Origin of the sequence: Aeromonas genomosp. paramedia, assembly GCF_023093515.1 — a bacterium.
In the GTDB taxonomy this organism is placed as follows: Bacteria; Pseudomonadota; Gammaproteobacteria; order Enterobacterales; family Aeromonadaceae; genus Aeromonas.
In genome coordinates this window covers 1-57671 of the sequence record NZ_JAAROG010000027.1, presented here as the reverse complement: position 1 = coordinate 57671, position 57671 = coordinate 1, and the positions used below count along the sequence as shown (strand labels likewise).

47 protein-coding genes, 4 tRNA genes and 1 riboswitch (1 of these 52 running past the window's edge) are annotated in these 57671 nt (G+C 63.0%); of the genes, 22 read left to right on the top strand and 29 right to left on the bottom strand.

Annotation, left to right across the window (positions count from 1 at the left end; translation table 11 throughout):
* The 9 genes from HB860_RS19130 to HB860_RS19090 all read right to left on the bottom strand — a co-directional run.
* Window positions 1–1401: the 5' portion of a sensor histidine kinase gene (locus tag HB860_RS19130; RefSeq protein WP_247627634.1), read on the bottom strand. It extends 1188 nt beyond the left edge of the window; the window shows 1401 of its 2589 coding nt (coding positions 1–1401); its start codon is at window positions 1399–1401; the stop codon falls past the left edge of the window.
* A gap of 194 nt (window positions 1402–1595) precedes the next feature.
* Entirely contained in the window at window positions 1596–2111 is a 516-nt protein-coding gene (locus HB860_RS19125; RefSeq protein ID WP_139437106.1) for a potassium-transporting ATPase subunit C, read from the bottom strand.
* Between the two features lie 59 nt (window positions 2112–2170).
* Window positions 2171–4234, bottom strand: a complete 2064-nt coding sequence (gene kdpB, locus HB860_RS19120; protein WP_139437104.1) for a potassium-transporting ATPase subunit KdpB — start codon at window positions 4232–4234, stop codon at window positions 2171–2173.
* 67 nt (window positions 4235–4301) lie between these two features.
* Window positions 4302–5981: a potassium-transporting ATPase subunit KdpA gene (gene kdpA, locus HB860_RS19115; protein WP_202047986.1), complete on the bottom strand. Its 1680-nt coding sequence runs from the start codon at window positions 5979–5981 to the stop codon at window positions 4302–4304.
* Between the two features lie 624 nt (window positions 5982–6605).
* On the bottom strand, window positions 6606–7955 hold the full coding sequence (gene gorA / locus HB860_RS19110) for a glutathione-disulfide reductase (RefSeq protein ID WP_247627633.1): 1350 nt from the start codon (window positions 7953–7955) through the stop codon (window positions 6606–6608).
* Window positions 7956–8031: 76 nt separating this feature from the next.
* Complete coding sequence (locus HB860_RS19105) at window positions 8032–9990, bottom strand: ATP-binding protein (RefSeq protein ID WP_247627632.1); 1959 nt, start codon at window positions 9988–9990, stop codon at window positions 8032–8034.
* A 121-nt stretch (window positions 9991–10111) separates the two neighbouring features.
* Window positions 10112–13192: a multidrug efflux RND transporter permease subunit gene (locus tag HB860_RS19100; RefSeq protein WP_247627631.1), complete on the bottom strand. Its 3081-nt coding sequence runs from the start codon at window positions 13190–13192 to the stop codon at window positions 10112–10114.
* Between the two features lie 15 nt (window positions 13193–13207).
* Window positions 13208–14314 (bottom strand): efflux RND transporter periplasmic adaptor subunit, encoded by a 1107-nt coding sequence (locus tag HB860_RS19095; RefSeq protein WP_139437094.1) that lies wholly within the window; start codon window positions 14312–14314, stop codon window positions 13208–13210.
* On the bottom strand, window positions 14311–14901 hold the full coding sequence (locus HB860_RS19090; protein WP_139437092.1) for a TetR/AcrR family transcriptional regulator: 591 nt from the start codon (window positions 14899–14901) through the stop codon (window positions 14311–14313). Before HB860_RS19090 ends, HB860_RS19095 begins: the two co-directional genes overlap by 4 nt.
* Before the next feature lie 258 nt (window positions 14902–15159).
* On the opposite strand from HB860_RS19090, the gene HB860_RS19085 reads away from it, so the two are divergent.
* The 5 genes from HB860_RS19085 to HB860_RS19065 all read left to right on the top strand — a co-directional run bounded on the left by HB860_RS19085 (window position 15160) and on the right by HB860_RS19065 (window position 16284).
* A tRNA-Arg gene (locus tag HB860_RS19085) sits at window positions 15160–15236 on the top strand.
* Window positions 15237–15285: 49 nt separating this feature from the next.
* Window positions 15286–15361 (top strand) — tRNA-His (locus HB860_RS19080).
* A gap of 20 nt (window positions 15362–15381) precedes the next feature.
* Window positions 15382–15467 (top strand) — tRNA-Leu (locus HB860_RS19075).
* Between the two features lie 59 nt (window positions 15468–15526).
* Window positions 15527–15603 (top strand) — tRNA-Pro (locus tag HB860_RS19070).
* A gap of 177 nt (window positions 15604–15780) precedes the next feature.
* Entirely contained in the window at window positions 15781–16284 is a 504-nt protein-coding gene (locus HB860_RS19065) for an RICIN domain-containing protein (protein ID WP_247627630.1), read from the top strand.
* Here the strand turns inward: HB860_RS19065 and pyk are convergent.
* Together pyk and HB860_RS19055 are read right to left on the bottom strand one after the other, a co-directional pair.
* A complete protein-coding gene (gene pyk, locus HB860_RS19060; RefSeq protein ID WP_247627629.1) occupies window positions 16274–17752 on the bottom strand; it encodes a pyruvate kinase in 1479 nt (492 codons plus the stop codon). The two genes, HB860_RS19065 and pyk, sit on opposite strands and share 11 nt — an antisense overlap.
* A gap of 71 nt (window positions 17753–17823) precedes the next feature.
* Window positions 17824–19161, bottom strand: a complete 1338-nt coding sequence (locus tag HB860_RS19055) for an MFS transporter (protein ID WP_139437088.1) — start codon at window positions 19159–19161, stop codon at window positions 17824–17826.
* 310 nt (window positions 19162–19471) lie between these two features.
* Between HB860_RS19055 and HB860_RS19050 the strand changes: the two genes are divergently transcribed.
* From HB860_RS19050 to HB860_RS19035, 4 genes are all read left to right on the top strand, one after another.
* The gene (locus tag HB860_RS19050; RefSeq protein ID WP_247627628.1) at window positions 19472–20731 is read left to right on the top strand and encodes an ABC transporter substrate-binding protein; all 1260 of its coding nucleotides are present in this window, start codon (window positions 19472–19474) and stop codon (window positions 20729–20731) included.
* Window positions 20728–23142, top strand: a complete 2415-nt coding sequence (locus tag HB860_RS19045) for an ATP-binding protein (protein ID WP_247627627.1) — start codon at window positions 20728–20730, stop codon at window positions 23140–23142. The genes HB860_RS19050 and HB860_RS19045 overlap by 4 nt, the downstream gene beginning before the upstream one ends.
* Before the next feature lie 5 nt (window positions 23143–23147).
* Entirely contained in the window at window positions 23148–24425 is a 1278-nt protein-coding gene (locus HB860_RS19040) for a sigma-54-dependent transcriptional regulator (protein WP_247627626.1), read from the top strand.
* 69 nt (window positions 24426–24494) lie between these two features.
* On the top strand, window positions 24495–24809 hold the full coding sequence (locus HB860_RS19035) for a hypothetical protein (protein WP_247627625.1): 315 nt from the start codon (window positions 24495–24497) through the stop codon (window positions 24807–24809).
* A 59-nt stretch (window positions 24810–24868) separates the two neighbouring features.
* On the opposite strand, the gene HB860_RS19030 is transcribed toward HB860_RS19035, so the two are convergent.
* From HB860_RS19030 to HB860_RS19000, 7 genes are all read right to left on the bottom strand, one after another.
* On the bottom strand, window positions 24869–25681 hold the full coding sequence (locus tag HB860_RS19030) for a Cof-type HAD-IIB family hydrolase (protein ID WP_139437077.1): 813 nt from the start codon (window positions 25679–25681) through the stop codon (window positions 24869–24871).
* Between the two features lie 188 nt (window positions 25682–25869).
* On the bottom strand, window positions 25870–26910 hold the full coding sequence (locus tag HB860_RS19025; RefSeq protein WP_247627624.1) for an alpha/beta fold hydrolase: 1041 nt from the start codon (window positions 26908–26910) through the stop codon (window positions 25870–25872).
* Entirely contained in the window at window positions 26900–27646 is a 747-nt protein-coding gene (gene trmH, locus HB860_RS19020) for a tRNA (guanosine(18)-2'-O)-methyltransferase TrmH (protein ID WP_139437073.1), read from the bottom strand. Before trmH ends, HB860_RS19025 begins: the two co-directional genes overlap by 11 nt.
* Before the next feature lie 109 nt (window positions 27647–27755).
* Complete coding sequence (spoT, locus tag HB860_RS19015) at window positions 27756–29873, bottom strand: bifunctional GTP diphosphokinase/guanosine-3',5'-bis pyrophosphate 3'-pyrophosphohydrolase (protein WP_139437071.1); 2118 nt, start codon at window positions 29871–29873, stop codon at window positions 27756–27758.
* 131 nt (window positions 29874–30004) lie between these two features.
* Window positions 30005–30280 carry a DNA-directed RNA polymerase subunit omega gene (gene rpoZ / locus HB860_RS19010; protein WP_005307060.1) on the bottom strand — a complete coding sequence of 92 codons (276 nt, stop codon included), beginning with the start codon at window positions 30278–30280 and terminating at the stop codon, window positions 30005–30007.
* A gap of 79 nt (window positions 30281–30359) precedes the next feature.
* Window positions 30360–30986 (bottom strand): guanylate kinase, encoded by a 627-nt coding sequence (gmk, locus tag HB860_RS19005; protein WP_139437069.1) that lies wholly within the window; start codon window positions 30984–30986, stop codon window positions 30360–30362.
* A gap of 299 nt (window positions 30987–31285) precedes the next feature.
* Entirely contained in the window at window positions 31286–32353 is a 1068-nt protein-coding gene (locus HB860_RS19000; RefSeq protein WP_432612686.1) for a glycosyltransferase family 9 protein, read from the bottom strand.
* 128 nt (window positions 32354–32481) lie between these two features.
* Here HB860_RS19000 and HB860_RS18995 point away from each other — a divergent pair, with 128 nt between their 5' ends.
* A complete protein-coding gene (locus HB860_RS18995) occupies window positions 32482–33195 on the top strand; it encodes a 3-deoxy-D-manno-octulosonic acid kinase (RefSeq protein ID WP_247627658.1) in 714 nt (237 codons plus the stop codon).
* A gap of 342 nt (window positions 33196–33537) precedes the next feature.
* Window positions 33538–34401, top strand: coding sequence for a GGDEF domain-containing protein (locus tag HB860_RS18990; protein ID WP_247627622.1), 864 nt, complete (start codon window positions 33538–33540; stop codon window positions 34399–34401).
* Window positions 34402–34476: 75 nt separating this feature from the next.
* Here the strand turns inward: HB860_RS18990 and HB860_RS18985 are convergent, their stop codons facing one another.
* A complete protein-coding gene (locus tag HB860_RS18985) occupies window positions 34477–35334 on the bottom strand; it encodes a carboxylate/amino acid/amine transporter (protein ID WP_247627621.1) in 858 nt (285 codons plus the stop codon).
* 42 nt (window positions 35335–35376) lie between these two features.
* Here HB860_RS18985 and HB860_RS18980 point away from each other — a divergent pair, with 42 nt between their 5' ends.
* On the top strand, window positions 35377–35853 hold the full coding sequence (locus tag HB860_RS18980; RefSeq protein ID WP_139437060.1) for a DUF6314 family protein: 477 nt from the start codon (window positions 35377–35379) through the stop codon (window positions 35851–35853).
* Between the two features lie 105 nt (window positions 35854–35958).
* Here HB860_RS18980 and HB860_RS18975 read toward each other — a convergent pair whose 3' ends face one another.
* Window positions 35959–36120: a hypothetical protein gene (locus HB860_RS18975; RefSeq protein ID WP_005326376.1), complete on the bottom strand. Its 162-nt coding sequence runs from the start codon at window positions 36118–36120 to the stop codon at window positions 35959–35961.
* A complete protein-coding gene (locus tag HB860_RS18970; RefSeq protein ID WP_139437058.1) occupies window positions 36105–37004 on the bottom strand; it encodes a DMT family transporter in 900 nt (299 codons plus the stop codon). Before HB860_RS18970 ends, HB860_RS18975 begins: the two co-directional genes overlap by 16 nt.
* A gap of 90 nt (window positions 37005–37094) precedes the next feature.
* On the opposite strand from HB860_RS18970, the gene HB860_RS18965 reads away from it, so the two are divergent.
* Window positions 37095–38054 (top strand): LysR family transcriptional regulator, encoded by a 960-nt coding sequence (locus HB860_RS18965; protein ID WP_139437056.1) that lies wholly within the window; start codon window positions 37095–37097, stop codon window positions 38052–38054.
* Here HB860_RS18965 and trpS read toward each other — a convergent pair.
* Both trpS and HB860_RS18955 read right to left on the bottom strand, forming a co-directional pair.
* On the bottom strand, window positions 38033–39046 hold the full coding sequence (trpS, locus tag HB860_RS18960; protein WP_247627620.1) for a tryptophan--tRNA ligase: 1014 nt from the start codon (window positions 39044–39046) through the stop codon (window positions 38033–38035). The two genes, HB860_RS18965 and trpS, sit on opposite strands and share 22 nt — an antisense overlap.
* Before the next feature lie 191 nt (window positions 39047–39237).
* Window positions 39238–39672 carry a universal stress protein gene (locus HB860_RS18955; RefSeq protein WP_025325220.1) on the bottom strand — a complete coding sequence of 145 codons (435 nt, stop codon included), beginning with the start codon at window positions 39670–39672 and terminating at the stop codon, window positions 39238–39240.
* 432 nt (window positions 39673–40104) lie between these two features.
* Between HB860_RS18955 and fabV the strand changes: the two genes are divergently transcribed.
* Window positions 40105–41292: an enoyl-ACP reductase FabV gene (fabV, locus tag HB860_RS18950; protein ID WP_247627619.1), complete on the top strand. Its 1188-nt coding sequence runs from the start codon at window positions 40105–40107 to the stop codon at window positions 41290–41292.
* A gap of 229 nt (window positions 41293–41521) precedes the next feature.
* On the opposite strand, the gene HB860_RS18945 is transcribed toward fabV, so the two are convergent.
* On the bottom strand, window positions 41522–43297 hold the full coding sequence (locus HB860_RS18945) for a diguanylate cyclase domain-containing protein (RefSeq protein WP_348773048.1): 1776 nt from the start codon (window positions 43295–43297) through the stop codon (window positions 41522–41524).
* 209 nt (window positions 43298–43506) lie between these two features.
* On the opposite strand from HB860_RS18945, the gene ftnA reads away from it, so the two are divergent.
* Together ftnA and HB860_RS18935 are read left to right on the top strand one after the other, a co-directional pair.
* Window positions 43507–44031 carry a non-heme ferritin gene (ftnA, locus tag HB860_RS18940; protein ID WP_025325223.1) on the top strand — a complete coding sequence of 175 codons (525 nt, stop codon included), beginning with the start codon at window positions 43507–43509 and terminating at the stop codon, window positions 44029–44031.
* Between the two features lie 153 nt (window positions 44032–44184).
* Entirely contained in the window at window positions 44185–45369 is a 1185-nt protein-coding gene (locus HB860_RS18935) for an NAD(P)/FAD-dependent oxidoreductase (RefSeq protein ID WP_247627617.1), read from the top strand.
* Here HB860_RS18935 and HB860_RS18930 read toward each other — a convergent pair.
* Both HB860_RS18930 and HB860_RS18925 read right to left on the bottom strand, forming a co-directional pair.
* On the bottom strand, window positions 45357–45614 hold the full coding sequence (locus HB860_RS18930; RefSeq protein ID WP_247627616.1) for a hypothetical protein: 258 nt from the start codon (window positions 45612–45614) through the stop codon (window positions 45357–45359). The two genes, HB860_RS18935 and HB860_RS18930, sit on opposite strands and share 13 nt — an antisense overlap.
* Before the next feature lie 190 nt (window positions 45615–45804).
* Window positions 45805–47025: an MFS transporter gene (locus HB860_RS18925; RefSeq protein WP_247627615.1), complete on the bottom strand. Its 1221-nt coding sequence runs from the start codon at window positions 47023–47025 to the stop codon at window positions 45805–45807.
* Between the two features lie 222 nt (window positions 47026–47247).
* Between HB860_RS18925 and leuE the strand changes: the two genes are divergently transcribed.
* The 4 genes from leuE (at window position 47248) to HB860_RS18905 (ending at window position 51932) form a co-directional block, all read left to right on the top strand.
* Window positions 47248–47886 (top strand): leucine efflux protein LeuE, encoded by a 639-nt coding sequence (gene leuE, locus HB860_RS18920; protein WP_139437046.1) that lies wholly within the window; start codon window positions 47248–47250, stop codon window positions 47884–47886.
* A 208-nt stretch (window positions 47887–48094) separates the two neighbouring features.
* The gene (locus HB860_RS18915) at window positions 48095–49768 is read left to right on the top strand and encodes a sensor histidine kinase (RefSeq protein WP_247627614.1); all 1674 of its coding nucleotides are present in this window, start codon (window positions 48095–48097) and stop codon (window positions 49766–49768) included.
* A gap of 129 nt (window positions 49769–49897) precedes the next feature.
* Window positions 49898–50626, top strand: a complete 729-nt coding sequence (locus tag HB860_RS18910) for a LytR/AlgR family response regulator transcription factor (RefSeq protein WP_139437044.1) — start codon at window positions 49898–49900, stop codon at window positions 50624–50626.
* 109 nt (window positions 50627–50735) lie between these two features.
* A complete protein-coding gene (locus tag HB860_RS18905; protein WP_247627613.1) occupies window positions 50736–51932 on the top strand; it encodes an L-lactate MFS transporter in 1197 nt (398 codons plus the stop codon).
* A gap of 71 nt (window positions 51933–52003) precedes the next feature.
* Here the strand turns inward: HB860_RS18905 and HB860_RS18900 are convergent, their stop codons facing one another.
* Window positions 52004–53128 carry a 5-(carboxyamino)imidazole ribonucleotide synthase gene (locus tag HB860_RS18900; protein ID WP_247627612.1) on the bottom strand — a complete coding sequence of 375 codons (1125 nt, stop codon included), beginning with the start codon at window positions 53126–53128 and terminating at the stop codon, window positions 52004–52006.
* Window positions 53125–53634 (bottom strand): 5-(carboxyamino)imidazole ribonucleotide mutase, encoded by a 510-nt coding sequence (gene purE / locus HB860_RS18895; RefSeq protein WP_025325239.1) that lies wholly within the window; start codon window positions 53632–53634, stop codon window positions 53125–53127. Before purE ends, HB860_RS18900 begins: the two co-directional genes overlap by 4 nt.
* A gap of 210 nt (window positions 53635–53844) precedes the next feature.
* A riboswitch (cobalamin riboswitch) is annotated at window positions 53845–54022 on the top strand.
* 52 nt (window positions 54023–54074) lie between these two features.
* Between purE and HB860_RS18890 the strand changes: the two genes are divergently transcribed.
* Together HB860_RS18890 and murI are read left to right on the top strand one after the other, a co-directional pair.
* Window positions 54075–55910 (top strand): TonB-dependent receptor domain-containing protein, encoded by a 1836-nt coding sequence (locus tag HB860_RS18890; protein WP_247627611.1) that lies wholly within the window; start codon window positions 54075–54077, stop codon window positions 55908–55910.
* Window positions 55911–56025: 115 nt separating this feature from the next.
* Window positions 56026–56814: a glutamate racemase gene (gene murI, locus HB860_RS18885; protein WP_247627610.1), complete on the top strand. Its 789-nt coding sequence runs from the start codon at window positions 56026–56028 to the stop codon at window positions 56812–56814.
* 4 nt (window positions 56815–56818) lie between these two features.
* Here the strand turns inward: murI and HB860_RS18880 are convergent, their stop codons facing one another.
* A complete protein-coding gene (locus HB860_RS18880; RefSeq protein ID WP_202047961.1) occupies window positions 56819–57310 on the bottom strand; it encodes an RNA recognition motif domain-containing protein in 492 nt (163 codons plus the stop codon).
* Between the last annotated feature and the right edge of the window lie 361 nt (window positions 57311–57671).

The following is a 57671-nucleotide window of genomic DNA, read 5'->3' as shown; positions in this document are numbered from 1 at the left end:
GCCGACGATGAGCAGCACGAACAGGGTGAGCAGGTCGCTGTGGCTGGCGACGCTCAGGGAGAAGTAGGGGGCGGTGAACAGCAGATTGTGCGCGACGAATCCCAGCACGGCCGCCAGGATGGCGGGCACCAGGCTGGTGGTGAGGGCAGTGGCGAGTACCCCCAGCACGAACAGCAGCGGCAGGGAGGCGGGCGGCAGCCAGTGGGAGAGCCCCCAGGCGCTGGCTGAGGTCACCGCCATTATGGCGATGGCCAGCAGGCTCTGGCGAATGTCCTTGGGGTGGAGTGGTTGCAGCCTCAGCCCTGGCTTGTTCTTCTCCGTGTCCACCAGCGTGATCTCGAATCCCTGTGCCTGTTTCAGCAGGTGCTGCACCAGGGAGCGGCGCCAGGGCGGGTTGTGGGGCTTGCCGAGCAACAGCTGCGAGACCTGCTGCTGTTCGGCCGTCTCCAGCAGGGCATCGGCGACCGCCGGGCTGGAGAGGGTCAGCACCTTGGCGCCGAGGTGAGAGGCCAGCGCCAGCGCCTGCTCCAGCTCAGGGGCGCGCTGCCCCTTGCTGTCGATGTGCACCACCAGCCAGGGTAGCTGGCGGCGCTGGGCGAAGCGGTGGCCGTAGCGCACCAGGGCAGAGCCGTGCTGATCCCCGAGGCAGACCATCAGCTTGCCCCGCAGCGGCAGCGTGGTCTTGCCCGCCGCCTGCCACTGCAGTTGCAGATCCCCCTCCACGTGGCTGGCGGCAGTCTGCATCGCCAGCTCGCGCAGGGCGGTCAGGTTGTTGAGGGAGAAGAAGGATTGCAGGGCGGCCTTGGCCTGATGGGGTACATAGACCTTGCCCTCCTTGAGCCGGCCGAGCAGCTCCTTGGGGGGCAGGTCTATGAGGACTATGCTGTCCGCCTCCAGCAGCACCTGATCGGGCAGGGTCTCCTTGACCCTGACCCCGGTCAGCTGCCACACCAGATCGTTGAGGCTCTCCAGGTGTTGTACGTTGAGGGTGGAGTAGACGTCTATGCCGGCGCCGAGCAGCTCCTCCACATCCTGCCAGCGTTTCTCGTGGCGGCTGCCGGGAGCATTGGTATGGGCCAGCTCATCCACCACTACGATGGATGGCTTGCGTTCGAGCAAGCCATCCAGGTCCATCTCCTCCAGTCGTTGCTGGCGGTGGTGATGCAGCTTGCGTGGCTGGATGGCGAGCTTGTCGAGCAGCGCCAGGGTCTCCTGGCGCCCGTGGGTCTCGACCACGCCGATGAGAATGTCGACCCCTTCCTTGGCCTGTTCCCGCACCGCCTGCAACATGGCGTAGGTCTTGCCTACGCCGGGGGCGGCGCCGAGGAAGACCTTCAGCTTGCCCTTGTGTTCCTCTTCCAGGCTTGCCAGCAAGGCATCGGCCCGAACCTCATCACGCATTCCCGTGCTCCTGCTTCATGCTTGTCAGCAAGGCACCCGCCTTAACCTCATCACGCATTCCCGTGCTCCTGCTTCATGCCTGCCAGCAAGGCACCCGCTTTTACCACATCACGCATTATCATCCTTATGGAGCAACTGCCGGCTCGGTTTGAAAATCTGGGTCGCCCTCCAACTCGGGCCAGCCAGGCGCGCCATCATGCGTCCTTGTGCTGATCGAGCAACAGATTCAACTGGAGGATGTTGACCACCTGGGGGCCAAGGATACCAGCTTGTGTCGACGACTTGACCTGCTCCGTCAGGGAAGCGGGATCCAGCCCGCGTTGCTTGGCGACACGATCCACCTGGGCCAGCACGGCATCCAGGGGCAGGTGGGGATCCAGGCCCGAACCTGAGCGGGTCAGCATGGCGGGGGACTGGTAATTACCCTGTGCCTTGGCAAATTCGCTGCGCAGGGGGGAGCTCATCCCCAGGTTGCTGGCGCCGCTGCCTATGGTGGTGAAGTCGCTGGCGGAGGGACGGGAGTGGAAGTACTCCGCCCGCTCGAATTTTTGCGCCAGCAGGGCGCTGCCGATCAGCTGCTGCTTGGCATCGGTCAGCTGGCTGCCGTTGGCCTGCCAGGGGAACAGCAGCTGGGCCAGTCCGGTGACGGCCAGGGGGTAGCCGACACCCAGCAGCAGGGTCAGGGTCAGCAGGGTTCTGATTGCTATCATGATTTTCTTGCTCCAAACAGATTGATGGGGTGCAGGCCAGGCTTGCACCCGTTATGTGGTTACACCAGACCCAGGCCTGTGATGACCAGATCGATCAACTTGATGCCGATAAAGGGCACGACCAGGCCACCGAGACCATAGATCAACAGGTTGCGGCGCAGCAGGCTGGCGGCAGAGCCCTTCACGTTGACCCCCCGCAGCGCCAGCGGTACCAGCGCCACTATGATCAGGGCGTTGAAGATGATGGCCGACAGTATGGCGCTCTCTGGGCTGCCGAGTTGCATCAGGTTCAGTGCCCCCAGCTGCGGGTAGGCCGCGATGAAGAGGGCCGGCAGTATGGCGAAGTACTTGGCCACGTCGTTGGCGATGGAGAAGGTGGTCAGGGCACCCCGGGTGACCAGCAACTGCTTGCCCACCAGCACCACGTCCAGCAGCTTGGTGGGGTTGGAGTCCAGATCCACTAGGTTGCCCGCCTCCTTGGCGGCCTGGGTGCCTTCGTTCATGGCCAGCCCCACGTCCGCCTGGGCCAGGGCCGGTGCGTCGTTGGCGCCGTCACCGCACATGGCGACCATGCGGCCATCGGCCTGCTCCTGGCGGATATAGGCCAGCTTCTTCTCCGGGGTTGCCTCGGCGATGAAGTCATCCACCCCGGCTTCGGCGGCGATGGCGGCGGCGGTCAGCGGGTTGTCCCCGGTGATCATCACGGTGCGGATCCCCATGTGACGCAGGATCTGGAAGCGGGCCTTGATGCCTGGCTTGATGATGTCCTTGAGGTACACCACCCCCAGCAACTGCTCGTGGGTGCAGACCAGCAGCGGGGTACCGCCCTGACGGGCGATGTTGTCGACCGCCTTCAGGATAAGCTCGGGTACTCCCTTGCGATCGAGGGAGAGGTAGTTGAGCACCGCATCCACGGCCCCCTTGCGATATTGATGACCGTTGCGATCCAGACCGCTCAACCGGGTCTCGGCGCTGAAGGGGATCACCTTGTCGCTCTCGAGCTGGCTCGGCTTGGCCATGCTCTTGCCGGCCAGGGTCAGGATGGACTTGCCCTCGGGGGTGTTGTCGCCGAGGGAGGCCAGCATGGCGGCCTGGGCCAGCAGGGAGGGATCGACGCCGGGGGCAGGGATCAGCTCGTCTGCCATGCGGTTGCCGAAGGTGATGGTGCCTGTCTTGTCCAGCAGCAGGGTACGCACGTCACCGGCGGCCTCCACGGCACGACCTGACTTGGCGATCACGTTCAGCTTCACCAGCCGGTCCATGCCGGCGATGCCGATGGCGGAGAGCAGGCCCCCTATGGTGGTCGGGATCAGGGTGATGAACAGCGCCAGCAGGTAGAGGCGCGGTACCTGGGTGCCGTTGTAGTCGAGGAACCAGGGCAGGGTGGCGACCACCAGCAGGAAGATCAGGGTCAGACCCACCAGCAGGGCATCGAGTGCCATCTCGTTCGGGGTCTTCTGGCGCTTGGCCCCCTCGACCAGCGCTATCATTCGGTCGAGCGTGCTCTCTCCGGGATTGTTGGTCACACGGACCCAGATCTCGTCGGAGACCACAGTGGTGTTGCCGGTCACGCCGCTGCGGTCGGTGCCGGACTCGCGGATGACGGGGGCGGATTCACCTGTGATGGCGGCCTCGTTGACGGAGGCGATACCGGCAACGACTTCACCGTCGGCCGGGATCATCTCGCCGCTGCGCACCAGCACCAGATCCCCTTTTTGCAGGCTGGTGGCCGCGACCCATTCGCCCTGGCCATCTTTCGGATCCCGCACCTTGCGTGCCTGGAGCTGGCTCATGCCCGCCTTCAGGCTGTCGGCCCGCGCCTTGCCGCGGCCTTCTGCCAGGGTTTCGGCGAAGTTGGCAAACCACAGGGTCAGCCACAACCAGGCCGTCAGCTGCCAGGCCAGGCTGGGGGTGACCCCGGACAGGGGCTGGCCCAGCAGGGACTCCACGGTCGCCATCACGGCGGCCAGCCAGAGGGTGAACAGTATGGGGCTGCCAAACAGCGCCTTGGGGTTGAAGCGATAGAAGGCTTCGATCATGGCCTGCACGACTTGTGAGGTCTGTTTCTTGCCCTTGCCCTTCACCTTTTCGGTGCGGGCAGGGATGGAGATGGACTTGCTCATTTGAATTCTCCCAGCATCAGATGTTCGGTCATTGGCATCGGTAAAGTGACTGACATGAACAGGGTCATCAGAGCGCTCCCAGTATCAGGAGATGCTCGGCGACGGGGCCCAGCGCCAGTACCGGCAGGAAGGAGAGACCGCCTATCAGCAGCACTGTGATGATCAGCAAGGTGATGAACAGCGGACCGCGGATGGGGAAGTCACCCTCGCCGGCATCCTGTTGGGAGGCGCGCGAGAGCTGACCGGCGATGGCCAGTACCGGAATGATGTAGCCGAAGCGACCGAGCAGCATGGCCAGACCGATGGCGACGCACTGCCAGTTGTCCGCGGCGGCGAAGCCCCCGAAGGCCGAGCCGTTGTTGCCGGCGGCCGAGGCGTAGTTGTAGATCAACCTGGACAGGCCGTGCGGGCCATCGTGACCCATGATGGTGGCGGCATCCGGCATCAGCAGCGTTACCCCGCCGATCACCAGAACCCCGACCGGCATCACCAGCATGCTGGCGACCACCCATTTCATCTCGGTGATCCCGAGGCGCTTGCCGAGATAGGTCGGCGTACGCCCGACCATCAGGCCGCACAGGAACACGGTCAGCAGCACGAACAGCATCATGCCGTAGATACCGGCACCCACGCCGCCGAAGATGACCTCACCGAGCAGCATGTTGATCATGCCGACCATGCCACCCAGCGGGGTGAAGCTGTCGTGCATGGCGTTGACAGAGCCGTTGGAGGCTGAGGTGGTCGCCACTTCCCAGATGCTGGAGAGCACGGGGCCGAAGCGGCTCTCCTTGCCTTCCCAGTTGCCTGCCTGGGTGGTGAGCTGGGCGAGCGCCGGATCCGGTTGCAACTCCTGATAGACGGAGAGGCCGAGCCCCATCACGAACAGCAGCGTCATGGCGGCGAGGATGGCGCGGCCGTGACCGGAATCCTTCACGTAACGGCCCAGGGTGCAGACCAGGGCGGCGGGAATGGTCAGCAGGGTGACCATCTCCAGCCAGTTGGAGAGGGCTGTCGGGTTCTCGAACGGGTGGGCCGAGTTGACGCCGAAGAAACCGCCACCGTTGGAGCCGAGCTGCTTGATGGCGATCTGCGAGGCGGCAGGGCCGAGCGGCAGCAGCTGCTCCTGACCTTCCAGGGCATGGAACGGCAGATAGGCCGACAGACTCTGGGGAACCCCTTGCCACACCAGCAGCAGCGCCATGATCAACGCCATGGGCAGCAGCACGTAGAGGCAGAAGCGCACCAGATCCTGCCAGAAGTTGCCAAGGTGTATGGTCTGCTGGCGGGAGAGACCGCGGAACAGCGCGACGGCGACGGTGGCACCGGTGGCGGCGGAGACGAAGTTCTGGGTGGTGAGCCCCACCATCTGGCTGAAGTAGGAGAGGCTGGCCTCACCGGAATAGGCTTGCCAGTTGGTGTTGGTCATGAAGCTGACGGCGGTGTTGAAGGCGAGTTGCCAGCTCAGGCCCGGCAGCTGTTGCGGGTTGAGGGGCAGCAGGCCCTGGGCCATCAGGATCAGGAACAGCAGACCGAAACCGGCACCGTTGAAGGCCAGCAGGCTGAGGGCGTAGGACTTCCAGTCCTGCTCCCGTCCGTCCGTGCCGCAGCAGGCCAGAGTGGCGCGCTCGACCGGCGCGAGCCAGCGACTCTTGCCCTCGAACACGCGATACATATAGCTGCCGAGCAGGGGTGCCGGCAGCAGGACCAGCAGCACGAAGGCCACCGGATAGATTATTTCTTGCCACATATCAGATCCCTCACTCGTGGTCGCAGTGCATCAGTGCACGCATTGGATAGCCCGTGAGGCCCGGTTGCTTGCAGGCTACCGGATGGATAATTACTTGCCGCATCTTCAAGTCCCTCACTCGTGGCTATGCGTCAGTGCACGCATCAGGTAACCCATCAGGGCGAGGACCAGCAGCAGATATAGCCAATTCATAACGACTCCGTTGAGATAATTAGCGTCGAGAGTCGATGCATATCCATATCGACTCCGTTGGTGTCATTGACGCTGAAAGGGTATGTAAAACGGGCGTAAAGGCGCCATAAAGGGGCATTGGGGGAGCGTAAAATCGGCGTAAAGAACGCCGGTTTCAGAGGGAATCGGGTGGGGAGGGATCAAAAAACCCGGCCTGGGCCGGGTTTGGAGAGCGAGGCTTATGCCGTTGCCAGCGGCTCTCAACGCATGGTCACAAACTCTTCTGCGCTGGTGGGGTGGGAAGGGGAACGCAGTTGTCGGTTTGACCTCTGTCTCCCCGTTTCCCTCCTTGCGATCCTTACTCAACGCATGATGACAAACTCTTCCGCGCTGGTGGGGTGGGAAGGGGAAACGCAGTTGTCGGTTTGAGCTTTGTCTCCCTGTTCCCCAGCCTCAACGCATGGTGACAAACTCTTCCGCGCTGGTCGGATGGATGGCGACGCAGTTGTCGAAGTCCGCCTTGGTGGCACCCATCTTCATGGCGACGCCAAAGCCCTGCAGTATCTCGTCCATCGCAAAGCCGATGCCGTGCAGGCCGACCACCTTCTCCTCCGGGCCGACGCAGACCAGCTTCATCCGGGTGGGCTGGCGATGCTGGGTCAGGGCCGAATACATGGCGGTGAACTGGCTGCGGTAGACCTTGACCTGATCTTCACCGTATTCGGCGATGGCTTCCGGCTCGGTCAGACCTATGGTGCCGATGGGCGGGTGGCTGAACACCACGGTCGGCACCAGATCGTAGTTGAGGTGCTCGCTCGGCTTGTTGTTGAACAGCCGCTCCGAGAGGCGGCGGCCTGCCGCGACGGCCACCGGGGTGAGCTGGATACGGCCGGTGTTGTCACCCACCGCATAGAGGTTGGCGACGGCGGTGTTCTGGAACTTGTCGGTGGGGATGAAGCCCTTCTCGTCCAGGGTGATGCCGGTGGCGGCCAGATTGAGGTTGTCGGTGGCCGGCACGCGGCCGATGGCCCAGATCAGGCAGTCCACCGTGAGGTGGCGACCATCTTCCAGCTGCAGGGTCAGGCTCTCATCGGCGTTCTTGACCACCGCTTTCGGAATGGCGTGGGTGTGCAGCTTGGGCCCTTCCTGCGCCATGATTTCGACCAGTGTTTCGTGGATCATGGGATCGAAGTTGCGCAGCGGCGCGTGTTTGCGCACCACCAGATGGGTCTCGGAGCCAAGCGCCTGCATCACGCCGGCGATCTCGACCGCGATATATCCGGCACCGACCACGGCGACCCGCTTGGGCTGGCTTTGCAGATCGAAGAAGCCGTCGGAGTCGATGCCGAGTTCGGCGCCCGGTATGGTCGGGACCTCGGGGCGGCCACCGGTGGCGATCAGTATGTGATCGGCGCTGTACTGCTCGCCATCAACCTCGATGGTGTTGCTGCTGACGAAACGGGCGAAGCCCTTGATGACGGTGATCTGGTTCTTGCCCAGCACGTTCTCGTAGGACTTGTGGATGCGGCCAATATAGGCCTGACGGGACTCGACCAGCCTGGCCCAGCTAAAGTGATTGAGGGTGGTGTCGAAGCCGTAGTCGGCCCCGTATCTCAGGGCATCGGCGATCTGGCCGGCATACCACATGGCCTTCTTCGGTACGCAACCGACGTTGACGCAGGTACCCCCCAGCTCTTTGGCTTCAATCAGGGCGACTTTCTTGCCATACATGGCAGCCCGGTTGGCCGAGGCGATGCCGCCGCTGCCGCCGCCGATGGCGATATAGTCAAAATGCTGTGCCATTGCGAGGTTCTCCGCTCGTTAAGAATGCAATCACAGCATGATGGGGACAAAGTGGCCGGCTCACAAGAGCCGGCATTCAGTTCTGCCGGATCGGCAGGCGGATATGGAACTGGGCACCCTGGCCTGGTTCGCTGGCGCAATGGATGCGGCCGCGCAGCAGTTGCACCACCAGGTTGTAGATAATGTGGGTGCCGAGCCCGCTGCCACCCTGGCCTCGCTTGGAGGTGACGAAGGGATCGAAGATGCGCGGCAGTATCTCCGGGGGGATGCCGCGACCGTTGTCGCTGTAGTCGATGACCAGATCGTCACCCTGCTGCTCCACCCTGATGGTGATCTTCTTGGGCCTGTCCCAGCCGTCGAAACCGTGATGGATGGAGTTGAGGATCAGGTTGGAATAGATCTGGGTGAAGCTGCCGGGGAAGGAGTAGATGGCCAGCTTGGGATCGCATTGAATGTCGACCTCGCACTGGGCCTTCTTCAGCTTGTAGCCGAGGGAGACCACCACCTGATGCAGGTTGTCGGCGAGGCTGAAGTTGTAGCGCGCCTCGGACGACTGATCCACCGCCACCTGCTTGAAGCTGGCGATGAGCTCCGAGGCCCGCCTCAGGTTGCCCTGCAGCAGTTGCATCGACTCGTCGAGGTTCTGGGTGAACTCGTTGAGATAGGTGCGCGACAGCTGCTTGGCCTCGAGGTGCTGCTTGAAGTCGGCCACCCGCTCCTGCAGATAGGAGGAGGCCGTGACGCTGATGCCGATGGGGGTGTTGATCTCGTGGGCCACGCCGGCCACCAGCGAACCCAGGGAGGCCATCTTCTCCGACTCCACCAGGGTCTGCTGCGCCTGTTTCAGATCGTCATAGGCCTTGCCCAGCTGGTCGTTGGCATCGCTCAGGCTGCGGGTACGCTCCGCCACCTTGCCTTCCAGCTGTTCGTTGAACAGTATGATTTCCCGCTCCACCTTCTTGAGGGGGGTGATGTCGTAACCGAAGCCAATCAGATACTTGAGATTCGGCCCCTCGTAGAAGGGTGCGAAGGTCCACTGCAGGACGAGTTCGCTGCCCTGCTGGTCATGCATGGTGATCTCCCTGTCCTCGAGGGAGCCCTGATCCGCCAGGGTGGCCGCGAGCTCGGCCCGCTGCTCCTCGCTGACGAAGAGATCCAGCCAGTTGTGCTGCAGCAGCTCCTCGTGGTGATAGCCGGTGAGCAGTATGGCGGCCGGGTTGATGCTGGCGATGTTGAGATCCGGCTCCATGCAGCAGATGACCATGTTGGCGGAGTTGATCAGGGTGGCGGAGAAGTCCCGCTCCTGCTGTAGCTGATCCGCCGCCTGATGGCGGGCGTTGAACTCGTCATTCAATCGGGTGCGCATCTGGTTGAGGGTGGCGGCCAGCGCATCGAACTCGTCCGGGTGCTTGCGGGGCAGGGGACGCCCTTCCAGCGTCAGCTCCACCGCCAGCCGATCCAGGCTCAGTTTCTGGGCGTAGCTGACGATGCGGTTGATATGGCGGATCACCAGGTAATAGATGATGACCAGGATGCAGAGGGAGACGACCAGGGTCTTGATGGTCTGGCTGACCAGGATCAGCACCGACTTCTCGATCAGCCGCTGGTAGACCTGATCCAGGGTGGCGGCGACGAACAGCTTGCCGACCACCTCGCCCTGATAGGTGAGGCTGAATTCGCGGGAGATGTCGTATCGCGCCTGCTCCACCCCCTGGGTCAGCAGCGGCACTTCCGAGTTGCCCAGCATCTCCTTGACCATGACGAACTGCATGTTGGGCAGGTTCATGATGCCTTCGATCTGCACCTTGACCTGCTCTTCATCCAGGTTCCACAGACTGGCGGAGATGGGCTGCAGGAAGGAGGCCTCGATCTGGTCGATGCTGGCCTCGATGACGGTGACGTCCTTGTTGTAATCCCAGGCGAGCTGCAGCACCGTGATGACCAGCGCCAGCACAGTGCTGCAGATCAGAATGTAGGAAAGCAGACGATAAGAGAGTCCGTTAAGGCCTATGGCCCTGGAGAAGATTCCTGACATGGCATCCTTGCGGTCTGGATTGCGAACGGCCTAGTTTAACTGCTTCATGGACTCATGTCGTGGGTCATGAAATGGATAAAAATAAGGCCCCTTTCGGGGCCTTGTGGCTGTTGGCTGAGGATCAATGGTTTCCTTTCGCCTTGGCCGGAATGGACTCGTCGAATTCCGGCAGCGGTTTGTGCTCCGAGGCCAGGAAGGTGTAGATCACCGGCAGCACGAACAGGGTGAACAGGGTGCCGATGGCCAGACCCGCCACGATGACGATGCCGATGCTGAAGCGCTGGGCCGCCCCCGCACCCGCCGCATAGAGCAGCGGGATCAGGCCGGCGATCATGGCCGCCGTGGTCATCAGGATGGGGCGCAGACGCACCTTGGCAGCCTGCATCACGGCCTGCATCCGGTTCATGCCGTGCAGCAGCTGCTCCTCCTTCGCCACCTCGCAGATCAGAATACCGTGCTTGGTAATCAGACCGACCAGGGTGATGAGGCCCACCTGGGAGTAGATGTTCATGGTGGCCAGGCCCCATGCCAGGGCAATCAGGGCCCCGCTGATGGCAAGGGGGACCGACACCATGATCACCAGGGGGTCACGCACCGACTCGAACTGGATCGCCAGCACCAGGAAGATGATGGCCAGGGCCAGGGCGAAGGTGGCATAGAGCGCATTGCCCTCGGTCACGAACTGGCGGGCTTCACCCATGAAGTCGTAGCGATAGCCTTGCGGCAGCTTCTCTTCGGCGGTGGCCTTGAACCAGTTGATCGCATCCCCCATGGCCACGCCGGGTGCCGGTACGGCGCCTATGGTGGCAGAGTTCAGCTGGTTGAAGTGGGGCAGGGCGCGGGGCTCGCCAACCACTTCAATCTTGATCAGGCTGCCGAGCGGGATTGACTTGCCGTCGGCGGCGCGCACGTAATAACCCTTGATGGACTCGGGGTTGAGACGGAATTTGCGCTCCACCTGGGGGATCACCTCGTAGGAGCGGCCATCCAGATCGATCCGGTTGACGTAACCGTCCGCCATCATGGTGCCCATGGTGATGCCGATGTCCTGCATGGTGATGCCGTAGGCACCCGCCTTGTCCTTGTCGATGCTGATCTTCATGGTGGCCGAGTCGTAGTTCAGATCGAGATCCGAATAGACGAACTGGCCGTTGGCCTGGGTTGCCGCCAGCATCTCACCCGCGATCAGGAACAGGCTCTCGAAGCTGTTCGGGGTGGTGATGACGAACTGGATGGGCAAACCGCTGGAGGCACCTGGCAGTTCGGGGAACTGGAAGGTGGTGATGGCCATCCCGGGGATGTCCTTCACCAGATCGGCCACTCGATCCAGCACCTCTTTCTGGCTCGCCTCACGCTGGCTCCAGGGCACCATGGAGGCGATGCCGAAGGCCTGGTTGGCGTTGAACACCCCGGAGAAGACCTGGGAGTAGGCGATCTCGGGCTGGTCATCCAGCACCTTGTTCACGTCCGCCATGGTGTTCTCGATGTAGTCCAGGTTGGCATTGGACGGTGCCGTCCCCAGCACGGCCATGACCCCCTTGTCCTCGGACGGGGCCAGCTCGCTCGGGATGAACTTGAACAGCAGCGGCAGGCTGCCGAACACGATGACGGCGAACAGTATGACCACGATGCGGCGCTGCATGACCGCATGCAGCATGCTGTCGTAGCGGGCGGTCATCCGATCCAGCAGGTGATGCACTGTGCTCTCGAACTTGCCTGGCTGTTCGTTGGCCTTGAGCATCTTGGAGCACATCATGGGCGACAGGGTCAGCGCTATGATGCCGGAGACGAACACGGCCCCCGCCAGGGTCAGCGCGAACTCCTTGAACAGGGAGCCAGTGATGCCCCCCATCAGGGCGATAGGCGCGTACACCGCAGCCAGGGTCACCGTCATGGCGATGACGGGCACGGCGATCTCCCGGGTGCCTATGATGGCGGCCCGGAACGGTTCTTCCCCCTCCTTGATGTGTCGGTCGACGTTCTCCAGCACCACGATGGCGTCATCCACCACCAGACCGATGGCGAGCACCATGGCGAGCAGTGTCATCAGGTTTATCGAGAAACCGAACATGTCCATCATCATCACCACGCCGATGAGACTCAGCGGGATTGTGATGATCGGGATGATGACCGCCCGGAAGGAGCCGAGGAACAGGGTGATGACCACCAGTACGATGGCGGCCGCTTCCAGTATGGTCTTGATGACCTCGTTGATGGACTCGTTGATGGCGATGGTGGAGTCATACAGGATGTTGACCTGCATGGTGCTCGGCATGTTGCTCTTCAGGCTCGGCAGCAGCTCCAGCACATCGTGGGCGATGTTGATGGGGTTGGCGGTCGGCGCGGCATTGATGGCAAGTACCACGGCCTCGCGGCCGTTGGCGCTGGCGCGATAGATGTCGTGGCTCTTCTCCAGCGACACCTTGGCAATGTCGGAGAGACGGATCACCTTGCCATCCCGGGTCGCCACCACCAGACGCTTGAGCTCATCGGTATTGCTGACCTGGGTCTCGGCATTGCCGTTGAACAGGGTGAAATAGCCGGTGGCCTGACCGGTGGCCGACTGATAGTTGTTGCTGTTGAGCACAGTCATCACGTCGCTGGAGGTCAGGTCGAAGGCGGCCATCTTGGCCGGATCCAGCCACACCCGCAGGGCAAACTCGACCCCGCCGTAGAGGTCAACCTTGGATACCCCGCCCACGGTGAACAGCTGGGGCTTGATGACCCGCTCCAGGTAGTCGGTGATCTGGCTGGAGTTCAGCTCCGGGCTGGTGAAGCCCATGTAGAGCACCGCTGTGGTGGAGCCCGTGGAGGAGGTGACCGAGGGGTCTTCCGCCTCTTTGGGCAACTGGGAGCGCACCGAGTTGACCTTGGCCAGGATGTCGGACAGCGCGGCGTTCGGATCGGTGTTCAGCTTCATGTAGGCCGTCACCGTGGAGCTGCCCAGCTGGCTGGAGGAGGTCATGAAGTCGATGTTGTCGGCTTGCGCGACCGCCTGCTCCAGCGGCTGGGTGATGAAGCCCTGGATCAGATCCGAGCTGGCGCCATAGTAGCTGGTGTTGACCGTGATGACGGTGTTGATCACCTCGGGATATTCCCGCACCTGCATCTTGAATATGGCCTGGAAGCCCAGCAGGGCTATCAGGAAGCTGAGCGAGATCGCCAGCACCGGCCGTTTTATGAATATGTCAGTAAATCGCATCGCAGATCTCCGCGCTTACAGCATCGGGGTTTGTGCCGGAACGGCAAGGGCATCATTCTCGACCACGTGCACCTTGGTATCGTTGCTCAGGCGAACCTGACCCGACAGCACGATTTGATCGCCAGCCTTGATGCCGGACAGCACATGGACATCATTGCCGCGACGCTCACCCGCCTTGACCACCACCTGCTTGGCGCGTTTCACGCCGTCTGCCTCGTGAATGACGTAGACGTTCTCGCCATAGAGGGTGAAGGAGATGGCAGACTGCGGGATCACGATCTGGTCTTTCACCGTGGGCAGTATGATGCTGGCGCGGGCGAACATGCCGGAGCGCAGCTGGCCGCCGTTGTTCGGGATGTTGGCTTGCACCTGGATCAGGCCGCTCTGGTAGTTGACCGCTGGCTCGATGGCGGTGATCTGACCGTCAAACTGGGTCTGGGGATAGGCATCCACGTTGATCTTGACGGTCTGGCCGAGGGAAATCTTGGAGATGTCGGTCTGGGGCACGGTGAAGCGCAGGCGCATCACGCTGGTATCTTCCAGTCGCACAATCTCGGTACCGGGTTCCAGATACTGGCCGAGGAAGACGTTGCGCAGACCCACGACGCCACCGAAGGGGGCGCGGACTTCGCGGCGGGCTATGGTGCCCTTCAGGCTCTCGATGTCCGCTTCCAGTGAACGGTAGCTCGCTTCGGCATCATCCAGCTGATCCCGGGAGATGGAGTTCTTCTGGTACAGGTTCTGGTAGCGCTCGAACTTGGCACGAGCCGCAGGCAGCCTGGCCCGGGAGGAGTTCAGGTTGGCCTTCTCCACGCTGGAGTCCAGGCTCAGCAGCAGTTGATCCGCCTTGACCTGAGCCCCGGATTCGAAACTGATGTTGTCTATGGTGCCAGCCAGTTCACTGGAAAGGGTGACCCCCTGGTTGGGCTCGATGAAGCCGATCGCCTCTATGGTGGGGACCCAGTCCTGCGCCTTGGTCACCATGGCGGTCACCGGGAACTCGGGCTCGGGTCGATTGGCCATGAACTCTGCAATCTTCTTCTGCTTGAACATATTGAAGCCGATGACACTGCCGAACAGGGCGAGTGCTATTAGCAACATGATGGCCATCCACTTTTTCATGAACAGGCTCCTGTGATGGAATAATTAGGGTTTAAAATGGCATTCCAGCTGGCCCGGATGACCGTTTCCAACTGTTCTTGCGTCAACTCAAATTCGTGAGCCTGGCGTTGTTGTACCAGGTTGACCACGCTGCTCAGACTCAGGGCCTCCAGCACCAGAACGGGCAAATCGATGAACAGACCCTGCTGGCGTCCCTGTTCGAAGAAACGCTCAAGTGGGGCCCATGTCGCCATTATGACCGGATCCCTCTCCAATTCAGCCCCCAATGGAGAACTTTCGTACTGCAATTTGCATTTAAGTACATTGGGGTGGCTGGCAAAGAGGGCGTCGATATTGAGCCAGAGGCGTCGATACTGCCGATAGGACACCTCTTCTATCTGCACATCTTCCATGACCAAGGGATGACACTTGAGAATGGTGTGCTGATAAAGCTGGCGGACAAGATCATCCTTGTCGCTGAAGTAGCGATAGATGGTGCCTGCCGCTACCTTGGCTTTCTTGGCAACCGCGGCAATGGAAAGGCCGTAGAAGCCCTGCTCGCCGAGGATTTCGTGCGCTGCCTCGAAAATCCGCTCTTTCTTATCCATGATGATCAGGCTTTGGCGAGTGAATGAACGTTCATTCATTCTAGGTGGAGAAGAAAGCAAGTCAAGGGATGCCGGCCACTTTACTGTCAGAAGAGGATCCAAAAGTGGGCCGAGTGAGGACGTTTTTGGCCGAACGTCTGAAGAAGAGGCATAAAAGTGTACGAAAAGATTGAAAAACAGACACTTGAACCATGAGGATAAAAAAAGAGTAGACAAGGTGGGCGCCATCATCAATAATGCGCCCCGTTCGACAGCGTAGCGCCCGTAGCTCAGCTGGATAGAGCGCTGCCCTCCGGAGGCAGAGGTCACAGGTTCGAATCCTGTCGGGCGCACCATCAAAGTGCGCCAGTTAAGCGGGCGTTGTTGTGGAACAAAACAGCTGTGGTGGCTGTAGCTCAGTTGGTAGAGTCCCGGATTGTGATTCCGGTTGTCGTGGGTTCGAGCCCCATCAGCCACCCCATTTTACAGCTTGTCAGGTATGCGAAGGTGGCGGAATTGGTAGACGCGCTAGCTTCAGGTGTTAGTGCCCCCCGGGTGTGAGGGTTCGAGTCCCTCTCTTCGCACCATACTTGCTGTATGACGAGGATGACCACATGGTCATCTTTGTATTTTGGAAATACCTCATCGGTGATTAGCGCAGCCCGGTAGCGCATCTGGTTTGGGACCAGAGGGTCAAAGGTTCGAATCCTTTATCACCGACCACATTCTGAAAACCTCGCTTCGGCGGGGTTTTTGCTTTTCTGCGTGTCCGTCGCGCCTCTGTCACCTCTTCTTACATTTCTGCAGGCGCCTGTTCGCCGCGAGTTCGTTATGCTTGGCCGGGAGCCACCCGAAGAGTGGACACCCGCGACCCATTCAGACACAGGCCTATGCACCATCATGCCCCTTCACATCCGATTGTTCGCCCTGATGGCACTGCTGCTCGGCGGCTGTGCCTTGCAGCCGAGACCAGAGAACCTTCTGCTGGGGGCCGCCCCCAGGTCAACGCCGGAGCCCCCGGCCACCCTGGTGACCGACGGCGGCTTCTGCGTGGCCCTGGGCGAGCAGGGCAGCCTGCTCACCCAGCCTTGCGATCAGAGCCCACGCCAGCTGTTCAGCTGGGATGCGGGGGCCTTGCAGCTGGCGCAGGGTTGCCTGATCGCCAGGGGGGAGGACGGCCTCGCCGTGGGAGAGTGCCAGGACGACAGCCGTCAATGGCAGTGGCAGGGGGATAGACTGTTCAACCGGCAGGTTTCACTCTGCCTGGATGTGGCTGGTCGCCGCCACAGAGCCGCGGTGCCGCTGCGGCTGGCCGAGTGTTACGGTGGCGCCAATCAGAGCTTCACCTGGACGCCGACCGGCAGCCTGCTGGATCGCCTTGGGCTGCCTGGCCTCAGCGGATGAGGCTGTCCCTCGACTCCTGACGGGATCCGCGCCGGACACCGGGCAGGGGCACCAGACGCCAGACATCCTCGGGACCCGCCCCTTCCAGTGCATCCAGCCGGCTGATGAGCAGGGTCTGGATGCCGTGCAACTGATCCGCCCGTTGCAGCGTCTCGACCAGCGGGCAGTGGAGGTGCCGGGGTGACTCGTCCAGATAGTGGAACGGTCTGACCCCCCGCAGTATGGTCATCTGGTTGAGCAGTGGCTGATCATCTGAGAGCGCCCAGATGGGCCCCTGGTGCGCGCCGCGGGAGATGGCGGTGACGGCCTGGCCCCCCTTGGTCAGGATGGCGATGCCGCAGGTGTTGTCCAGGCCGAGGCTGGATGTCAGGGTGGTCAGCGCCCTGTGATGACCGGCTTGAACCTGGGGTGTGCTGCCCTGAAGCCAGAGTGGCTGCCCGCCGCCCCCGTCCTGCTCGGCCCCCAGGGTGATGCGGGCCATGGCCTCCACCGCCTCGACGGGAAAGTGGCCGGCGGCCGACTCGGCCGAGAGCATGACGGCATCGGTCCCGTCCAGCACGGCGTTGGCTACATCCAGCACCTCGGCCCGGGTCGGCATGGGGCTGGCGAGCATGGACTCCATCATCTGGGTCGCCGTGATCACCGGCCGACCGAGCAAGCGGCAACGCTGGATCAGCGTCTTCTGCACGCCGGGCAGCCTGGCATCCCCAATTTCGACCCCGAGATCTCCCCTGGCCACCATGATGATGTCGGCGGCATGAATGATCTCGTCCATGGCCTCGATGGAGGCGACCACCTCGGCCCGCTCCACCTTGGCGATGATGGCCGCCCTGCTGCCGGTGGCGCGGATCAGCTGGCGAGCCTCCTGCAAGTCCGCCGCGCTGCGAGGGAAGGAGACGGCCACGAAATCGGCGTCAATCTGCCGGGCAAGGAGAATGTCGGCCCTGTCCTTGTCGGTCAGGGCCGGTGCGCTCAGGCCACCGCCGAGCACATTGATCCCCTTGCGACTGGACAGGGTACCGCCGACCAGCACCCGGGTGTGCACCTCGGCCCCCGCAATCCGCTCCACCCTGAACTGCAGGCGACCGTCATCGAGCAGCAGTATGTTGCCGACCCCGACCTCCTCCACCAGTGCCGGATAGTCGAGCCCGACTCTCTCCTGGTTGCCCTGTGCGGGATCCAGATCTGCGTCCAGGATGAAGCCGTCTCCCGGCTTCAGCTGAATGCTGCCCGCCGCCAGGCTGGCGATCCGGATCTTGGGGCCCTGCAGGTCGGCCAGTATGCCGATGTGCAGCCCGAGCCGGCTGGCGACCTCGCGGATCCGCCCTGCGACTTGCCTGTGCTGCTCGTGGCTGCCGTGGGAGAAGTTGAGGCGAAAGACATTGGCGCCCGCGAGCAGCAACTTCTCCACCATCTCGCAGGAGGAGCTGGCCGGGCCCAGGGTGGCGATAATCTTGGTTTTACGCATGGGGTGACTCTCTTGGGTGGTGCAGGAAACAAAAAAGGTGGTCAAGCGACCACCTTTTTTGCGAGCAGGCATCAGTAGTTGACGACTTTCTTGGCATTCCACACCGTCATGGCGAGCAGCATGGAGACCACAGAGGCTCCGAGCCAGAAGTACTGGGCACTGCTGAAGTCATAGTGGGTGACTCCGTCGACCACGCTGGTCTCGATCAGGGCGGCGGAGACCAGCTCCTGGCCGGAGGCTGCGATGTAGGAGCACAGACCGATGAAGCCCTTCACCGCCCCCACTGCCGTCTTGGGCATCAGGTCGCAGGCGGTCAGGCCGGCCAGGAACACCACCAGACCCCCGATGGAGTAGCCGATCAGGGAGAGGGCGACGGCATCCATCATGCGGCTCTGGGGGCCCCAGAACATCAGGCACATGCCGGCGATGTTGGCCAGGCCGTACAGCAGGGTCGGAATGTGGCGGTTGGCGTTGAACAGCTTGTCGGAGATGACCCCGGCCAGGATGGCGCCGATGAAACCGGCGATGGGGTAGGCGGACATGGCGAAGCCAGCATCGATCAGGCTGTAACCCTTCTGCTCCTGCAGATAGAGCACGGCCCAGGAGCTCATGGCATAGCGGGACATGTACATGCAGGCGCAGGCGGCGGCGATGAGCCAGACCACCGGCTGCTTGAGAATGAACAGCTGGGCGCGGCGGATCTCGGCCGGCTCGACCTTCTTGGCGATCTCGGGCTCTTCGCCGAAGGCGACGGCAGGCTCCGGCAGGGCATAGGTCTGCGGGCGATCCTTCAGGACCAGGTACATCAGGATGGCGGCGATACCGGAGGCGATGCCGGCGCCGATGAAGCCGGCCTGCCAGCCGAAGTAGCTGACGACGGTGGCGGTCAGGATCCAGGAGATGCCTTCACCTATGTTGCGCGAACCGCCCCAGATGGAATAGACGGAGCCGCGCTGCTTGGGGGAGAACCACTGGAAGATGGAGACGCATGAGGGGGCCGAGCCGATGGACTGGAACCAGCCGTTCAGGCCCCACATCAGCACCAGGAAGAAGGTGGCTGTGTTCATGCCCATCAAGATGGTGCAGACCGCGGAGGCGCCCAGGGCGACCGACATGAAGCGGCCTATGTTGGCGTAATCCGACAGGAAGCCGTTGGAGAACTTGCCGACCGCATAGGTGAACAGGAAGGCGGAACCTATCACCCCCAGCTCGTCCAGGGTGACTATGCCGGCATCCAGCAGGGGCTTCTTGACCACGTTAAGGCTCATGCGAACCACGTAGAACATGGCGTAGCCCAGTACCAGACCCAGGAAGACCTGCCACTGATACTTGCGATAGATGGATCTTATCTTGTCCGGCGAGGCGTCCATGACCGGCAGGTCGGCTCGCGTCTTGAAGAAGTTGAACATGTTGTGCTCCGTGAAGGTGGGTAGCGGAAGTGCAGAGAGGCTCTGACTGTCGCCGCCATCTTAGGGAACCTGTTCGGACCCTTACAAAACGCGCTTTTCGGGTCAGTTGTGACTCAAGGGGCCGCTTTCCTGAGTCAGAAATGGCAGCTTTCGCCTGGCCCGCCCATGCGGGATCAAAGACAATAAGCCAGGAGGAGGAGGGGGAATGAGTCAGATCCGGCCCATGGCCCCGGCCGGGTGTTTTTGACCGGATCTCGAATCTTTGATCGTTCGCACACATTCGATGACCACGGGGAGTCAGCCAGCCGTTATGCGTACCCATTGCCGACTGCTATCCATCTTGATGCTGATCTGTGGCGGACTCTGCAACGGGGCCGGTGCCGCCTCGCTGACGGTGCTGACCTCCTTCTCCGAGAGCCCGGTCAGGGCCATGGTGGCGGGGTTCACCGAGGCCAACCCCGGGGTCAGGGTCGAGGTGATCTACAGGCGCACCTTGCCCGCCCTGCGGCTGCTGACCCAGGCCGACGGGGCCCCGGTGGACGTGGTGCTCTCCTCGTCCCCCACCTTCTTCCACTCGCTGGACAGGGCGGGCCTGCTGACCGAATTGCCGATCAAGAGCCGGGCCCCCGCCTGGTTGAGCCCGCATACCATGGGGTTGGAGGAGAAGGTGGCCGTGGTCGGCTATTCCGGCATCGGCATCATGTACAACAGGCGCTATCTGGAAAAATACCGGCTGCCGGTGCCAACCAGCTGGCAGAGCCTGGCCGATCCCGCCTTCATGGGTCATGTGATGATGAGCTCCCCCTCCCAGTCCGGCACCACGCACATGATGGTGGAGAGCATACTGCAGCAATATGGCTGGCAGCAGGGCTGGGCCATGCTGATGCAGATCGGCGGCAACCTGTCCGCCATCACGGCCCGCAGCTTCGGGGTCAGCGACGGCATCAGTCGCGGGCTGGCGGGGGCTGGCCTGGTGATCGAGAGCTATGCCCGCACCAGCAAGGCCCGCTTCGATTACATCGGCTTCACCCCCCTGCCACAGGCGGCCATATTGCCGACCTACCTGGCGGTGACCCGCAGCAGCCGGCAATCGGCGCTGGCCGGTCACTTCATCGATTACCTGCTCTCCGCCGAGGGGCAGGCCATAGTCGGCACCTCGGAGATGGCCAAGGTGACGCTCACCGAGCCGAAGCTGGCGCAGCAGACCGAGTTCGTGATCGACAAGGCGCTGCTCTATGGTCGTGCCAACCTGTTGAAGGCATTGTTCGATCAGACCATCACCCAGCAGTTGCCCAAGTTGCGGCTCACCTGGCAGGGCCTCGCCGAGGCGGATGCCGGAGGGGATGTCGAGCGGGCCGCCCTGCTGGCCAAGGCGAGGGCCCTGGCCAGCACGCCCCCCCTGAGCGAGGCGGAGGCGCGGGAGCCGGCCACCCTGGCGCTGTTTGATGCCATCTACGAGCAGGACAGGCCCAATCCCCAGGCCGAGCGTCTGCAACATCGGTGGCGTCAGCTCACCCGGGACAAGCTGGCGGCCGCCATGGTGCTGGTGGAACAGGCGGCCAAACCGTGAGGCGCTGGCGGCTGCGCTGGCCCGGTACCCTGGGGCGGCGGCTCAGGCTCTCCTTCGTGGCCATCCTTGTCCTGGCCCTGGCCATGGGGGGCACGGCCTATGTGATGTGGGACCGGCTGGGCCGCCAGGTGGGGCTGATCGTCGAGGAGAGTCTGCCGGCCATCGATGATGCCTACCGGTTGGAGCGGGCCAGCTCCCGTTTGCTGCTGCAACTGGCCCAGCTCAGGGACGCCCCCACCCTGGGGGATTTCCAGCGGCTCTCCCGTCAGGTATCGGTGACCCTGCGGCAGATGCGCCAATCCGCCCTCTCCAGCAGCCCGGACAACCGGGAAACCCCCAGCCAGCGCCAGGCCTTCGCCGAGCTCGGCGAGCGGGTCGAGCGCCACGCCGGCTACCTGCGCCAGCAGCTGGATCATCAGGAGATGCTGAGCCAGATGCGAAAGCGCAGCGCCTGGCTGCACCAGGATCTGGTCGAAGAGGTCGCCCCCCTGCTGCAGGAGGTGGAGTGGCACCTGACCGGCATGGTGGCGAACCAGGAGCAGCGGGAGACCCTGGCTGAGGTGATCAAGGAGTTCTCCGCCCTGCAGGATCTGACCTTCAAGGAGAACGAGCTGCAGGGCCTGGTGGAGGAGGTGATAGCGCAGCGTTATCAGCAGGATCTGGAGAGCGCCTTCCTGTTTATCGGCTACAAGATCGACGAGATCGACGGCCTGACGGCCCGTCTCGCCGATTACCCCTCGACGGTGAGCTATCGCCAGATCCTCGAAGAGATAGTCACCCTGGTCAAACCCGGCGGCCAGCTGCAACAGCTGCTGGCCGCCGACGTGCGGACCCATCAACGGCTGGAGGCGCTGCGCCCCCAGCTGGATGAATCCGTCTCCCGCTACCATGCCAGGGTGAGCCGGGTGGTGACCGAGGCCAACCAGGCGCTGCGCACCCTGAGCCATGACAGCCATCGCATGGTGACCACCGGAAAGACGGTGATCCTGGTGGGGCTGAGCCTCTCTGTGCTGATCGGGGGCCTGGTGCTGGTGGTGCTGATCGGGCGGCGGCTGATCCGGCGCCTGGACATCCTGGGTCAGGATCTGGCCAGGGTCGCCGCCGGGCAGCTGGATCAACCGATCCGCACCCTGGGGCGGGACGAGATTGGCCGCCTGGGGGAGAGCCTGCGCAGCTTCTGCGAGCAGTTGCAGCAGATGGAGAAGAGCAATGCCCTCAACCTCATCAACAACACCCAGGCCTCCCTCATCACCTGTCATCAGGACGGGACCATAGAGTCAGTCAACCCGAGTGCCCTGACCCTGTTCCAGCAGAGCGCCATCGCGCCGGAGCAGCCGCTGTGGCAGCTGTTCCCCGGCGAGGGCTGCGCCGTGCTGGCGGCCCAGTTCCAGCCCGATCAGCCGTTGCAGCGATTCGGCAGCAGCGAATGCACCCTGGCCATCGAGCTGGCGGGGCAGATACGCTACCTGCACTTCAACTTCCGCCGCTTCGAGCAGGCCAGACGATCCAAGTTCATCATCACCATCACGGATGTGACCCGCCAGGAGCTGACTGCCCGGGAGCTGGGGCTGCTGGTGGCGGAGCGTACCCGGGAGCTGACCGAGAATAACCGGCGGTTGGCCGAGGAGGTGGCCCAGCGGGAGCAGGCCCAGCGCAACCTGCTGCAGACCCAGGACGAGCTGATCCAGGCGGCCAAGATGGCGGTGGTCGGCCAGGCCATGACCAGCCTGGCCCATGAGCTCAACCAGCCGCTGTCGGCCATGATGACCTACCTCTACACCAGCCGGATGGCGCTGGCGACCGGGGAGAGCCAGCGGCTCGGCCAGGAGCTGGACAAGATAGAGCGGCTCGCTCAGCGGATGAACCGCATCATCACGGCGCTGCGCAACTTTGCCCGCAAGTCGCCACAGCTCGACGCCCTCTGCCGGCTGGATCTGCACGAGCTGGCGGAACAGTCCCTGCTGCTGGTGGAGAACCGCGCCAGGCGCGAGGCTTGCCAGCTGCACAACGAGCTGCCCCCCGGGCTCTGGATCCAGGGCGACCCCGGTCTGGTGGAGCAGGTGCTGGTCAACCTGCTGGTGAACGGCCTCGATGCCATCGCCGGGCGGGAGTCGCGCCAGCTGCGGCTGATACTGCTCGAGCGGGGGAGTGCGCGGGTGCGCATCGCCCTGTGTGACAGCGGCCCCGGTTTCGCCGAGGCCATATTGCCCAGTCTGTTTACCCCCTTCACCAGCTCCAAGGAGGTGGGGCTGGGACTGGGGCTGACCATCTGCCGCTCCCTGCTGGCGCGCTGTGCCGGTGAAATAGGGCTGGCCTCTGCCCTGGAGGGCGGTGCCATGGTGGTGCTGGAGTTTACCGTCGACCCATCGGCGCTGCCGATGACGTCTGCCTATGATGACGCGCGGGAGTGAGAACCATGCTGTTGACCCGTAGTCGCCCCACCGATGTGCTGCTGGTGGATGATGACGAAGATGTACTGGAATCCTATTGCCATCTGCTGAACCTGTCGGGCTACAGGCCCAAGGGGCTCGCCGATCCTGAGCAGGCACTGGCTCTGCTCGACGACCAGTGGCCCGGCGTGCTGGTGTCAGACATCTACATGCCGGCGATGAATGGCCTGGATCTGCTGGCCCAGGTGCAGCAGATAGATGCCGAGATCCCGGTGATCCTGATCACCGGGCACGGGGACATCCCCCTGGCGGTCAGGGCGGTCAAGCAGGGGGCCTTCGATTTTCTGGAGAAGCCGCTGCACCCCGAGGCCCTGCTGGATTTGCTGACGCGCGCCATGGCGCACAGGCGGGAGGTACTGGCCAGGCGCGGCGAGATCCAGACGGCCGTGGAGCATCAGCTGATCGGCACCAGCCCCCAGATCGTCGCCCTGCGTCATCAGCTCAACCAGCTGGCCCAGACTGACAAGGATCTCATGCTGGAGGGGGAGCCGGGCACCGGCCGCCATACCCTGGCCGAGCTGCTGCACCGCATCGGCGCCCGCAAGGAGCAGAGGCTGCAGCTGCACGACTGCGCCGCGGCCCCCGAGCTTGCAGCCTTGAAAGAGAGCCTGGCGCTCAGCCGTGGCGGCACCCTGGTGCTGAATGCGCCGGCCAGGCTGACGCCTGAGTGCCAGCGCTGGCTGGGGGGCCATCTGCTGGAGCAGGAGCGCAAGGGGGACAAGGAGCAACGCACCCTAGCCCTGTTTGACGAGGCGCCAGAGCAACTGGTGGAGAGCCACCAGCTGATGCCGGAGCTCTATTACTACCTCTCCCAGGTGCGGCTCAAGCTGCCCCGGCTGGCGGAGCGCAGCTGCGACATCATCCCGCTGTTTCGCGCCTTCCTCCATCAGGGTTGCAAGCGCATCGGCCGGCCCGCCCCCCAGGTGGATCGCGCCTACCTGGAGACGCTCAAGCGCCATCAGTGGCCGGGCAACATCCGGGAGCTGCGCAACGTGGCCGAGCTCTATGCGGTGGGCATCATCAAGCTGGCGGGGGTCGAGCGCGCCATCCCGGCCGCCAGCGCCAGGGAGCCCCTCGACGACCTGGTGGAGGAGTACGAGAAGCGAGTGATAGAGGACACCCTGTTCCTCTTCTCCGGGCGGGTGAGCGAGGCCGCCAGCTACCTCGGCATCCCGCGCAAGAAGCTCTATCTGCGGATGAAGAAACACAATCTCGAGAAGGAGCAGTTCAAGCCTCGCGGCTGAGGCGCGGGGTTTCCCAATGGGACGACCCTGGCCGATACTGAGGCTGTCTGGATGACGGGAGAGAACATCATGAGATGCCCACACTGCATGAGCCAGGGAGTCGAGAAGGTAGAGGATGAACGGGTCGGCCGGGCCTGTGCCCTGGGTTGTGGCGCGGCGGGGGGCTATGCCTGTGCGGCGACCTTTGCCAAGATCGGGGCCGGGCTGGGGGCCACGCTGGGTGGCGTGGGGATACCCATAGGCGCCATCGCGGGTGCCCTGAGCGGTGCCCTGGTCGGCGGTGCAACCGGTGGTGGGGTCGGGCTATGGCTGGGTCGCACCCTGGATCGGCAGATCTCCCGGCAGTACTGGTGCAAGGAGTGCAACCACAGTTTCAAGCGATGAGGCGCTTGCGCGCATAGTGCCATGGCGATCCCGGGGGGAGATCGCCATGATGGCGGAGATCAGGCTGCGCCTGTCTGATCGATGGCGAACAGCTGCTCCAGATAGACGGCGACGCCATCCTCATCCGAACTCAGGGTTCTGTCGTGTTCGCTCAGGGCCAGCTTGAGGCGATCATGGGCGTTGCCCATCACCACACCCCGACCCACCATGCTCAGCATCTCGAAGTCGTTCATGCCATCACCGAAGGCGACCGCCTGGGACATCTCAAGCCCATGCTGTTCCAGCACGGCGCGCACGGCATTGCCCTTGTGTACCCCGGCGTGCATCACCTCGAGGCAATCCGGCAGGGAGAAGGTGACATTGATCCGATCACCATAACGCTGGTTGAGCTCTGCCTCTATCTGCAGCAGTTTCTCGTGTTCGCCGATGTAGAAGACCTTGTTGATCTTGTCCAGCGGGTGGCTGGCGAGATCGGTCAGGCGATAGCTGAAGCCGGAGTCGTGATGGAACTGCAGCAGCCAGGGCATCTCCTCTTCCACCAGCCACTCGTCGCCGTAGTAGACGTTGATGTGGATGGAGGGGTCGCGCTCCAGCGCGATCAGCTCGGCTGCCACCGTGCTCGGCAGAGCCTGGTTGAAGACGAGGGTATCCTGCTTGTCGTGCACCACGGCGCCGTTGGAGGTGATGAGGTAGATATCCAGCCCCAGGGCATCGCGGATGCTGCGCACATCCACATGGTGACGGCCGGTGGCCACCACGAACTTGATCCCCTGATCCACCAGACGGTGCAGGGTATCCCGGGTGCGGGAGGAGATCTGGTGCTGCCCGTTGAGCAGGGTACCATCGAGATCGGACACAACTACCTTGAACATCATTACCTCGGCATCAGTGGAACGCCGGGGCAGTGTACCCCAGCGTCCGGTGTGACCCCATTTATTTAGGGATCCAAAAAATAACCAGTCCCTGGGTCTGTTGCCGTGCCGGTGCAGACCGCGCCTGGGTGGCAAGTGACACCATGCTGGACGCTGGCCACTCCCCTGGCACGTCACGCAACCGGCCACTAGAAGCGGGCGAAGAAGTCCAGGGTTGCGGTCAGGGCAGGCAGGCGCTGGGCATCGGCCTCGATGAACAGCTCGTGCCAGGCCCCCTCGATCCGCAGCGGCTTGCCCCCTTCACACTGGAGCCGGGCACAGAAGCTGTCCTGGGCCTGGTTGTCGACAATGCCGTCTTCCCCGGCCTGGATCAGCAGCAGCGGCGTCTTGATCCTGTCTGCCTCCGCGATGGCGGCATCCCCGGCCTTGATGCCCTCGCGGATCCAGTGGGCCGTCACCCCGCCCAGCTTGATCTGCGGATGCTGCTCATAGAGCTGGCGGAATGCCTGGTAGCGGGGCTCGCTGTGGCTCAGGCCGTTGTCGGCAAATTCATGGGAGACATAGCCGGTCTGGCCCGGGCCATAGGGGGGCTCGCCCCACCAGCTGCCGACCGTATCCATGGTGGCTGCCAGCCCCTGGGCCAGCCACTTTGGCAGGCCGCCGAGGTTGATGCCCATCATGGGGGAGGAGAGCACGGCCGCCTCGACATCATCCGGCCAGCGCTCCAGATAGCGGGCCGAGATGGCGCCGCCCATGGAGTGGGCCAGCAGGAACAGCTTGGCGGGTTTGTCCGCCAGTATGACCTCGTCATGGAACTGCTTCAGATCCAGCACATAGTCGTCGAAGTTGGCGACATAGCCCTTCTCCTTGTCGACCAGCAGGCGATCCGACAGCCCCTGGCCGCGGTGATCGATGAGGTAGAGGCTGTAGCCCTGACGCCACAGATCCCAGGCCAGCTCCTGATACTTGAGGTAGCTCTCGACCCGGCCGTTGACCAGGAGTATGGCTCTGTCCACCTTGGCCTGGCGCAGGGCGGCATAGCGGATGGTCACCCCGTCCTTGGCCTTGAAGGCGCTCTCGACGGCGTGCTGGCGCCAGAAGTCGGGCAGGGTCTGTTGATGGAGGGCGGGGACGTCGGCTTCCGTGGTCAGCTGATAGGGATTGGTCACGGCAAGGGCTCCGGCAGAAAACAGGGTCAGGGCCAGCAGGGGCAGAGCGTTAAATTTCATCGGTTGGATACTCCATATCCAGTGGATCGTCCTGTTGTGCGGCCCAGCCCTTGCGGGTCAGCTGCATCCGTTGCCACCAGGCTTCGTCCGCCAGGATCTCGCCGGCCGGGCCGAGCTGGGGATAGGGCATCTCTTTCTCTTTGCAGAGCTGGGCATAGATGGGGTAGCCCCCCTCGAACAGTATGCTGTTCTGCTCCTCCAGGTCGAGCGGGCAGCCGCGCTGATAGCAGCCGGCCAGCTCGCGCTGGCGCTGGGCTTCGTAAAGTATGGCGGCGGCGGCCACCGAGACGTTGAGGGACTGCACCATGCCCACCATGGGAATGACGATATGGTGATCGGCCAGGGCCAGCGCCTCTTCGCCGATGCCGTGCTTCTCCTGACCCACCAGGATGGCGGTCGGCTTGGTGTAGTCGATGGCGCGAAAGTCCACCGAGCTCTCCGAGAGATGGGTCGCCAGGATCTGCATGCCGGAGGCTTTCAGCTCGGCCACGGCACTGCCGATATCCGGGTGCAGCTTGACGTCGACCCAGTTCTGGCTGCCGCGGGCGGTGCCCTTGCGCTTGTGGATCCAGGTCTTGGGCCAGACGGCGTGGACCCGGTGGATGCCGATGGCATCGGCGGTGCGCACTATGGCGGCCAGATTGTGAGGTTTGTGGACCTCTTCCATGCAGACGGTCAGATCGAGCTGGCGCTGGGCCAGCATATCGGAGATCCGTTTAAAGCGTTCAGGTGTCATGTCAGTTTCTATCGAGTGAGGCTGGTGCACGCAACAAGGCAGGTGGGCTGTTGCATGGGGCCATGAGTGTCTCTTGAAAAGCAGCAGGCGGCTCGCGCCGCCTGTGTGATCAGTTCTTCTGTCGGCTCACCCTGAGCACGTTGGGCATCACCCGGATCTTGCGCATGATGTTGGCAAGGTGGATGCGGCCCTTGGTGGTGATGAGCAGGGTGACCAGATAGACCCGGCCATCCTTCTCTTCTGTGCTGATGGCGTGGATGTTGGCGCCGGTGGCGGCAATCACGTTGGCCAGCTCCGCCAGGGCACCCTGGTGGTTGACGATCTCGATGCTGATGCCGGTGCGGAACTCCTGTTCCTGCTCCTTGTCCACTTCCCACTGCACCGGCAGGTACTTGTCCGGCTCGCGGCTGTAGCCCTTGATGTTGCGGCAGGACTCCTGGTGAATGACCAGTCCCTTGCCCGGGCTGATGTGGGCGATGATGGCATCCCCCGGGATCGGGCGACAGCAGTTCGCGAAGGTGACCAGCATGCCGTCGGCCCCCTTGATGGGCATCTTCTTGCTGCTGGACTTCGGTTGCTCTTCCGGCGGCAACTCGTCACCCAGCATGCGGCGCGCCACCATGACGCTCATGGCATTGCCAAGCCCCACATCGGCCAACAGGCCCTGCAGGTTCTCGTGCTTGGTGTCGGCCAGCACCTGCTTGATGCGCGGCTCGGGAATGTCTTCGATGTTCTTGGCGCCGAGGGCATGGTTGAGCAGGCGGCGACCCAGCACCACCGACTCTTCGGTGCGCAGGTTCTTGAGGAATTGGCGGATCTTGGAGCGCGCCTTGGTGGTCACCACGAAGTTGAGCCAGGCCGCGTTCGGGCGTGCGCCCGGTGCCGTGATGATCTCCACCGTCTGGCCCGAGTGCAGCGGACTGCTCAGGGGGTAGGGGTGGCGGTCGACCCGGGAGCCGACGCAGGCGTGGCCGATGTCGGTGTGTACCGTGTAGGCGAAGTCCACCGGGGTAGCGCCGGCGGGCAGCTCCATGATGCGGCCCTCCGGGGTGAAGACGTAGATCTCGTCCGGGAAGAGGTCGGTCTTGACCCCCTCGATGAATTCAAAGGAGCTACCCGCGCTCTGCTGCAACTCCAGCAGGCTCTGCATCCAGCGCTGGGCGCGGATCTGGGCCGTGGTGCCCGAGCTGTCGCCATCCTGCTTGTAGGCCCAGTGGGCGGCGACCCCCTTGTCGGCCATCTGATCCATGAACTCGGTGCGGATCTGCACCTCCACCGGCACCCCGTGCGGCCCCACCAGTGAGGTGTGCAGGGACTGGTAGCCGTTGGTCTTGGGAATGGCGATGTAGTCCTTGAAGCGGCCGGGACGGGGCTTGTAGAGGCTGTGCATCTGACCAAGCACCCGGTAGCAGGTGTCTATGTCCTTCACCCTGACGCGGAAGGCGTAGATATCCATCACCTCATGGAACTGCAGCTCTTTCTTCTCCATCTTGTTGTAGATGGAGAACAGGTTCTTCTCGCGACCGCTGACCTGGGCATCTATGCCGGCCTCGCGCAACCGACCCTCAATCTCGCTCTCGATGGAGTCGATGATCTCGCGGCGATTGCCGCGGGCGCGGCGCACCGATTCCCGCAGCACCCGCGAGCGCATGGGGTAGAGCGCCTCGAAGCCCAGCTCTTCCAGCTCGTTCTTCATGGTGTGAATGCCGAGGCGGTTGGCGATGGGGGCGAAGATCTCGAGGGTTTCCCGGGCGATGCGGCGACGCTTGTCAGGCCGCAGTGAGCCCAGGGTGCGCATATTGTGGGTGCGGTCGGCGAGCTTGATCAGGATGACCCGGATGTCCTGGGTCATGGCCATCATCATCTTGCGGAAGTTTTCGGCCTGGGCTTCCTTGCGATCGCGGAACTTCAGCTTGTCGAGCTTGGAGACGCCGGATACCAGCTCGGCGACGGCGTTGCCGAACAGCTCGGCGAGATCGTCCTTGGTGACCGGGGTATCTTCGATGACGTCGTGCAGCACTGCGGCCATCAGGGTTTCGTGATCGAGTCGCATGTCGCCGAGAATGCGGGCAACGGCAACCGGGTGGGTGATATAGGGCTCGCCGCTGGAACGCATCTGTCCCTGGTGAGCGTCACGGGCCACCACATAGGCTTGCCTGAGCTTCTCAACCTGCTCTGGAGGCAGGTAGGAACTGGCTATTTCTTTAAGGTTTTCAAATAAATACAAGACAGTCCCCGCAGCGGTGAAACGACAATCCGTGGAATTGAGGATATGCCCTCGAGTTTGCGAGGTTTTCGAGCGGTTGTAAATGGGAAGAACAGTCGGCACCCGGGCGGGCGCCGACCATGAGAAATAACTTAACCGCGGCCTTCGGCGATGGCAGCAACGGCAGCCAGCTCGGCGGCTTCCTGCTCTTGCTGCTCGTAGCGGTCCTGGGTATCCATCACCTGGTTGTTGACCAGACCCAGTTCGATCTCGCGCAGGGCGATCACGGTCGGCTTGTCGTTCTCTTCGTCGACCAGGGGATCTTTGCCTTGTACCGCGATTTGACGGGCGCGGCGTGCGGCGACCAGCACCAGGTCAAAACGGTTACCTACCTGTTTTACAGCATCTTCTACAGTAACGCGTGCCATGCAGGACTCCAGTGTTTGGGCTTTCTGTGTTTGAAAAAGCAGTGTTTAAAAATGACGCAAAAGTTTACTTGTTTTTGGCCTATTCTGCCAGTAGCTGTTGCAGCAAGTTTTGTTGGGCCTGCTGCTGCTGGCGCAATTCCAGCCGCTGGCACTCTATGATGGCCCTGAGCTGGAACAGCGCCTGCTCAAAGTCTTCATTGATAATGACATAGTCATACTCGTCGTAGTGCACCATTTCGGCAATGGCTTTCGCCATCCGGCCGGCGATCACTTCGCTGCTGTCCTGGCCGCGCCCGATCAGGCGGCGCTCCAGCTCTTCCCGGCTCGGCGGCAGGATGAAGATGGACTTGGTCGGCATCTGCTCGCGGATCTGGCGGGCGCCCTGCCAGTCAATGTCGAGGAAGACGTCGATGCCTTGGGCCAGGCAGGCCTCGATGGCGGCGCGGGAGGTGCCGTAGTAGTTGCCGAACACCTCTGCCCACTCCAGAAAATCACCGCGCTCGATCAGCGCCTTGAACTCTTCCACCTGCACGAAGTGGTAGTGCACCCCGTGCTCTTCGCCGGGGCGGGTGGCGCGGGTGGTGTGGGAGACGGAGAGCTGCATCTTGCCGGCGTCGTTGTGCTGGGTCAGCAAGGCATTGAGCAGGCTGGACTTACCGGCCCCGCTCGGGGAGGAGATGATATAGAGAGTGCCTTGTTGCGCCATGTCTGTACCTTTAAGCGATGACCCGTGTTTTGGTTGTAGCAGAGGCTGCCGTCATGTGCCCGAAAGGGAGACAGTCGCTCGCAAAACGCGGAAGAATCAGAGTCAGGAGGTTGTAAAGGCGGCGAATGTTAGCAGATGGGGGCGGATAAAAAAACGGCCGGAATCATATTCCAGCCGATCAAAGTATTCGTTGCTTGCTGCGGGAGCGTTACCCACATCGGCCGCTATTCTGCCCCCGGCACCCGACTCGGGCCATCAGATTATCCCTGCCTCAGGGCTCGGAATTTCCGAGTTGCCCCTCAGCCCGGCAGCTGGCGCTCGGCACAGAGCCGATCGAAGGCGGCGATGACCCGCTCGCTGGTGATCTTGCGCATGGCGTCCGGATCCTTGAGACGGGTACGCCAGTCGAGCGCCGCCAGCGGCTTGCCGGTCTCCTGCTCGATCAACTCCTGATAGACGCTGACCGCGTGTTCGCGGCACAGATAGGGGCCGGTGCGATCCGGGTTGTGATGGGCGTAGAGGCCGATCACTGGCGTGCCCGCCAGGGTCGCCATGTGGGTGGGGCCGGTATCGGGGGCCAGCACCAGGCTGGCTTCCTTGATGAGTGCCAGCAGTTGCTTGAGGTTGGTCTGCCCCACCAGATCCACCGGCTTGCTCTGGCTCAGGCGCTGGATGTCGGCAGCCAGATCCCGCTCCAGCCTGGCCGGTCCGCCGCAGAGATAGACCTGAAACCCCTTGCTGGCGGCGTGATCCGCCAGGGCGGCATAGCCTTCGGCGGTCCAGTTCTTGAACGCCTTGCTGGCGGCGGCGCAGATGAGCAGGGTCGGTTTGCCGTCTATCTTCTCCCGGGCCCAGGCCTGGTGCTCGGCGCTGATGGGCAGTTGCCAGTCCGGGGTCAGATCCTGGATGCCGAGCTCCCTGGCGAAGGCGAGAAAGCCATCCAGCACGTGGGGGGAGGCGGGGGAAGGCACTTGATGGTTGGTGAACAGCCACTGACCGTCGTTGGCCCGCGCCTTGTCGAACCCGAGCTTGATCTTGGCCCTGATGCCCAGGGTGGCGATGCTGGCCCGCAGGGCCGCCTGCAGGTGCAGCAGGGCATCGAACCTGCGGCCCTTGAGGGTGCGCCAGAGATCACGGTAGCCACGCCAGCCCTTGCTCTTGTCGAAGGGGATCACCTCCACCCCGGGCAGATCGGCAAACAGGGTCGCCTCTATCTTGCCGGTTACCCAGGTGATGCGAGTCTCTGGCCAGGCCCGCTGGATGACGCGCACCAGCGCCAGCGCATGGCAGCAATCCCCGATGGCGGAGAGCCGCAGGATGCAGATAGAGGAGGGCGGCGTTTGGAACAGCGGCATGATGTGGCGCAATGGTGGCAAAATGGATGGATGGCATTATGCAAACTCCCTTGTGGATTGTAAAATTGCGCCAGCTGCCCGACCGGCACAGTCCCCATGACGGGATGCATTGCGCCCCACTATCGACCGGAATACTCATGATGCTGACACAGACCGCCCACAACCAGATCTGCTGGTATGCCGAAGGCGCCTTCCGCGACCCTTCCCCCGCGTTGTTCGATCCGGCCTGGTGGCAGACCCATCGGCAGGTGGTGGGCTCTGCCATAGGCCGCGGGGTGACCTGGTTCGTGAAGGACGAGTCGCGCCACCTGGTGCTACGCCACTATTATCGCGGCGGCATGGTGGGCAAGCTGGTACGGGATCGCTTCTGGTTCGAAGGGGTCGAATCGAGCCGCGCCATGGCCGAATACCGTCTGCTGGCCCAGCTGAGCGAGCAGGGGTTGCCGGTGCCACGGCCGTTCGCGGCCCGCATGGTCAAGCAGGGGCCCTTCTATCGCGCCGACATCCTTATCGAGCGCATCCGTGGCGCCAAGGATCTGGTGGCCCTGCTCAAGCAGGGGGCGCTCCCCGACGAGGTGTGGCACAAGGTGGGTCAGACGGTGCGCCGGCTGCACGATGCCGGGGTCTGTCACGCCGACCTCAACAGCCACAACCTGCTGCTCGACAAGGAGGGCAAGGTGTGGGTGATCGATTTTGACAAGGGGGCTATCCGCTCCCCCGGCAGCTGGCAGCAGGCCAATCTGGAGCGGTTGCTGCGCTCCTTCAACAAGGAGTCGCAGCTGCACACCAGTTTCCACTTCGTGCCGGAAAACTGGCAGGCGCTGATGGTGGGCTATCAAGGCAAGACGGGCTGAGCTCGGCCTCCACTCCGTGTCTGGAGGTTGGCAGGCCCTGATGGCGGGCTATCAGGGCAAGACGGGCTAAGCTCGGCCTCCACTTCGTGTCTGGAGGTTGGCAGGCCCTGATGGCGGGCTATCAGGGCAAGACGGGCTGAGTTCGGCCTCCACTTCGTGTCTGGAGGTTGGCAGGCGCTGATGGCGGGCTATCAATGCAAGACGGTCTGAGGGAGCGGCTGGTGCGGATAAAAGGGCACCAGGGAAAAGCTGGTTGACGCTGTTGCTCGGCGCAATCGCCAATGTTACTTATGTGAGTGTTGCTGTCTGGGCAGACAGTCAGATCCGGTTTCGAGGCGCGTGATGGAAAGGTATGAGACTCCCGGGGTTGAGGTCATTACCCCGCTTGAGGTGACGCTGAAGGCAGAAGCCATGGCGATGCTGGAGGCCGGGATCTGGACCTGGTCGGCCGAACAGGGCCTGAGGCGAGATCCCTCCTGCCTGCAACTGCTGGGGCTGGTGGGGAACGAGCTGGATGATCTCGGCTGGCTGGCCCGGGTGCACCCGGATGACGGGCCCCGCCTGGGGGAGGCCATCGATGCCTGTCGGGAGGGGCGCAGCAGCGGGTTGCGGCTCGAGTACCGCATCCTGCACCATCAGGGCCACTACATCCGGCTGGAAGAGCGGGTGCGCCGCGACGAACGAGGCCAGCTGCTGGGGGTGGTGCGCCATCTGGACGCGGTCATGCCCCAGCTGGACGATCGCCACGACACCGACCCTCTCACCGGGCTCGAGAGCCGCAGTCACTTCGAGTCGCTGCTGGACGAGCGGCTGACCAGCGAGAGCGGCAGCTTCTGCCTGCTGCAGTTCACCGTGGATCACCGCAGCAAGATATTGCAGCTGTTTGGCGAGGCCGCCTGCGACGCCATGCTGGCCAAGCTGGCCCGCATAGTGCGCCGCGAATTGCGGCGGGAAGATCCCTTCGCCCGCTGGGACGAGGACGGTTTCATCCTGATGCTCTCCCAGACAGATCGGCTGAGCGGCCTCGAGATTGCCGAACGGCTGCGTCTCGAGATCGCCGATGCCAGCCTGTTGCCCGAGCGGCCGGTGACCGTCAGCATAGGCCTGGTGCAGAGCCAGAGCGCCGAGCAGCTCGATCACCTGCTGGCCCGGCTGGCCTCCTGCCACGGCCAGGCCAGGCGGGAACGCAACACAGTGGTTGGCTGATTCTTAGTCAGCGCTCACTCACCCGCCGATGCCTGTGGGTCAAAGGAGGCCTGCATCGGCAGGCCTGGTGGTTCGTCAGTCCGCGCTGCACGTCGGCTGACGCTGGCAGACCCAGAGGGAGGCCAGCATCAGCAGGGCGCCTAGGCTGAGCCTGAACAGATCCGTATCCTTGCCCCAGAGCACCAGATTGACCAGCAGACCGGCCGGGATCAGGGCGTTGTTCATGATGGCCAGCACGCCGCTGCTGACCAGGGTGGCTCCCTTGTTCCACAGGAAGTAGCCGAGCCCGGATGCCCCCACCCCCAGCCAGAGCAGTATGCCCCACTGCAATCCACTCGTCGGGTATTGCGGTTGGCCCAGCAGCCACCAGGCGGGCAGGGCGATCACCAGGGCCCCCAGATAGAAGCAGCCAAACACCGCCAGCTGGGGCGGTTGCTGCGCCTCTCGCGCCAGCAGCACCTTGTAGCCCACCTGGCCCAGGGCGAAGCAGAGGTTGGCTCCCTGCACCACCAGGAATCCCATCACATAGCTCTCGGTCAGGCCGTCGAAGCGGATGACGGCCGCCCCCAGCACCGCCAGCAGCGCCCCCCACAGGTAGGTCGGCTTGAAGCGCCCCTCCAGCAGATCGTGGATCAGGGTGACGTAGATGGGGGTGAAGATGGTGAACACCAGTACTTCCGGCACCGTCAGCAGCAGGAAGGAGTGGTAATAGAACAGATACATGATGCCGAGCTGGATGGCGCCGAGTGCCATCAGCTTGGCCACCAGATCGGGGCGCAGCCAGCGGCGGCGCAGGAAGGGCAGGAACACCAGGCTGGCGAGGACGATGCGGGTCAGCACCGAGAAGTAGGCGTCCACCTGGCCGGCGAGGTAGACCCCGATCAGGCTGAAGGAGAAGGACCAGAGCAGGGTAACCCCTATCAAGTAGTTCATGTGATTGAATTGTCGTCAGTTGTCAATTTGGAGGGCGCTATGATGGCCGAGTTGGAAAGCGCGATCCAGCGTTTATGGGGGCAGTTGCCACAGATCGGTGTGTTTGCCTTCGAGGCGAGCAACGGGGCGGGCTCCGCGACCGACTGGAACGGCCGTGGCGAGGGGGAGGTGCGGGTGACCGATCATCAGGGGGGCTGGCTGTTTACGGAGCAGGGGCGCTACACCACGCCCCATGGGCGGGTGCTCACCATGCACAACAGCTTCTGGTGGCAGCGCGGCGAGCGGGGGATCCGCCTCTCCCACCTGCGCCACCAGGCGCCGGTGTTGCTGTTCGAGCTGCTGCCCCAGGGAGACGGGCGCTGGCTCACCGCCGAGGCGCACCTGTGTGGTCAGGATCACTACAGCGCGGAACTGACGCCGACCGAGGACGGCTTTCTGCTCGCCTGGCAGATCACGGGGCCGCGCAAGAACGAGCGGCTCAGCTACCGCTACTGCTCGGAGGGCGGGAAACCGGCATAAAAAAACCGGCGCAGAGCGCCGGTAGCGGGGACAAATCGGAGGTTTTTTTAAAACGGTCCCAAAAACAGGAGAGATACACTCTCGTCACACATTCAGATATGGACTTCAGGCATTCAGGGCATAGCTCAGCATGGCCTGCAGCTTGCTGTCGAAGAACCAGGGCAGGGTCAGCATCAGCAGGCCGAGCAGTCCGGCCAGCCGGTGGCGATATTGCCAGCCGGCTATCAGCACCAGACCGCCGCAGAGTGTGGTCAGGATGCCTGACATAGGCTGGCCTCCCGACGGGCACGACGCTGCTGTGCCCACTGGTTCAGGGCGACCGAGCCCAGGATCAGCGCCAGTGCCACGGCCGTGGTGGAGTGCACCTGCTCGCCGAGGAAGAGGGCACCCAGCATGACGCCGAACAGCGGCACCAGGTAGTTGCTGAAGGAGGCGAAGGTCGGGCCCGCCTTCTGGATCAACGCCATGTAGAGGAAGTAGACCAGACCGGTACAGAACACACCCAGCACGGTCACGGCGCCGATGGCCTGCTGGCTCGGCAGGGTCAGGGCGCTCAGATCGGTGACGAAGGGCGCGGCCAGCAGCAGCTGGATGGCTGACGAGATCAGTATGTTGCGGGCCACCACCACAGGGTGGTCCTTGGCGAAGCGCTTGATCATCAGCAGGCCGATGGCGAAGCAGCTTGCGCCGAACAGTATGGCCATGGCACCGAGCAGACCGGCGTTCATGCCGTTGGCCAGTTTCGGCCAGAACAGCACCAGCACACCGACGAAGCCGATGACCACGGAGAGCAGACCGCCCTTGGTGATTCTTTCACCAGAAATAAACAGGGGCGCAGCCAGAATGGTCACAAAGGGAATACAACCCATGACCACGGCGGCGATGGCGCTGTCAACATACTGCTGACCCCAGGCCACCATGATGAAGGGGATGGTGGCATCGAGCAGGGCGATCAGCATATAGGTACGCCAAGGGGTGTGCTCGCTCTTGAGGCGCATGAACAGGCAGAGCAGACCCAGGGTCAGGCTGCCGCACAGGGCGCGACCGGCCGCCACCATGATGGGGGGCAGTTCGGTAACGGCCTGATGCATGAAAATGAACTGGGAGCCCCACAACAGGCCTATCGCCAGCAATAACAGATAGCTACGCATGTTAATCTCCGTGTAATTCGCCCGCGCATTCTATGCAATCTGCTACTATGCCAAAAATGAATTGTCGTCATTCAACTATGGCCAATATCGATGGAACTCCCCCTTTCCCGCCTCGACCTCAACCTGCTCAATGTGTTCGACATGCTGATGCAGGAGCGCAACGTCACCCGTGCTGCGGAACGGCTCCACCTCTCCCAGTCCACCGTCAGTCACGCCCTGGGGCGCTTGCGCCAGGCGCTGGACGACCCCCTGTTTGTCATGAGCCGGCGCGAGATGATGCCCACCGAGCGCGCCAAGGCGCTGGCCGGGCCTGTGCGCCAGGCGCTGGCCATGCTGGAGCAGGGCCTGCGCCAGGCCAAGGGATTCGAGCCCGCCAGCGCCCAGCGGGTGTTTCGCATCGCCACTCCGGGCTCGGTGGAGCACGGCCTGGTGCCGACCCTGGTGGAACGCATGGTCCAGCAGGCGCCCCATTGCCGGCTGGAGGTGTGCGAGCTGGCGGACAGCGACTACGAGCGGGAGCTGGAGAAGGGGGAGCTGGATCTGGTGATCGGCTTCGCCGGCGCCAACCATCTCTCCCCTCGCTTGTGGCGCGAGGAGTGGTTCAGCAATCCCCTGGTCTGCCTGTCACCCCTTGGCAGCGCGCTGCCCGATGAGCTGGGGCCGGACGAGCTGGTGAGCCGCCCCCACATCCACACCTCCAGCTGGGGGCACAGCCAGGCCATGGTGGATCTCTGGCTGGCCCGCTTCGGGGTGGCGCGGGAGCTGGGGGTGCGGTTGCCGAGCTTCATGGCGGTGCCGCAGCTGATGGCGACCGGCCGCTATCTGGTGGTGGTGCCCGAGATGATAGGGCGCCACTTCTGCCGCTACTACCCGCTGCGGCTTCATCAGCTGGAGCCCGCCATTCCCATCGTCTACCTGATGGCGGGCCACCCGCTCAGCGCCCATGACGAGGCGATCGGCTGGTTCAAGGGGCTGCTGCACCGGCTCGCCTTCGAGCGTTACGGTGCCGACGCGCTGGGGGCGCCGACTCAGCGCAACCCGGCGAAGTAGTCCAGTCCCATGGCGCTCTTGACCTCTGCCAGCACCTCGTCGGTGAGGGCGCGGGCCTGCAAGGTGCCCTGCTGCAACAGGCGCAGCAGCTTCTCCTTGTCGGCGATGGCCGCCTGACGTCGCTCCTGCATGGGGGCGAGCAGGGTCTGCAGGCAGTCGTTCAGCACCTGCTTGCAGCGCATGTCTCCCAGCCCGCCGCGCTGGTAGTGGGCCTTCATCTCGGCCACCAGCGCCTTGTCGGGGTGGAAGGCATCCAGATAGGCGAACACCGTATTGCCCTCCACCTGGCCCGGATCGCTCACCCTGAGGTGGTTGGGGTCGGTATACATGGCAAACACCGCCTGCTTGATCTCTTCCGCCGACATGCCGAGCTCTATGGTGTTGCCGAGGGACTTGGACATCTTGGCCTTGCCGTCGATGCCGGGCAGGCGGCCGGTGTCGCTCAGGATGGGCTGACATTCGGTCAGCACCTCCTTTCCTACCAGGGCGTTGAAGCGGCGCACTATCTCGTTGGTCTGCTCCAGCATGGGCAGCTGATCCTCGCCCACCGGCACATGGGTGGCGCGAAAGGCGGTGATGTCGGCGGCCTGGCTGACGGGGTAGACCAGAAAACCTGCCGGCAGGCTGCGCTCGAACCCTTTCTGCTGGATCTCCGCCTTGACGGTGGGGTTGCGCTCCAGCCGGGCGACGCTGACCAGGTTGAGGTAATAGGTGGTGAGCTCGGCGAGGGCGGGCAGGGCGCTCTGCAGGCAGAAGGTGGTCTTGGCCGGATCCAGGCCGGCGGCCAGGTAGTCGGCCATCACCTCCAGCACGTGGTCGGTCACCTTGGCCGGGTTGTGGCCGTTGTCGGTCAGCGCCTGCAGGTCGGCGATCATCACGAACTGGCGGTAATGGTGCTGGGCCTCGACGCGCTGGCGCAGGGATCCGACATAGTGGCCGATGTGCAGTTTGCCGGTGGGGCGATCGCCGGTCAGGATAACGGGGTTGTGCATGTCACTCTCTCCAGTGGGGTGGGCCGGGAGGCGACAAAGGGATGAAAACAATGACCGCCTCTCGGCGGTCACGGTGTTTTCTTTGGGAAAAATTACATAGAAAAGCAGTGCCGCCTGTTTATAAGCAGCACCACCAGTAGTTGTGATTGACGATGGTCATGTTCATGGCAAATCAAGCTACGCCTGTTTGATCACTTCTGCAAGGGCACGACCAGCAGATCGCAGGGCACCGTATTCATCAGCTGGCGGGCGCTGGAGGTGAGCAGGCTCCAGAAGCTCTGGCGGTGGCCGCATACCAGCAGATCTATCTGGTAATCCTTGACCGCCTGATTGACCCGCTCGCTCAGATCGCCGCAGATCACCAGCTTCTTCTCTATGGGGTAGTCCACCGAGGCGAGGAAGGCCTCCAGCTTCTCTTTCGCTTCGGCGATCACCTGATCCTGCACGTTGTCGATGTCGATATCGATCATCTCGGTGTAGAGATCCTTGAGGTCCACGTCCACATGGATCACCGACAGTTTGGCGCCATTGGAACGGGCCCGGTCGACCGCCTTGTCGATCACCTTGCGGTTGTCTTCCGACAGGTCGATCGCCGCCAGTATGTGCTTGTAATAGGTTCCACTCATGGGAATTCTCCTCACTGATCCTGGGTTCACTATACCAATGTCCGCTGAAACTAAAACGGCGATGTCACCACAGTTTCAGGATTTGCATGGCAAGCCCGTACTCCCTGGTTGCCATTGCGGATAAAGGATCGCATATATTTTGAACAGGAGTTTGAAGCCGATCACAGCCGTTCTATTGCCCCGACTGAGTGAGGGGAATAGGATGTGCCCGTGCTTCGCAATGAACACAACACAACAAAAAGCATCTGAATAACGCTTTGGGGAGCCTTGTGCTCCCTCTTGTTTTTCTGCCCCCCTTTCTTGCCCCTATGCCACCCGACATCAAGGTAATCCCCGGCTTCTTGGTTATGCTCTAGCCAATTCCTGTGGCGATGCTGCCGACGCTCGCTGCGGCCGATCCCCGTATTCCATCGATCCCTTGGAGATTCATTCATGATCATTCATCCCCAGATCCAGGGCTGCGTTGCCCGCAACTGCCATCCCATCGGTTGCCGCGCCGCCGTGCAGCAGCAGATCGCCAGCGTCAAGGGGGCGGGCCCCTTCAACGGGCCGAAACGGGTGCTGGTGCTGGGGGCCTCCTCCGGCTTCGGGCTGGCGTCGCGCATCGCGCTGACCTTCGGCGCCGGCGCCGATACCCTGGGCATCTCGTTCGAGCGCGGGCCCTCCGACAAGGGATTGGGCAGCGCGGGCTGGTACAACAACATCTGGTTTCGCCAGGCGGCGGAGCAGGAGGGTCGCATCGCCATCAACCTGATCGGCGATGCCTTCTCGGACGCCCTGCGCCAGCAGGCCATCGACGCCATCCGCCAGCAGCTGGGGCAGGTGGATCTGGTGGTCTACTCCCTGGCGAGCGGCATTCGGGTGCTACCCGATGGCACGCAGGTGCGCTCGGTGCTCAAGACCACCGGCCAGCCGTTCAGTGGCTGGGGGCTGGATCTGGAGCGCGATACCCTGGTGCAGCAGTCGCTGGCGCCCGCCACGCCAGAGGAGATCCGCGACACCGTCACAGTGATGGGGGGCGAGGATTGGCAGCTCTGGCTGCAGGCGTTGCAGCAGGCGGATTGTCTCGCGCCCGGCGCGCAAACCGTGGCCTACTCCTACATTGGCCCCGAATCCACCTATCCCCTTTATCGGGATGGCACCATCGGTTATGCCAAGGAGCATCTGCATGCCACCGCCGAGACCATCAACCTGCAGCTGGCCGAGATTGGCGGTCACGCCTGGGTGTCGGTGTGCAAGGCGCTGGTGACCAAGGCGAGCGCCTATATTCCCGTGCTGCCTGTCTACCTCGGCCTGCTGATGGGGGTGATGAAGGAGCGGGGCGTGCACGAGGGCTGCATCGAGCAGATGCAGCGGCTGTTTGCCGCCAAGATGTACGGGCCCCATGGGGTGGTGGCCGACGGCAACCGCCTGATCCGGATGGATGACCACGAGCTGGATCCGGCGGTGCAGGCCGCCGTCTCGGCGCTCTGGTCCAAGGTGACACCGGACAACTTCCACGCCCTGGGGGACTTCGCCGGGCTGCGCCAGGACTTCATGCAGCTCAACGGCTTCGAGCTGCCCGGCGTGGACTATGGGGCGCCGGTGGATGTCGCCTCCCTGACCGAGCTGCTGCCCTGAGTCAGGTACCTGTGTCAGGCGACGTTGCAGGCAGGCTGGTTGGGGGCCGGAGCCAGCCAATATAGTCTGGTGCGTCCCTGGTGTCTGATGTTCGAGGCGTTATGGCTTCAGGCTTTCAGCCTCAGGCGACGTTGCAGCTTGGCTGGTTGGGGGCCGGAGCCAGCCAATATAGTCTGGTTGCGCCCCTGGTGTCTGATGTTCGAGGTGTTATGGCTTCAGGCTTTCAGTCTCAGGCGACGTTGCAGGCTGGCTGGTTGGGGGACGGAGCCAGTATGGTCTGGTTGCGCCCCTGACGTTTGGCCTGGTACATGGCCATGTCGGCCCTGTGGATCAGCTGGCTGAGGCTGTCATCGTCCGGTGAGCGCTCCGCCACCCCTATGCTGATGGTCATGTGGGGGGCGGCCAGGTAGGCGATCCGGTTTCTCAGCTGTTCGGCCAGCCGCCAGCAGGTGGCGCCGTCCTGCGTCATGGCCACCAGAAACTCCTCCCCTCCCCAGCGCCCGACCTGTTGCAGGTCCGGCGCCCAGCTCTTCAGCTCCCGGGCCAGTTGCCGTATGGCCTGGTCACCTGTCTGGTGGCCGTGCCTGTCGTTGATCTGCTTGAAATGGTCGATGTCGATGATGAGCAGGGTCAGTGGCGCATCCAGCTGCCACTGCTGCTCCAGTTGCTCCAGCAGGGCGCGCCGGTTCGGCAGCCCGGTCAGCTGATCGAAGGTGGCGAGCTTGTAGAGGTGGCGCGAGCTGCGGTGCAGCCTGTGGGTGGTGAGCCCGAGCAGGATCAGGGCGCCGATCAGCAGGACGACCAGCATCAGCTGGTAGTAGCGGGCACTCTGCTGATACAGCAGTTGCTGGCGCTTGTTCTCGTTCTCCTGCTGCAACGCCAGGTTGCTGGCCTCGCTGCGGGCCAGATCCATCTCGACCTGGAAGGCGGCGGCATGCTGGCTCAGGGTCTGGTTGAAGTGCTGCCTGTAGTGCTGCATGTAGCGGGTCATGACACCATAGGCCTCGGGGTAGCGTCCCAGGTCTGCCAGCAGTCTGGCCTGCATCGCCTTGCCCTCTATGCTGACCGGGCCTGGCTGGGCCGTCAGCAGTTGCAAGGCCAGCTGGGTCTCCCCCCGTCCCTGCAGGGTTCTGGCCCGGATCTCGGTCAGCCGGGAGGCGGCCTGGGGATAACCCAGCCCCTCATAGATGGCCTGCGCCTCCTCCAGGCTTTGCCAGGCGGAGTGCCAGTCTCGCTGCGCATTGAACACCATGGCCCTGTAGCCGAGGACGATGGCGCGATAGTGGGGCGAGAGCCCGGGGGTGGCCAGCAGGGCCTCGAGCAGCTCGCTCGCCCGGTCGGGGCGCCCCATGTCGATGTAGAGCCGCGCCATGTTGGCCCGGATGATGGCCTGGCTGTTGGGTTCGTTCAGTCGCACCATCTGCCCGAGGGCATCCTGATAGTAGCTCTCGGCCTCCCGGTGGAGGCTGAGATCGGCATAGAGGTTGCCAAGGGTCATCATCAGACGGGCACACTGCAGGGTGGAGAGGGCGCTTCTTGGCCCTTTCTGCTTGAGCTGGAAGGCGGTCTTGAGCTCGGCGATCGCCTCCTTCATCTGCTGGGTACGGTAGAGGGCGAGGCCATTGAGGGCATGCCACTCGGACTCCTGCTGGAGATGGCCCAGGATGGCCGGCCTGAGCTGGGTCAGCAGCTGGAGGGCCTGCTCGGGGGCTTCGGTATCCAGGGTCAGGGCAATCTGCTGCAATCTGAAGTCGAGCAGGCGCCGGCTCTCCTGCTGGGCACTGGCCAGCCCGCGGGCGCGGGCGTTGTCCAGCAGGGCCTGCTGGTAGCGTCCCAGGGCTGCCTGGGCAAGGGCTCTGGCATGGAACAGCTCCATGTCCTGCTGCGGGCTGGCGTCGAGGCGCTGCAGATAGCCGACGGGATCCCGCGCCGCCTGCAATTCAGCCTCTTCCAGCAAGGAGGGAGTGGCCTGCAACTGGGTTATCCAGAGCAGCGCCAGTGCCATAATGAATCTCATTGAATCCTTTCCCCGACCACTGGCGCCATCATAATGGCTGATGCTACCTACACCATGTTTCTTTGCTTCTCTATAACCGTATGGGTGACAGGATGAGGTGAAGCCGGGTCACAACTGCGAGCGCTGACCGTCGTATCTGGTTGCGTCAGGCTGCAACAGTGGCGACAATCGTGACCAAATCACAGTGGAGAATCATCATGTTGGCCAAAGCCATGATCGAGAAGTTGAACGAGCAGATTAATCTTGAATTCTATTCCTCCAATCTCTACCTGCAGATGAGCGCCTGGTGCGAGGACAAGGGCTTCGAAGGGGCTGCCACCTTCCTGCGCAAGCACGCCGCCGAGGAGCGCCAGCACATGGAGCGCCTGTTCACCTACGTGAGCGAGACCGGTGGCATGCCGCTGCTGGGTGCCATAGATGCACCTCCCCACGAGTTCAACTCGCTGGGGGACATCTTCCGCACCACCCTGGAGCACGAGTACCACATCACCAAGTGCATCAACGGCCTGGCCCATGTGGCATTCACCACCCAGGACTACTCCACCTTCAACTTCCTGCAGTGGTACGTGGCCGAGCAGCACGAAGAGGAGAAGCTGTTCAAGAGCATCGTCGATCGCCTGTCGCTGGTGGGCGAAGATGGCAAGGGTCTCTACTTCATCGACAAGGAGCTGGCCGAGCTGGCCAAGGGCGCCCCTGCCAGCATCATGGACGGCAACGCCTGATAGTCGTGGACACTTAGTGTTCAGCCAGTACAATACGGCCCCCTCGTGGGCCGTTTTCGATTGATGCAGCCATGAAACTGCCGCTGTGGTTTCTGCCGGATGCGATGACGGTCCCTTGGCAGGGGCCGTTTTTCTTTTGATGGGTGAGTGACGATGAAGCAGGTGGATGTAGTGGTGATCGGGGCCGGGGCGGCCGGCTTGATGTGTGCGGCCCAGGCCGGTTATCGGGGGCGATCCGTGCTGCTGCTGGACAACGCCAAGAAACCGGGGCGCAAGATCCTCATCAGTGGTGGTGGTCGCTGCAACTTCACCAACCATCAGGCCGGTCCCCACGCCTTCCTCTCGGACAACCCGCACTTCTGCAAGTCCGCGCTGGCGCGCTACACCCAGCAGGACTTCATCGATCTGGTGGACAGGCACGGGGTGAATTATCACGAGAAGACCCTGGGCCAGCTGTTCTGTGACGAGAGCGCCAAGGATATCGTCGAGGTGCTGCTCACCGAGTGTGACTGGGCCGGGGTGACCCTGCAGTGCCAGACCGAGATCCTCTCCGTCAGCAAGACGGATGACGGCTTCCTGCTCGACACCAGCAAGGGGGAGATCGCCTGCTCGTCGCTGGTGGTGGCCACCGGCGGCCTCTCCATGCCGAAACTCGGCGCCACTCCCTACGGCTTCAAGCTGGCGGAGCAGTTCGGCCTCAACGTGCTGCCTACTCGTGCTGGTCTGGTGCCCTTCACCCTGCATCAGGCCGAGAAAGAGGCCTTCGCCGATCTCGCCGGGGTCAGCCTGCCGGTGGCGGTGACCGCCGAGGATGGCACCCGCTTCAAGGAGGCCATGCTGTTCACCCACCGCGGCCTCTCGGGCCCCGCCATCCTGCAAATCTCCTCCTTCTGGCTGGCGGGGGAGAAGATCCACATCAACCTGCTGCCCGAGCTGGATATACCGGCGGCCCTCAAGGCCTGGGCCCAGGCCCATCCGGCCCAGGAGCTGAAAACCGTGCTGGGACGCGAGCTGCCCAAGCGCTTCGTCGACAAGCTGGTGGAGCTGGGGCAGCTCCACAGCAAGCCGATGCGCCAGTACAACGAGCGGGAGCTGGAGGCAGTGGCCACCCTGCTGGGGGATTGGCAGATACTGCCGAACGGCACCGAGGGTTATCGCACCGCCGAGGTGACCCTGGGGGGGGTGGATACCAACGAGCTCTCCTCCAAGACCATGGAGGCGCGCAAGGTGGCCGGTCTCTACTTCATCGGCGAGGTGGTGGACGTGACCGGCTGGCTCGGTGGCTACAACTTCCAGTGGGCCTGGTCTTCCGGTTGGGTGGCTGGTCAGTACTGCTGATGATGCAGCCCGGTGTCGTCGATGACCACGATCACGGGTTCAGTAGTGACAACTTCCAATGGGTCTGTAATGCCCTCCGGCTGGGTTGCCGGCCAGTACTGCTGATGATGCAGCCCGGTGTCGTCGATGACCACGATCACGGGCTCAGTAGTGACAACTACCAATGGGTCTGTCATCCCCTCCGGCTGGGTGGTTGATCCGTTCTGCTGATGATGTAGCCCGGTGTCGTCGATGACCACGATCACGGGCTCAGTAGTGACAACTTCCAGTGGGTCTGTAATCCTCTCCGGCTGGGTAGCTGGTCAGTACTGCTGATAATCCTGTTCCCTCATTCATCCCGGACAATGGCGCCACCTCGGTGGCTCCCTTACCTGGCTTCAACGCGGCCTCCCAGGCCGCGTTTTTTATGGGTGCTATCCCTCGCGGGGTGGCCCGTTATCCCTTTCTAAGAGTCGGCAAGAAGGCGGTCAGCAAGCCGATGAGCGGCAGGTAGGCGCAGAGCTGGTACACGGTCTCTATGCTGGTGGCATCGGCCAGCTGACCCAGCAGGGCGGCGCCTATGCCCCCCATGCCGAAGGCGAAGCCGAAGAAGAGGCCGGAGATGGTGCCGACCTTGCCGGGCACCAGCTCCTGGGCGTAGACCAGGATGGCGGAGAAGGCCGACGCCAGGACGAGGCCGATGATCACCGAGAGCACCGAGGTCCAGAACAGGTCGACGTGGGGCAGCAGCAGGGTGAAGGGTGCGACCCCCAGGATGGAGATCCAGATCACCCGCTTGCGGCCGATGCGGTCACCGACCGGCCCGCCGAGCACTGTGCCCGCCGCGACGGCGAACAAGAAGGCAAACAGATGGAACTGGGCGCTATCCAGGGACAGGCTGAACTTGTCCATCAGATAGAAGGTGTAATAGCTGCTCAGGCTGGTCATGTAGAAGAACTTGGAGAACATCAGCAGGCCCAGGATGGCCAGCGACCAGCCGATCTGGCGGCGGCTCAGGCCACTGCCGGCATGGGCCTTCATTCGCTTGTGGAAGTTGGCCCCGTGATGGCTGGACCAGCGCCCGACCAGGCAGAGCACCATGACACCCACCAGGGCGAACAGCGAGAACCAGGCCGCGCTGCCCTGTCCCTGCGGCACTATGATGAGCGCGGCGAGCAACGGACCTATGGCCGAGCCGAGGTTGCCGCCGATCTGGAACAGGGATTGGGCCAGGCCCGGCTGGTTGCCGGCCGCCATGCGGGCGACCCGGGAGGATTCCGGGTGGAAGACGGAGGAGCCCATGCCGATCAGCATGGCCGACAGCAGCACGGCGCCAAAGCTGCCCGCCTGTGACAGGGAGAGCAAGCCTATCAGGGTGAAGCCCATGCCGAGGGGAAGCGAATACGGCATGGGCCTGCGGTCCGTGTAGAGACCGATCAGCGGCTGCAACAACGAGCCCGTGAACTGGTAGGTGAGGGTGATGAGCCCTATCTGGGTGAACGACAGATCGAGCCCCAGCTTCAGCAGCGGATAGATGGCCAGCAGCACCGACTGCATCATGTCGTTCAACAGGTGCGAGAAGCTGATGGCGGCAATCACCGGGTAAGTGGTGGTGTTCAGGGGGGCGGCCGAGGGCGGGGCGGCGATCGGCGTGTCGGTACTCAGGGTCTTGTCCATGGGTGAGGTATCTGCGGTTTCACACTCCCTCTACCATGCCCTATCCCGGTGCATCTGGACATAACCAAAGTGGGCGCACGCCGGGGCTGCTCTCGATCGGCGTGCAAGCCGTTCATCCTGAAGGTGTGGGGATGGCAGGTCAGATCTTGTGCTTGGCGCGTGGCGGATTAGTATAGAAAGCCTGCCGCCGCTATCCGGCCCATCGCCCGCCATGGAGGGAACATGTTCGAAAGCCTGGGAGTCATCAACGTCTGGACCTATCTGGTGGGGCTCTTCTTCATCATCATAGCGCCGGGCCCCAACTCGATTTATGTGCTGCGCACCGCCGCGGTGCGGGGCATAGGGCCTGGCTATCGCGCCGCCCTCGGGGTCTTCGTCGGTGACGCCATCCTCATCTTCTGTGCCTATCTGGGGATCGCCTCCCTAATTCGCACCACCCCCCTGCTGTTTACTCTGGTGCGTTATCTCGGCGCCATCTACCTGCTCTATCTGGGGGTGAAGATCCTCCATGCCAACTTCATTGCCAGACGCGAAGGGCAGGAGTCTGCGGTGGAGCTGGGGGAGCGCTATTTCTCCAAGGCCCTCACCCTGAGCCTCACCAACCCCAAGGCGATCCTGTTCTACGTCTCCTTCTTCGTGCAGTTCATCGACTTCAGCTATGCCCACACCTGGATCTCCTACCTGGTGCTGGCCGGCATGCTGGAGGCCATGAGCTTCGTCTATCTCACCCTGCTGATCTTCGGCGGCACCCTGGTGGCTAGCTTCTTTCGCCGCAAACAGGGGCTTGCCCGGCTGGGCAATGGCCTGATAGGTCTGTTCTTCATGGGCTTCGCCGCCAGATTGGCGACCCTGTCGTCCTGATGCCGTCCCTCCCTTCTCCATCGGGCTGAATATGGCAGTGCTATGCCTCCCCGGTGCCTGCCTGCGGTACACTGGGGCCCGATGAGAGGGCCCCTCTCTTTTCAATCCTGCCGCCGTGGTCTCATGCCCCTGATTTGATCGGGGTCAGCCGTCCATGGCCAGATTCCTTCTATAGTGCGCCCCTTGTGGCCATAGGCCGGAGGGCCCCATGCTCGAAAATCAGATGATGTTGTTGGCGGTGTTTGAGCGGGCGGCGCTGATGCTGATGACGCTCTTTCTCCTGACCCGCACCCGGCCATTCCAGCGACTGTTCCAGAAGCGGGATCACACCCCGGCGGAGCTGCTGCTGGTGGCGGCCATCTTCGGCCTGTTCGCGGTGTTCAGCACCTATACCGGCATTCCGGTGGAGGGGGCCCTCATCAACGTGCGGATCATCGCCATCATCTCGGGCGGCATACTGTTCGGCCCCTGGGTCGGCATTCCGGCCGGGGTCATCTCGGGGCTGCACCGCTACCTCATCGACATGGATGGCCACACCTCCATCCCTTGCCTCATCGCCAGCATCATCGCCGGTCTGCTCGCCACCTGGCTGCACCTGAAATGCCGCAAATCGCGGCTCTGGCTCTACGGCATACTGGCGGGCATGGCCTGCGAGGGGCTGACCATGCTGCTGATCTGGCTGCTGACCGAGCCCCATGCCGTGGGGGTGGAGATCGTCAGCCACATCGCCTATCCCATGATCGCCGGGACCCTCTGCATCGGCCTCATCATCAAGCTGGTGCAGGATCTGGATGACGAGAAGGAGCTGATTGCCGCCAAGCAGGCCAAGCTGGCGCTGGACATAGCGAACCAGACGCTGCCCTTCTTCCAGAACATCGACCGCCACTCCCTCGGCCAGGTGTGCGCCGTGATCCGGCGCGAGATCGACGCCGATGCGGTGGCCATCACCGACACCCGGGACGTGCTGGCCTACGTGGGGGTGGGCAAGGATTACTACGAGCTGGACGAGCACCACGCCATCAGCGACATGACCCAGCGGGCGGTGCTGCTCGACCAGATCATCATCAACAACGATCTGCGCCAGTATCATCTGTCTGACTTCCATTCGGTCATCATCATTCCGCTGCGGGAGAACGGCGCCGTCAGCGGCACCCTCAAGATCTACTATCGCCGCACCCACAGCATCACCAGCTCCCTCAAGGAGATGGCGGTGGGCCTCTCCCAGCTCATCTCCACCCAGATGGAGGTGTCGCGCATCGAGCAACTGAAAGAGATGACCCGCAAGGCGGAGTTCACCGCCCTGCAGAGCAAGATCAACCCGCACTTCCTGTTCAATGCCCTCAACGCCATCTCGTCCTTGATCCGCATCCGGCCCCAGCAGGCGCGCCAGCTCATCGCCAATCTGGCGGACTATCTGCGCTACAACCTCAACAAGGGGGACGAGCTCATCGACATCCAGGAGGAGCTGCAGCAGGTGCGCGACTACGTGGCCATCGAGCAGGCCCGCTTCGGGGACAAGCTGGAGGTGGTGTTCGAGGTGGACGACGTGCACATCCAGGTGCCGAGCCTGCTGTTGCAGCCCCTGGTGGAAAACGCCATCCTGCACGGCATCCAGCCCCGCAGCGCGCCGGGCCGGGTCACTATCGAGGTGAAGCAGCTGGCGGGGGGGATCCGGGTGGCTGTGCGCGACACCGGCTACGGCATCAGCCAGGCGGTGATCGACGGGGTGGCCGCCGGCCGGGTGGAGAGTCGCAGCATAGGCCTGATGAACGTGCATCAGCGGGTCAAGCTGCTGTACGGGGACGGCCTGCACCTCAAGCGGCTGGAGCCGGGAACCGAAGTCTGTTTCTATCTGCCGGATCAGGAGGCGATGCCATGCTGAGGGCCATCATGGTTGAAGATAAGTGTGTGCTGCGAGAGGGGTTGTCATGCTGAAAGCCATCATTGTCGAAGATGAATGTTTGATGCGGGAGGCGCTGGCCTCTCCTGCGCGCCTTCAGGGGGCAATGCCATGCTGAAAGCCATCATAGTGGAAGACGAATATCTGGCTCGCGAGGAGCTGATCTATCTGGTGAACCAGCACAGCCAGATCGAGATAGTGGCGAGCTTCGAGGATGGGCTGGAGGCGTTCAAGTACCTGCAGGATCACGAGGTGGACGTGGTGTTCCTGGATATCCAGATCCCCTCCATCGACGGCCTGCTGCTGGCCAAGAACCTGCACAAGTCGAGCCATCCGCCCCATATCGTCTTCGTCACCGCCTACAAGGAGTTCGCGGTGGAGGCGTTCGAGCTGGAGGCGTTCGACTATATCCTCAAGCCCTACAACGAGCCGCGCATCATCAATCTGCTGCAAAAGCTCGAGCATGCTGGCAAGTCGCAGCCGGGGCAGGGGGAGGTGAGCATCCCGCACAATCGCACCGTCAATCTGGTGAAGGGGGAGCGCATCATAGTCACTCCCTGCGAACAGATTTACTACGCGGAAGCGGACGAGAAGCTCACCCATGTCTACACCCGCACCGATCGCTACGTGATGACCATGGCTCTCAGCGAGTTTGTCAGCCGCTTGCCGGCGGAGGGGTTCTTTCGCTGCCACCGCTCCTACTGCGTCAACATCAACAAGATCCGCGAAATCGTCCCCTGGTTCAACAGCACTTATCTCATCCGGCTCCATGACCTGCCGTTCGAGGTGCCGGTCAGCCGCAGCAACATCAAGGCGTTCCGTCAGCTGATGCGGCTCTGATTGTCATTCATGCCCGCCGATCTGCATTTCATGCCTTAATCGATCGGCGGGAGTGGCGTCTTGCCTATAGTGGCCCCAGTTTCCTTAAGGCCATCGACCGAGACGCATCATGACCAAAGAGATGAATCGCACCCGCTACCTCACCCTGATAGGTACCATCATCACCCAGTTTGCGCTGGGATCCGTTTACACCTGGAGCCTGTTCAACGCCCAGCTCTCCGACAAGCTGGACGAGCCGGTGAGCCAGGTGGCCTTCGCCTTCGGCCTGCTCAGCCTCTCCCTGGCGGTGGCCTCCTCCCTGGCGGGCAAGCTGCAGGAGCGGTTCGGGGTGCGCAACGTCACCCTGGGGGCCGGCGTGCTGCTCGGCATCGGCTTCTTCCTCACCGCCCACGCCAGCAATCTGGCCATGCTCTACCTCTGCGCCGGCATTCTGGTGGGCTTCGCCGACGGGACCGGCTACCTGATGACCCTCTCCAACTGCGTGAAGTGGTTCCCGGAGCGCAAGGGGCTCATCTCCGCCTGCTCCATCGGTGCCTATGGCCTCGGCAGCCTGGGCTTCAAGTACATCAACCTGCTGCTGCTGTCGAACAACGGGCTGGAGGCGACCTTCCAGCTGTGGGGGCTGATCGCCATGTCCATGGTGCTGGTGGGCGGCATGCTGATGAAGGATGCGCCCCAGCAGGCCGCTTCCGTGCAGCAGACCGAGAGCCGTGACTTCACCCTGGCCGAGGCGATGCGCAAGCCCCAGTACTGGATGCTGGCACTGATGTTTCTCACCGCCTGCATGAGCGGCCTCTATGTCATCGGCGTGGCCAAGGACATCGGCGAGAAGATGGTGGGTCTGCCAGCCGTGGTGGCCGCCAACGCCGTCGCCATCATCGCCATGGCGAACCTGGGTGGCCGTCTGGTGCTGGGCATATTGTCTGACAAGATGTCCCGCATCCGGGTCATCACCATAGCCCAGTTGATTACCCTGGCGGGCATGGCGCTGCTGTTGTTCGTACCGCTCAATGCCAATCTCTTCTTCGTGGCGGTGGCCTGTGTGGCGTTCAGCTTCGGCGGCACCATCACCGTCTACCCCTCGCTGGTGAGCGACTTCTTCGGGCTCAACAACCTGACCAAGAACTACGGCGTCATCTATCTGGGCTTTGGGCTGGGCAGCATCATAGGCTCCATCGTGGCCTCCCTGTTTGGCGGCTTCATGGCGACCTTCAACCTGATTCTGGTGTTGCTGGTGGTGGCCCTGGTGCTCTCTCTCACCATACGGCTGCCAGCTCCCGTTGCGGTGGCGGCGGATCGGGGCTGACCTGGTCCCCACTGCGGTAAAAAAGAAGACCCGGGCTTTGGCCCGGGTCTTTTCGTTGGTACCAGCGACGCTTAGCGCGGCGGCAGTCCCAGCAGGGTGCGCAGCTGGCTGGCGGTGGCCTCGACCGTCGGCCAGTCGCGGCCGGTGACGGTCACATGGCCCATCTTGCGGCCGGGGCGGGCGTCGCCCTTGCCATAGAGGTGCAGGTGCACCCCGGGCAGGGCCAGGGCGCCGGCCCAGTCCGGCGTGCCGTCTTGCCACAGATCCCCGAGCAGGTTCAGCAGGATGGCGGGCTGAACCTCAGCCTGCGCCGGCAGCGGCAGATCGCACAGGGCGCGCACCTGCAACTCGAACTGGCTGCAACCGGCGTTGTCGATGCTGGGGTGTCCCGAATTGTGGGGGCGGGGCGCCATCTCGTTGACCAGCAGCGCGCCGCCGACCAGGAAGAACTCCACCGTCAGCACGCCCACATAGTCGAGGGCGGCGATGATGTGCTCGGCGATGCGCTGGGCTTCCGCCTCCAGGGCGGGCACATTGGCCGGGGAGCGGGTCTGATCCAGGATGCCGCCGCTGTGCCAGTTCTGCACCAGGGGCAGGGCGCTGATGGCACCGCTCGGGCTGCGGGCCAGGGTGAGGGCAAACTCCCCCTCCAGCGGCAGGCGCTTCTCCAGCACGCAGGGCACGCCGCTGGTGGCCAGGGCCGCTGGCAGCTCGTCGGCCTGGTGTATGGTCCACTGTCCCTTGCCGTCGTAGCCTTCGCGAGCCGTCTTGAGAATGGCGGGGAAGAGGTCGCTGGGCAGGGCCGGTAGCGGCTCGCCCGGCAGCAGGGTCAGGTTCGGGGCGACCGGCACGCCAGCGCGGGTCAGGAAGGCTTTCTCTTCCCGGCGATCCTGGCAGACGCGCACGGCGCTGGCCGCAGGGCGCACCGGCAGGTGCTGCTCCAGCAGGGCCAGGGAGGCGGCCGGCACGTTCTCGAACTCGCAGGTGACGGCATCGCAGCGACTGGCCAGCTCGCGCAGCGCCTCGGCGTCGTCATAGGCCGCCACAATCTGGGCGTCGGCCGCGGCGCCGGCGATGCTGGCGGGATCCGGATCCAGCACTATCACCTGATAACCGAGGCGATGGGCCGACATCACGAAATAGCGGCCGAGCTGGCCGCCCCCCAGCATGCCGAGGGTAGCGGGGGGCAGTATCATGCCGGGTCCTCCAGTTGCAGGGCCAGCACCCGATCGCGCTCGTTGGCACGGAAGCTGTCGAGCTGCTGGTGATAGCGAGGGGCGTCGCCATCCTGGGCAACCGACAGCAGGGAGACGGCAAACAGACCGGCGTTGGCGGCCCCCGCCTCGCCGATGGCGAAGGTGGCGACCGGCACCCCTTTGGGCATCTGCACTATGGAGAGCAGGGAGTCCATCCCCTTGAGCTGACGGGTCGGGATGGGCACACCCAGCACAGGCACCGTGGTCTTGGCGGCCAGCATGCCCGGCAGGTGGGCGGCCCCGCCGGCCCCGGCGATGATGGCGCGCAGGCCGCGTTCGCGGGCACTGGCGGCATATTCGAACAGCAGATCCGGGGTGCGATGGGCGGAGACGACGCGCGCTTCATAGGGCACGCCGTGCTCCTTGAGGATGCGGGCTGCCGCTTGCATCACGGGCCAATCGGAGTCAGAGCCCATTACCAGGCCGATCATTGGGGGGGTCGTCATTACGGCTTCCTCGGGGGTGTCAAACGTTTGCCGCATGTTACCAAAAAGCCGTGGGACCTGGCTCAACATTTCTTGCGTCTGACCCCGTCGGATTGCGCCTAACTGAGGTCATGACAGAGGCGCAGGGCGGTAATTGTGCCACTCGACACCCTCTGGTGGGAAAAAGTGACAGCAGCAATCCAGATGGCTATACATCCAATCCGGCTCTGCCTATAATCCCCCCGCTTTGGCGCATCATGCTTAAAAGGGAATCCGGTGAGAATCCGGAGCTGGCGCGCAGCGGTAAGGGGGAACGAAGCGACATCAGGGCACTGCCGTCAGGTGGGAAGCCGTCGCCGTAGGCCATCAGCCCCCAAGCCCGAAGACCTGCCAAAGTTCGTATTTCGGGCCGAGAGAAACCGGCCACGAAGTAGATGCTTACGCGAACTTAAGGATCTCTCATGTCCAAGAAATTATTGGCGGCTGCCCTGTTGCCAACGGCGGCCTTTGCCCAGTCTTCCCTTCCTGCCAATGATACTATGGTGGTCACCGCCAACCGGGTGGAACAACCCGTCAGTTCTGTGCTGGCTCCCGTGGTGGTGATCGATCGCGCCGAGATCGAATCCCGCCAGGTATCGAGCCTGACGGATCTGCTCAAGACCCTGCCCGGGGTACAGATCACCACCCTGGGTGGCCGGGGCCATATCAGCAGCCTCTTCATCCGCGGCACCAACTCCAACCACTCCCTGGTGCTGATGAATGGCCGTCCCATCGCCGCCATGGTGGCCGGCACGCCGGATCTCAGCCAGATCCCGCTCGGCAACATCGAGCGGGTCGAGTACATCCGCGGGCCGCGCGCCGCCGTCTACGGTTCGGATGCCATAGGTGGCGTCATCAACCTCATCACCAAGACCTCCGCCAAGAATGGCAGCGAGACCCACCTGAAGGGGGGGGCAGGCAGCCATGGTTATGGTCAGGGCCAGCTGCGCACCGTGCAGGCGCTTGGCCAGCAGACCGACATGAACCTGCTGGTGGGCTATGAGCGGACCGATGGGTTCGATGTGGTGGCCGGTGCCCAGCAGCCGGATCGGGACGGTTTTGACAGCCTCAATGGCCAGGTCGGGATGAACCATGCCTTCAACGACGCCTGGAGTGCCGATTTCAACGCCCAGGGTTATGACAACCAGACCGAGATGGACGATCCCTATCAGTCGGCCGACCAGAGCCGGGTGAAGGCCTTCCAGTACGACGGTGGTATCAAGTTCCAGAGCGAGACCCTGACCAGCCGGCTGGAAGCCAGCTACGGCGAGAACAAGCTGAAGAGCTGGCTGGAGAGCCAGGGGGAATCCAGTGCCCAGCCGATCCACACCGGCTTGACCCGCTTCTCCTGGATCAACAGCTGGAGCGGCATCGAGGGGCTCAACCTGACCGGTGGCGCCGATTGGCAGCAGGAGCAGATGAAGTCCGATTCGCGCAGCTATGGCCAGGCCTTCAATGCCCCGGATCGCGACAACACAGGTCTGTTTGCGGTGGGCAGCTATCGCTGGCAGGCCCTGCTGTGGGAGCTGTCCGGCCGCACCGATGACAACGAGCAGTATGGCCGTCACAACACCTGGTCCGCCGCCAGCGGGCTGGACATAGATGACAACCACAATGTGCGGTTGAGCTACGGCACCGGCTTCAAGGCGCCGACCTTCCTCGATCTCTACTATCCCGGTTATGAGAACCCGGGTCTGAAGCCGGAAGAGAGCAAGAACCTGGAGCTGGACTTCTCCGGCCGTTACACCGCCTGGGATTGGTCAGTGAACCTCTATCGCAACCAGATCCAGAACCTGATCTCCTGCCAGAGCGCCTTCTCCAGCTGCAAACCGGACAACACGGATGCCGAGATCCGCGGCGTGGAAGTGGCGCTGGGGCTGGAAACCGGTCCGCTCCATCATGACCTGAGCTTCGATTACACCAAGACCGAAGACAAGAACGATGGCGATCAGCCGCTGCTGCGCCGTGCCAAGCAGAAGGCGAGCTGGCTGACACAGGTACAGCTGGGCCCGGTGGATCTGTCGACCGAGCTGCTCTATGTGGGCAAGCGGGACGACAAGAACTTCAGCAGCTTCCCCGCAGAGCGGGTGGTACTGAGCTCTTACACCCTGGTCAATCTGGGGGCCAGCTACGGGGTGACGCCTGCGCTGACCCTGGGCGGTCGCATCGACAACCTGTTCGATCGTGACTATGTTCCGGCCTATGGCTATGCCTCGCCGGGCACCGAGTTCAAGCTGACCGCCGACTATCGTCTTTGATCTGCTGCTCTGCTTATATAGAGAGGAAAAAGCGAGGCCCCGTCCTGTACGGGGCCTTTTCTATTGGCCGCCGGCGGGAGTATGATCGCCGCCTCGCATCCAAGGGGGAGCTCTGGTGGCCAATATTCTCGTGTTCGACTCCGGTATGGGCGGCTTGACCGTCTATGGGGAGATCCGTCGCACCCTGCCGGCACACAACTATTTCTACTGCTTCGACAACGCCCACTTCCCCTATGGCGAGCTGAGCGAACCAGAGCTGATCTCTGCCTGCACCGGCTTGGTCAGCCAGATGGTGGCCGAACACGCCATCGATCTGGTGGTGATCGCCTGCAACACCGCCAGCACCATAGCCCTGCCATCTCTGCGAGCCACCCTGAGCATTCCTGTGGTGGGCGTGGTGCCCGCCATCAAGCCTGCCGCCGCCCTGACCCGCAATGGCTGCATCGGCTTGCTGGCAACCCCGGGCACCGTCAGCCGCGAATATACCCATGAGCTCATCGCCCAGTTCGCGCCGGGCAAGCGGGTGTTGCTCAAGGGGGCGACCGAGCTGGTGATCGAGGCCGAACGCAAGCTGGCGGGACAGCCGGTCAACATGGGGCTGCTGCGAGAGGTGTTGGCTGACTGGATGGAAGGGGAAGAGAGGCCGGATACCCTGGTGCTGGGCTGTACCCATTTCCCGCTGCTGGGGGATGAAATCCGGCAACTGATGCCGGAGGCCCAGCTGGTTGACTCGGGCAATGCGGTGGCAAGACGGGTGGCCCATCTGCTGGCCGCGCTTCCATCCACCCTCACCGGTGAAGGGCAGGGCCATGCCTATTGCAGCCTGCTGGATGCCCGGGCCCAAAAACTGACAGCCCCCTTGCAAGCATGGGGGCTGTCATCACTCGAAGAGGTGCTGTGCTGAGTCCTCAGGCGTCGACGTCGGCGCCTTCCCTCTCATCCCTGTCCCGCTTGTCGTTGGCCTCACGTACCTTGAGGGTGCGCTGCTGATACTCCTTGTCATTGAGCGCGGCTATGGCCTTGGCCGCATCGGCGACCGGCATCTCAACAAATCCGAAGCCCCTGCGCTTGCCAGTGGCCTTGTCTTTCATCAGACGGACGGAAATCACCAGACCCTGCTCGGCAAAGAGCTCGCGCACGGCAATCTCGTTGGCACGGTAGGGCAGGTTGCCTACATATAAGGTGCATGTCTCTTGGCTGGCATTCTGCTCGGCCGCAGCGGCAGGAGCCCGGTTAAGGAACAGCGGTACCACGAAACCGCCAATGGCCAGACCTACGGCAAAAATGACTTCGGCTTTCAGGGAAAACTGCAGGGCCTGGGCAACCAGATAACCGACCAGCGCCAACACCAGAGCGAGAACGGCCGCCTGCACATAAACGGGAAACTTGGATAAATTCATCTTTAAAGACCTTTTGTAAATGAAAGCAAAAAAGGTGCAACACTCTATTCACCTCCATGGTAACCAGCTTTACGACAGGACGCTACCATGGACCACTCGGGACACATTATCCGCTTCAGTATGGCATTCCTTAAGCAAGGAAGACCCGGTTAAATGCCAATAAAACAGAGCTGAAATCATCGGCTTGTGGATAACATTGTATATATACACTGGGTAAGCTGTTTCTAACTGGATAATTTGAAGTTTCCGTGACTTTCTTCAAAAAATCCCTTGTCATCGTGATCCGGCTCCCTATAATGCGCCCCTACCAGCACGGCGGAACACGCCAAACTGATGAGCCAGCTTCCTTGCGAAGCAGGCG

Excerpts from the sequence above, each read along its gene's own strand:
- HB860_RS18910 (WP_139437044.1), top strand. The coding sequence starts at position 49,898 with ATGCTGAAAGCCATCATAGTGGAAGACGAATATCTGGCTCGCGAGGAG.
- gorA (WP_247627633.1), bottom strand. The coding sequence starts at position 7,955 with ATGGCACAGCATTTTGACTATATCGCCATCGGCGGCGGCAGCGGCGGC.
- HB860_RS19050 (WP_247627628.1), top strand. The coding sequence starts at position 19,472 with ATGCGTACCCATTGCCGACTGCTATCCATCTTGATGCTGATCTGTGGC.
- kdpA (WP_202047986.1), bottom strand. The coding sequence starts at position 5,981 with ATGTGGCAAGAAATAATCTATCCGGTGGCCTTCGTGCTGCTGGTCCTG.
- HB860_RS19100 (WP_247627631.1), bottom strand. The coding sequence starts at position 13,192 with ATGCGATTTACTGACATATTCATAAAACGGCCGGTGCTGGCGATCTCG.
- gmk (WP_139437069.1), bottom strand. The coding sequence starts at position 30,986 with ATGGCGCAACAAGGCACTCTCTATATCATCTCCTCCCCGAGCGGGGCC.
- HB860_RS19040 (WP_247627626.1), top strand. The coding sequence starts at position 23,148 with ATGCTGTTGACCCGTAGTCGCCCCACCGATGTGCTGCTGGTGGATGAT.
- leuE (WP_139437046.1), top strand. The coding sequence starts at position 47,248 with ATGTTCGAAAGCCTGGGAGTCATCAACGTCTGGACCTATCTGGTGGGG.
- HB860_RS18905 (WP_247627613.1), top strand. The coding sequence starts at position 50,736 with ATGACCAAAGAGATGAATCGCACCCGCTACCTCACCCTGATAGGTACC.
- HB860_RS18995 (WP_247627658.1), top strand. The coding sequence starts at position 32,482 with ATGCTGACACAGACCGCCCACAACCAGATCTGCTGGTATGCCGAAGGC.
- HB860_RS18990 (WP_247627622.1), top strand. The coding sequence starts at position 33,538 with ATGGAAAGGTATGAGACTCCCGGGGTTGAGGTCATTACCCCGCTTGAG.
- HB860_RS18975 (WP_005326376.1), bottom strand. The coding sequence starts at position 36,120 with ATGTCAGGCATCCTGACCACACTCTGCGGCGGTCTGGTGCTGATAGCC.
- HB860_RS19055 (WP_139437088.1), bottom strand. The coding sequence starts at position 19,161 with ATGTTCAACTTCTTCAAGACGCGAGCCGACCTGCCGGTCATGGACGCC.
- trpS (WP_247627620.1), bottom strand. The coding sequence starts at position 39,046 with ATGCACAACCCCGTTATCCTGACCGGCGATCGCCCCACCGGCAAACTG.
- HB860_RS19105 (WP_247627632.1), bottom strand. The coding sequence starts at position 9,990 with ATGTCAGGAATCTTCTCCAGGGCCATAGGCCTTAACGGACTCTCTTAT.
- purE (WP_025325239.1), bottom strand. The coding sequence starts at position 53,634 with ATGACGACCCCCCCAATGATCGGCCTGGTAATGGGCTCTGACTCCGAT.
- HB860_RS18890 (WP_247627611.1), top strand. The coding sequence starts at position 54,075 with ATGTCCAAGAAATTATTGGCGGCTGCCCTGTTGCCAACGGCGGCCTTT.
- HB860_RS18925 (WP_247627615.1), bottom strand. The coding sequence starts at position 47,025 with ATGGACAAGACCCTGAGTACCGACACGCCGATCGCCGCCCCGCCCTCG.
- HB860_RS18985 (WP_247627621.1), bottom strand. The coding sequence starts at position 35,334 with ATGAACTACTTGATAGGGGTTACCCTGCTCTGGTCCTTCTCCTTCAGC.
- HB860_RS18935 (WP_247627617.1), top strand. The coding sequence starts at position 44,185 with ATGAAGCAGGTGGATGTAGTGGTGATCGGGGCCGGGGCGGCCGGCTTG.
- HB860_RS19030 (WP_139437077.1), bottom strand. The coding sequence starts at position 25,681 with ATGTTCAAGGTAGTTGTGTCCGATCTCGATGGTACCCTGCTCAACGGG.
- HB860_RS18970 (WP_139437058.1), bottom strand. The coding sequence starts at position 37,004 with ATGCGTAGCTATCTGTTATTGCTGGCGATAGGCCTGTTGTGGGGCTCC.
- trmH (WP_139437073.1), bottom strand. The coding sequence starts at position 27,646 with ATGACACCTGAACGCTTTAAACGGATCTCCGATATGCTGGCCCAGCGC.
- HB860_RS18955 (WP_025325220.1), bottom strand. The coding sequence starts at position 39,672 with ATGAGTGGAACCTATTACAAGCACATACTGGCGGCGATCGACCTGTCG.
- HB860_RS18880 (WP_202047961.1), bottom strand. The coding sequence starts at position 57,310 with ATGAATTTATCCAAGTTTCCCGTTTATGTGCAGGCGGCCGTTCTCGCT.
- HB860_RS18980 (WP_139437060.1), top strand. The coding sequence starts at position 35,377 with ATGGCCGAGTTGGAAAGCGCGATCCAGCGTTTATGGGGGCAGTTGCCA.
- HB860_RS19035 (WP_247627625.1), top strand. The coding sequence starts at position 24,495 with ATGAGATGCCCACACTGCATGAGCCAGGGAGTCGAGAAGGTAGAGGAT.
- HB860_RS18900 (WP_247627612.1), bottom strand. The coding sequence starts at position 53,128 with ATGATACTGCCCCCCGCTACCCTCGGCATGCTGGGGGGCGGCCAGCTC.
- HB860_RS19095 (WP_139437094.1), bottom strand. The coding sequence starts at position 14,314 with ATGAAAAAGTGGATGGCCATCATGTTGCTAATAGCACTCGCCCTGTTC.
- HB860_RS19065 (WP_247627630.1), top strand. The coding sequence starts at position 15,781 with ATGCCCCTTCACATCCGATTGTTCGCCCTGATGGCACTGCTGCTCGGC.
- rpoZ (WP_005307060.1), bottom strand. The coding sequence starts at position 30,280 with ATGGCACGCGTTACTGTAGAAGATGCTGTAAAACAGGTAGGTAACCGT.
- HB860_RS19025 (WP_247627624.1), bottom strand. The coding sequence starts at position 26,910 with ATGAAATTTAACGCTCTGCCCCTGCTGGCCCTGACCCTGTTTTCTGCC.
- pyk (WP_247627629.1), bottom strand. The coding sequence starts at position 17,752 with ATGCGTAAAACCAAGATTATCGCCACCCTGGGCCCGGCCAGCTCCTCC.
- HB860_RS18965 (WP_139437056.1), top strand. The coding sequence starts at position 37,095 with ATGGAACTCCCCCTTTCCCGCCTCGACCTCAACCTGCTCAATGTGTTC.
- HB860_RS18945 (WP_348773048.1), bottom strand. The coding sequence starts at position 43,297 with ATGGCACTGGCGCTGCTCTGGATAACCCAGTTGCAGGCCACTCCCTCC.
- ftnA (WP_025325223.1), top strand. The coding sequence starts at position 43,507 with ATGTTGGCCAAAGCCATGATCGAGAAGTTGAACGAGCAGATTAATCTT.
- fabV (WP_247627619.1), top strand. The coding sequence starts at position 40,105 with ATGATCATTCATCCCCAGATCCAGGGCTGCGTTGCCCGCAACTGCCAT.
- HB860_RS19090 (WP_139437092.1), bottom strand. The coding sequence starts at position 14,901 with ATGGATAAGAAAGAGCGGATTTTCGAGGCAGCGCACGAAATCCTCGGC.
- kdpB (WP_139437104.1), bottom strand. The coding sequence starts at position 4,234 with ATGAGCAAGTCCATCTCCATCCCTGCCCGCACCGAAAAGGTGAAGGGC.
- HB860_RS19125 (WP_139437106.1), bottom strand. The coding sequence starts at position 2,111 with ATGATAGCAATCAGAACCCTGCTGACCCTGACCCTGCTGCTGGGTGTC.
- HB860_RS18915 (WP_247627614.1), top strand. The coding sequence starts at position 48,095 with ATGCTCGAAAATCAGATGATGTTGTTGGCGGTGTTTGAGCGGGCGGCG.